Source organism: Sinomicrobium sp., from assembly GCA_029266035.1.
GTDB lineage: Bacteria > Bacteroidota > Bacteroidia > Flavobacteriales > Flavobacteriaceae > Sinomicrobium.
The window spans coordinates 1-57671 of the sequence record JAJUFH010000015.1; the positions used below are offsets into that span (position 1 = coordinate 1).

Consider the following 57671-nt stretch of genomic DNA (forward strand, 5'->3'; position numbering starts at 1 on the left):
GAATTTGATATTCAAGTAAACTCCGTAACCCGTTGCGCGGTCACGACCTTCCGAACCACCAGCGCCTACAGGCTTTCCGGTAACCACGTGAAGATTGCTAGAACGCTCGTTGGGAGACTTGGTAGACATATAGGTGTCCAATATCCAAGCCATCGTCTGAGGGTTCGTATTCACATCGGGGGCAGGAATGTCCAGCTCAGGTCCGATATTATCCCCAAGTGCATAGGTGAAACGACGTGTGATACGCTCCAATTCAGAAGCTGAATACTTAGACGGATCTAACTGTATCCCTCCTTTGGCGCCTCCCAAGGGAAGTCCTGCCAATGAGGTCTTCCAAGTCATCCACATCGCCAAAGCTCGCGCAGCGTCGATATCTACAGTGGGGTGATAACGAAGTCCCCCCTTATAAGGCCCTAAGGCATTGTTGTGCTGTACACGATAACCCGTAAATACCTCGACCTCTCCATTGTCCATCTTCACAGGAAAGTGAACCACCAACTCGTTGTTGGTGATACCGAGTATCTTGCGAATATTCGAGTTCAACCCGATTATATCGGAGGCGTGATTAAACTGAAGCATCACATTGTCGAGCATACTTTGCTTCTTTTCTTGTCCTTCTTTTGCAATCATCGTTTTGTGTGTTGTGTTAATTTTCTGAATCAATACCTCAAAGCCGCGCTTACTGCTTTCGGAAATACTATACCGGAATCGTACTCACTGCACGACATCACTTCTGTCTTTTTTATGGTAAGTACACAGGAATCTGAATACCAGCAGTTAGAGCAAATGCTTTTACTGTATTTATCCATTGCATTTAGTGTTATTTGCATCGCTGTTAAACAACTGATATGCCACAAAGGCGACCACAGTTGAAATTTTATCACAATTAATTGATTTAAAGACAATTAAAAACAAAATTGTCATCAAGGGGTTTGGGGATTATTTCCTCTATCGGGGAAAAATTACCCGCAAAATACACAGTTTATCGGGGAAAAGCTCTCCTTATTGTGTATGCTTGTAGTAGCCTTAAAGTCTTATTTCTTTCACAACAACTTGTTTCGGAGTGTTTTGCGATCTATCCCGAGAATTTCTGAGGCTTTGGTCTTATTGTTGTTCACTGCCAGAAGCACTTTTCGGATATATTGTTTTTCCATTTCGGCCAGGGGGATAAAGTCTTTTTCCTCTTCAAAATCGATGCGGAATTTGAGGTGATCGGGAATGTCTTTCAGTCCGATATGTCCGTCACACATTATCACGGCTCTTTGTATTATATTTTCCAGCTCTCTTATATTTCCCGGCCAGTCGTATCTCATCAGCACTTCTAGGGCTTCCGGACTTATAGACAGGGGTTGATTTTTGTATTCCAATCCGTACTTTCTCGTGTATTGTTCGGTGAGCAAGGGAATGTCCGATTTTCTATGTCTCAGTGGAGGGACAGCTATTTCTACTACGGTGAGTCTGTAGTACAAATCTTCTCTGAATTTCTGTTGTCGTACCAGGGCTTTCAAATCGCTGTTTGTAGCTGCGATTACTCTCAGATCTATTTTTTGCGGCTTTCTCGAGCCTACTCCCATAATCTCTCTTTCTTGCAGCACTCTGAGCAGTCCGTTCTGCACTGCCGCCGAAGCATTGCCTATCTCATCTAAGAAAATGGTACCCTTATCTGCGGCCTGAAACAGGCCCATACGATTTTCTACAGCTCCTGTAAAAGCACCTTTCTCATAGCCAAAAAGTTCGGCTTCCAGCAAATTTTCTGGTATAGCTCCGCAGTTTACCGCGATAAAAGGTGCTCTAGAAAACTTTCCACTGTAGTGAATAGCTCTGGCAATAAGCTCTTTTCCGGTACCGCTTTCGCCATCGATAAGAATAGTTGCTTTATTGTCTTTTACTCTGCTTATAATATCCTTTACGCGCTCTAGAGCTTCGGAAGTACCGGTGAGCTCACTGTACAAGTTATCCGATTTTTTATCGGCAAATCGATCTTTGTCACCTGCATCTGCAGTACTTTTAAGAGATTTTTGCACTGCCGCCCTCAACTCTTCACCTGTAAAGGGTTTTATCAGATAGTCTACAACACCTGACTTACCGATATTGAGGGCATTTTTTGTCGATATATAACCTGTAACTACCAGTACAGGCATGTCAGGATAGTGCTCGGAAGCGTAACGAATAAGCTGAAAACCGTCTACTTCGGGCATTTTAAGATCGGTTACCAACAGGTCTATTTCAGTATCTCTTAAAATGGAAACGGCTTCTTTTACCGACACTGCCTTATATGTGTGATACTGCATATGTTGCAATTGCCGCTGCACCAGTTCGAGAATATGAATATCGTCGTCTACTATTAGTATGTTTTCTCTGTGATATCTCATGACTACTGTTTTGGAAATTTGACCGTAAAAACGGCTCCTCCTCCCCTTCCTTTTCTATATGCGATTTGTCCTTTGTGTCCTACAATGATACCGTGCACCACGCTGAGTCCCAAGCCCGTGCCTTCACCGGTGGGTTTTGTAGTAAAAAACGGATCGAATACTTTGTCGCCTACTTCTTCGGGGATACCCGGCCCCTGGTCGGTAACAGCTATGGTAATTTCTCGCCTTCCCTCTTTTACCTCAACAGTGATTTTTCCTCCTTCGGGCGAGTAGTATACCGCATTCATAATCAGGTTGAACAGCACCTGAGTCATCTGAATCTCATCGGCCTTAACTCCTGTGTTGTCACTGCCAAAACGCAGTTGACAGTGTAAATTTTTATCGCTAAAAGAGGGTTTTAAAAGTTGCAATACATGTTGCACCACCGGTTTTAAAGGTACTACTTTGCGAGTTTGAGGTACCTCACAGGTGAAAAACATCAATTTTTTGACTACTTCTCTACAAAAAATGGCACTTTCTCTAATTTTTGCCAGATCTTCGGCCTCTTCTCTGTTTCCCATACGGTCGCCCAACAATTCTGAAAAACCGAGTATATTGGTAAGTGGTGTATTGAGTTCATGCGCTATTCCGGCGGTAATCTCTCCCATTATACTGAGTCGATCGGCTCGTTCCATCTGCCTTTTAATAGAAAGTTCACTCTCCCTGATTTTTTTCCTTTCCATCAGGTTTCCCACCTCCAGAGCAACATTGCTCAACAATTGCTTCTCCTCCTCCAAAAAGTCGGAAACACTGTATTTTTCGGCTGGATATGCCACCTCTATAAATCCTTCTCGCTTGTTGAAAACCTGAATATCTGCGCGAATAGACACCCATTGGTCCGCTTCGGGAAAACTGCCATAGCTGTAGGCTTCGAGCTGCAGAAACACTCGGGCATCTTGCTCGTACAACCAAGCCTTGCTCAAACAGCGCACTATGGCTTCGAGCGATAGTTCGGGGTGGTCGTAGTCACAATTCACTATAATCGAGGTCACTTCATACAAGCAACCGAGCTCTTTTATACGTTCTCTGAGTTTGTCTTCTGCTGTTTCCATATCCGTACTGTCGCGATCTTCCAAAGGTAAGATTTTTAAACATTGACCGCCATATCTGTGCAAGTATTCCCGGCTACCCCATAGAGAAGTACCATATTTATGTCCACTCGAAAGGGATGTAAACAAGTTTCCCTCACCTAGTAGTTAGGTACAATATAAAAACTGCAAACGAACACCAATTCATCCGACTTAAATTTTAGTTTCTAGAAAAAAATTGATTAAAAATTTGCGAAACCAAAAAGTTGCATATATATTTGCAACCAATAGGTTTCTTAATTTATGACATTAAAATGAGAAGAGATGTTTTTCAGGCCATCGCAGATCCGACAAGACGGGCGATTATTGCACTCATAGCGTTGCAGGCGATGACACCTAACGCCATTGCTGAGAATTTTGACATAACCAGACAAGCTGTTTCCAAACATCTTCGCATTTTAACCGAATGCGAATTGGTAATTCAAAAACAAAAAGGCAGAGAAATCTATTACTCCCTTGAGATCGAAAAAATCAAAGAAATTGATAAATGGTTGGAACAGTTCAGAAAAATCTGGGAAAACCGCTTTGACCAACTAGACAATTTATTATTAACACTTAAAAACAAGAAAGATGAAAAATAATTTGTTATTCGACTTTACAGTTGATAAAAAGACAAGCACTGTTTTCGTAAACCGAGAGTTTGATGCAGACCAACCAACGGTCTGGGATGCTTTTACAAAACAGGAAATGCTAGACCAATGGTGGGCGCCACAACCGTGGAAATCAAAAACAAAGTATATGAACTTTGAAGAAGGCGGACGAAGATTTTACGCAATGGTTAGTCCCGAAGGTGAGGAACATTGGTCAATTCAGGACTTTACCTCCATTACGCCTAAAGACAATTTTCAGTTCACAGACATATTTGCCGACAAGGACGAAAACATCAATGAACAAATGCCATCGACCCAATGGAACTTGGACTTTAGCGAGCTTGACGGAATTACAACGGTTAAAATTTACATCAAACACGCAAAACTTGAAGATCTCGAAATGCACATACAAATGGGCTTCAAAGAAGGATTTACAATGACTTTAAACCATTTGGCAGAACTATTAACCGATTAAAAACACAACCAATGAAGAAGAACAAAATCATATTTTGGGCTGCTACAATTATTATAGCACTTTGGGAAGCTGTGATGCCTATGAGCACTTGGATTTTCGCAGCGGAGTATATGACTATCGGAACAAAAGCATTGGGCTATCCCGATTATTTTGCATACTCATTGGCAATAGCAAAAGTTCTTGGTGTAATTGCGATCATCTACCCGAAAACACCTAAAAAGCTGAAAGAATGGGCATATTCAGGCCTCTCATTTACACTTATTTTTGCCTTCATCAGTCATGCCTGTGTAGATAAAAACATCGGATATATGATTATGCCATTAGCATTCTTAGCCATATTGGCACTATCCTACTATTACAACGACAAAATTCAAACAGCAAGCTAAAATGGGCTCCCAAAAATGGTAAAACAAAATACTCTCTGTATTCAACAAAAAAATCCTGTCTCATCAAGAAACAGGATTTTACTTTTTGGCAGTTGGCCTACAAGGACTCGAACCTTGAACGACTGAACCAAAATCAGCTGTGTTACCAATTACACCATAGGCCAGTGCTTTATTGCGGATGCAAATTTACAACAAACTTTGACCTGCACAAATAAATTTTAATCTTTTTAGGGGTACTTTCACTGAGAACTTATACCTGTTCTTCTCAACGATTTGTATGTAGCTGATTTTCTGTCTAGATTTTCTATAAAGGAGACTAATTACATCCCAAAAAAGTATTTAAGTTTCTTTTAAACCTACTTCTATCTACCGAATTATTATTAAATTCGCCTTTTCACTGAAAGACAAAGCATGACAACAGACGTATTTAAACGATGGGACATCATTACAGGGTGGGTGGTATTTGCCATTGCATTGCTCACATATAGCCTCACCGTAGAGCCCACAGTAAGCTTTTGGGACTGTGGAGAATACATTTCTACTTCGGCCAGACTCGAGGTAGGACACCCTCCCGGAGCCCCTCTGTTTCAAATGCTGGGTGCTTTTTTTGCCATGTTTGCTATTAGCACAGAATACACTGCACTTATGGTAAACTTTATGTCTGTATTGTCGAGTGCGTTTACCATATTATTGATGTTCTGGATTATCACCAATCTCGTTCGAAAAATGGCGATTCAGGGAGGTGAAATATCACGTCCTTCTGCTATTGCCATTCTCGGAAGTGGTGTGGTAGGAGCACTTGCCTATACGTTTTCTGATAGTTTCTGGTTTAATGCCGTAGAAGCCGAGGTCTACGCCATGGCCAGCTTGTTGATGTGCCTGCAATTATGGCTCGGACTAAAATGGGTTGACAATTTGGACAGTCCGAGAGGAAACCGATGGCTCATACTGATCGCTCTGGTTATCGGACTCACTTTTGGGGTGCAGTTTATGGGCTTCCTCGCTATTCCTACTATAGGCTTGTTGTACTACTTTAAAAGGTATAAAACCACCACCGTAAAAAACTTTCTACTGGCCAATATTGCCGTAGTTGCTCTCTTGTTAGTGATCTATAAATTCTCGCTGACCTATGTATTAAAACTGTTTGGGTGGAGCGAGATTTTCTTTGTAAACACCATAGGTCTTCCGTTTAATTCGGGCACCATTATCATGATGCTCGTCTTTGTCGCAGTTTTTTATTTTGCGCTGCACTATACCCGCAAAAAGGGACTTTACAACTACAATACTATTACGCTCTGCCTGCTCTTTATGTTTATCGGATTTTCGTCTTGGCTTATGCTCCCTATAAGAGCCAATGCCCATACTCCCATCAATGAAAACGATCCTGCAGATGCCCGTGCGCTACTGGCCTATTACAACAGAGAACAATACCCTGGCGTAGACAGCCCAGTATACGGCGCCATGTACTCTGATATGTTTGCCGGACAAGATGCCTTAAACCCATACAAAGACGACAAACCGAAATACGAACAGGACAAAGAATCTGGAAAATACATAGTAGTAAACAATTACAAAGAAGCGCTGCCCAATCCGAACAGCAATCACGTGGGAATCTTTCCCAGAATGTGGAGCTCAGATCACGCCGCCAACTATATGAGGCTCACGCGACCATTAGATTTTAGCATCAAACCGGAATACAGCTCTAACGGCGAACTCAAAAATGCCGTGAGCCGTTTCAGAAATGATTTTGCTGCAGGGAATATAGACGAAGACGGATACGTTCAATTCTTACAGCAATTTGGCAGCTATATAGACGTACAACCCCCGTCTTTGGCAGACAATATCAGCTTTATGCTCCGCTATCAGTTCGGCTATATGTACTGGCGATATTTTATGTGGAACTTTGTCGGTCGCCAAGACGATATTCAGGGTAAGATGGACAATCACGGCAACTGGCTTAGCGGAATCAAATTTATAGACGAGTGGCATTTGGGTCCGCAAGACAACTTGCCTTCCGATGTGCTCAACAACAAGGGCAGAAATACGTACTACTTCTTGCCGCTTATTCTCGGTATCATCGGCATCGTTTTTCAAATAAGGAGGAACCCTCAACAATTTTGGGCGCTTTTTGTATTCTTTATGTTTACGGGTATCGCCATACAGTTTTACACCAACGTAAGACCCTTTGAGCCGAGAGAACGCGATTACTCCCTCGTAGGCTCGTTCTTTATCTTTGCACTTTGGATAGGAATTGGAGTGTTTGCGCTGTATGAGGGATTAAAAAAATACTTGAGTCCCAAAATAGTAGCCCCCGCTACAGCAGTAATATGTCTACTTGCTGTACCCCTCGTTATGGCCAGGCAAAACTGGGACGACCACGATCGCTCCGACAAATACACCGCCGAAGCTATAGCGCGAAATTACCTCAACTCCATACAGGAAGATGCAGGAGCCATTATATTCTCTATAGGTGACAACGATACTTTTGGACTGTGGTACATACAGGAAATTGAAGGGCACCGCACCGATGTGAGAGTGATCAATTCGAGTCTCTTTGCCACCGACTGGTATATCGATCAGATGAAACGGCAAGCGTATGAGAGCGACCCTATACCTTCTCAGTTAGAACACTCACAGTACGCTTATGGGGTGCGAGATGCGATATACTATCAGGAACTCACCGACGAGCGTTGGGATATCAAGAGGTGGATGAACTGGGTGTCTCTAACTAATGGCAACAATACTATAGGTAAGCTCATCGAAAGACAAGGGGGAGACCTCAATCAATATCCCGAAAACACCAAGAGCACTATTTTTTACCCCACCAACAAAATCAGAGTTCCCGTCAACAAAGAAAACGTGTTGAAAAGCGGACTTGTCAAGGAAAAAGACAGCGCACTTATTGTCGATTATATCGATATAGACCTCCCGAAAAGCGCTATAGGTAAAAACAGGATGATGATGCTCGATATCTTGGCCAATAACGATTGGAAAAGACCTATATACTTTACCGGAGGAAGTTTTTCTGCAGCCGAGTATCTCTGGATGAAAGACTATCTGCAGCTGGACGGCATGGTATACAAACTGGTTCCTATAAAAACTCCGGTACCTCAAGGCAGCTTTGAAATGGGTAGAATAGACAGCGAGTTGATGTACGATATTGTCAAGAAATGGGATTGGGGTAATTCGGGATCTCCCGATATATACCACGATCCGGAAACGCGTAAAAACAGCATTTCTTACAGAAGCAATATGGCGCGTTTGGTAGAGACTTTGCTGGAGGAAGGAAAAGAAGAAAAGGCCAAGGAAATTATAGATTTGGTTATGGACAAGTTCCCTTTTGAATACTATGGATACTATGTTTTCCTCGAACCTTTTGTAGATGGGTACTACAAAACTGGACAGATGGAAAAAGCGAGAGCACTCTTCCTTCAAATTGCCGGAAAGTATCAGGAGCAACTGTCTTACTACCTGTCTTCTGGAAGTGCGTATACCGCTCAAGAGAATGTTATATACGACGTACAACGCTATCGAAGTACTTTAGATGTCGTGGTGCGAAACGACAATGAGGAATTCGGCAAAAAGCAGACAGAGATATTTAACAATTACCTAGACCGCTTTGAGCAACAATACAACACTCCTACCTATTCGGAAGACAGTATACCCGATACAGGAGAAGAGGATACCGTACCGCAAGAAGGGATAATACCACAGGATTCTGTAGCAGTGCAATAAGGTTTAAAAAAATTAGCTCGTGAAAATACTTTTTTTGTAAATTGGGCTTCAAACTCCATACAGACTCTTGCGAAATCAAGTAATTGTAAGAAGGAGTTATACAACTGATTATTAATATATTTATTCATTTTATACCATCTGAAACTATGGGATTTTTTAAAGATTTTAAATCGTTTTTACTAAAGGGAGATATTGTAAACCTCTCTACTGCAGTAATCGTAGCAGGAGCCTTTGGGAAAATTGTATCCTCGTTTACCAACGACATACTCATGCCACCTATCGGGATGGTGCTCGGCAATGTCAATTTCTCTGAACTCAAATGGATCCTACAGGAAGCCGTAATCAACGCCGCAGGCGAAGTAACCACAGAAGCAGTAACTATCAATTACGGTAGCTTTATACAGTTTATCATCGATTTCGTCATTATCGGTTTCTGTATTTTTGTCATACTAAAGGCCTACGAAAAAACACAGAAGAAAGAAGAAGAAGCACCCGCAGCTCCTGCAGGACCTACTCAAGAAGAACTCCTCGCAGAAATTCGGGATCTGTTGAAAGAAAAGAAGTAGACCGCTTCACTCATATTCAATCTTAAACCCTCCCCCGTGGAGGGTTCTTTTTTTGTGGAAACGCTCAATAGAAAGCGAAAAAGATACAACAACACAACGTCAAGGCCGGAGATTCCTCCTACCGTTGGAATGATGTAAGTTACAAATAAAACATTTTGTTTTAAAATTATAATTCTTTAGCATATAGCTTGCGGGTACTTTTTTTATAATTACTTTTGCTCTCCAGTTAGATTGTTTAACCCTTGATGGAATATAAGCATATGAAAGTTGCTGTTGTAGGTGCCACCGGAATGGTTGGCGAAGTCATGTTGCAGGTATTGGCAGAGCGCCGTTTTCCGGTAACAGAATTATTAGTCGTCGCTTCGGAAAGATCGGTAGGAAAAGAGATCACTTTTGAAGGTAAAACGTATAAAGTTATCGGTTTAGCTGATGCGGTAGCTGCCAAACCCGATGTTGCCCTCTTCTCTGCAGGTGGAGCTACTTCTCTGGAATGGGCTCCGAAATTTGCAGCTGCCGGTACCACTGTAGTTGACAACTCTTCGGCTTGGCGTATGGATCCTGACAAAAAACTGGTAGTACCCGAAATTAATGCCGACCAACTTACCCCTGAAGATAAAATAATCGCAAATCCAAACTGTTCTACCATTCAGATGGTAATGGCTCTGGCTCCGCTACACAAAAAATACGGCATAGAACGAGTGGTAGTCTCTACCTATCAATCTATTACCGGTACAGGAGTAAAAGCTGTACAGCAACTTGAAAACGAATATCAGGGCATTCAGGGTGAAATGGCGTATCCCTACCCCATCCACCGCAATGCACTTCCTCACTGCGATGTGTTTGAAGACAATGGCTATACCAAAGAGGAGATGAAACTGATACGTGAAACGCACAAAATACTCAGAGACGACAGCATAGCGGTAACTTCAACTGCCATACGAATTCCTGTCGTAGGAGGTCATAGCGAATCGGTAAACATTCAGTTAAAGAGTGATTTCGAATTGGAAGACATAAGAAAAATACTCAATGAAACTCCCGGTATTACAGTTCAAGACAACACCGATACCAATACCTACCCCATGCCGCTTTATGCCCACGGGAAGGACGATGTTTTTGTAGGCCGTATCAGGAGAGACTTTTCACAACCGAATAGCCTCAATATGTGGATTGTAGCCGACAACCTCCGCAAGGGAGCCGCCACCAATACGGTACAAATTGCAGAATATCTAGCAGCCAATAATCTCATTGGCTAATACCTCTGTTGAGGAGGTGTATAAAAGAAGTAAATTCCACAAAAAACTGTTCCTGAAAATCGCGGAATTTACTTTGTGATTTGCACACCTCCTCAACCTATATCACTCCAAAACCGGAGAGATCCACTACATTTAGCATTTCTCATCACTTCAATATTTTGTTAAAAACCTCCCTTCCTCTCTCGCATTTTTATACTTTTGTTCGAATGAAAGCCTTGAGAGTTCATATCAGTACTTTACTCATTGGTGCGGTACTATTTTCAATAGTGTTCCGATCCTTTCACACCATAGATCACGCCTCTCATCTTATTCCTATACCGACAGAAAAACAAACTGCACTACACACACCAGTAGACAAATGTCCGGTATGCGACTTTAAGTTGTCGGTATTTAACACCCCTGAAATTTTAAACTTCACACCCGTCAATATCATTGTCCAAACCGAACATTTGGTATTGCACACCTCACCAGATCTCTCTGCATACCTCCAGGGCTATTCCCTCAGAGGGCCTCCCTCCTCCTGGAGCTGATACACTGATATTCCCTATATCCGTTTACTTATTTGCAGATATTAATCTAAATTATTTTTTATGAAGCTGACATATTCATTGTTAGTACTTTTTGCTTTTTGGGCATTTCCACAACATTGCTTATCACAAGACTGTAAGGCCGTATTTAAAGGTAGAGTGACCGACTTTCACGACGGCCATCCCCTAGAAAATTCCCTTGTAAAAATATACAATACCGACAAAGTCACTGTAAGTGATATAGACGGCTATTTTAGCATATCAGGGATATGCCCAGGCACTTATGAAGTAGAGGTTACACACGATTTGTGCACTCCTCAATTTATCACTGTCGAAATCACCAGAACTACCACCCGACAATTCACTCTAGAACACCATCTCGAAGAACTCAAGGAAGTGGTTGTAGAGGGCAGTCGCCACCATACTGTTACTTCCTCGGCAACTGAACAGATACTCCAAACGGAAACTATTGACAAATTTAGCGCTGCCTCTATGGGTGATGCTCTTAAACAAATAAGTGGTGTTTCGTCGCTCAACACCGGGAGTGCCATAGTGAAACCCGTAATACAGGGACTGCACAGCAGCCGGATTATTACGATGAACAACGGGGTGAGACTACAGGATCAGGAATGGGGAATGGAACACGCCCCCAATCTCGATCTAAACACTGCCGGAAGTCTCGCCGTAATAAAGGGTGCCGCTGCACTGCAATACGGAGGAGACGCCGTGGGAGGAGTGATTATTGCGGAACCCCAAAAGATATCGGTAAAAGACACGCTCTACGGCAAAACTATACTTTCCGGAGCCACTAACGGCTGGGGTGGAGCACTTATCTCTTCTCTCACCAAAAGTTATAAAACCGGGTGGTACTGGCAAGCACAAGGAACCCTAAAACGCTTCGGTGACTCCGAGACTCCGGATTACTCCCTCACCAATACAGGATATTCACAACAAGCCTTCTCTGCCCGAGCCGGACTAAACAAATTCACTTACGGATTTGAGGCCTACTACAGCTTTTATCGCAGCGAAATAGGAATACTTCGCTCTTCTCATATAGGAAGTCAGCGCGATTTGCTACAAGCCATAAACAACAGGCAACCCTTGGTGATCGAAGACTTTTCATACGACATCAATGCGCCCAAACAACAGGTGACGCACCACCTTGCCAAAATCAACTTTTTCAAAAGGTTTGAACAACTTGGCAAATGGACGCTCCAATACAATTTTCAACAAAACAATCGACAGGAATACGACCTCAGAAAAGGAGCACTTAAAGGTGTTCCTTCTATGGATATGAGACTCACTACGCATACTTTGAACTCAGGATTTCAATTTGATGCTCACAGCGGGAGAACGATAAACGTAGGCGTACTGCTAAGTGGTCAACACAATGTTCCGGATCCGGCAACCGGAGTGCGAAGGCTCATCCCAGATTACGAGCGCTACGATGCAGGGGTGTATGCTTCTATCAAGCAATCGATAAACGAATCGCTGATATTTGACGCCGGAATACGCTACGATTTCAACAGAATGGACGCCGAAAAGTTCTATAAAAAAGACCGGTGGGAAAGTCAGGGCTATGACAGAGATTTCAGCAATATCATAACTGAAGACTTTGGAGACCAATGGCTCACCCATCCCGTATTTGACTATCACAATATCTCGGCCACAGCCGGAATTCAATACCAGCTGGGCAACAATACCCTTCGGCTGAACTACGCTCTAGCCAATCGCCCTCCCAATCCCGCAGAACTGTTTAGCGACGGACTACATCACTCGGCCGCTGCCATAGAGTTGGGAGACCTGCGCATAGATCGAGAAACCTCTCATAAGATTTCTGCGTCTTATGAGTTGAAAACACAAAAAGTATCCTTGAGTCTTGCACCATATCTCAATACAATAGACAATTATATCCTGCTAGAACCCTCCGGGAGTGAGCTCAATATAAGAGGAGCCTTTCCGGTATGGCGATACAAACAGGTAGATGCCCTCTTTGCGGGAGTGGATTTTGATTTCCACTACGATATTTCGCCACATTGGTCCTTCGATCACAAATTTGCCTATGTACACGCAAAAGATCGAGATAGAGATCGCCCACTGATAGCTATACCTCCTGCCAATACCTCCAATGCTATAACTTTTGTTAAGCCCGAATGGAGACAACTCACACTGAGTCTGAGAAGTGATTACTTTTTTAAGCAAAACGAATTTCCCGACAATAATTTTACCATTTCGATTATAGAAGACGGTGCTTATGTAGATCGCGTGGCCGACATCAGCACTCCTCCCGATGCTTATCACCTACTGGGTTTTGATGCCTCAGCGACCTTTCCCCTCAGAAAAAAATCGGAAATCACCTTAGGGCTCACCCTTAACAATTTACTCAACACCCAATACCGAGACTACCTCAATCGCCTGAGATTTTTCTCAGACGACCTCGGTCGCAATGTACAGCTGAGCATAAAGGTAAATTATTAATTACGTAAACTGTAGAATATCATGAAAATACTAAAATTAGCTTTGCCATCTCTACTTGCCGCACTCACCATGAGTGCCTGCTTTAACGATGACGGTATACCAAAACCAGTAAACGAAGAGGAGCTGATTACTACGGTAACTATTACACTTAAGGCAGAGGGTGAGGAGGATGTTGTATTACAGTATGCCGATGAGAGTGGACTTGGTCACAGTCACGACCACGAAGATGGAGATGGAGATGATCACGATGACCATGATCATGACCATGATCATGACCACGATCACGACCACGAAGGTGTAGAAGGTAGTGCTTCCGGTCCGTTAAAATCGGGGGTCACCTATGCCGCTACCATCGTTCTCCTCAACCAGTCACTCTCTCCGGCAAAAGATGTTACTGACGAAATAAAAGAGGAAGCCGACGAACATCAGTTTTTCTACACTCCGGTGGGACTAGACATCACTACGGATTACACCGATGAGGAGTCGGATTATATCACTGGTGGATCTGAAAATCCGGTGGGACTACAATTCACGCTCACCGCTGGGACAGCGGGACATGGTGACCTCAACGTAATTCTGAAACACCAGCCTCAAAAACCGAATACCGGCTTGGAAAACGCTGGCGGTGAAACCGATATGGAGGTCAATTTTCACCTTCATATAGAAGAGTAATACAAAAAAACGGTACAGGCCTTCTTACAGTTCTGTATTTTTCATACTTTTCAATAAAATTAAACACTACTACCTTATGAGAAAAACAGCCATATTTGCACTGACTGCACCTCTGTTGTGGTATTCGTGCGACACAAAGGAAAATCAAATGAAAATCAAATATCCGGAAACAAAAAAAACAGAGACTACTGACATCTATTTTGGCACAGAGGTCAAAGACCCCTATCGGTGGTTGGAAGATGACAGATCTGAAGAAACAGCCAAATGGGTAGCCGCAGAAAACAAGGTGACACAACAATACCTAGAACAAATCCCTTTTAGGCAACAACTCAAAGAACGCCTGCAAGAATTGTGGAACTACGAAAGACTGTCCTCTCCCTTTAGAGAAGGAGATTACACTTATTATTCTAAAAATGACGGTCTTCAAAATCAGTCTGTACTCTACCGAAAGAACGATGACGGAAAGGAAGAAGTATTTCTCGATCCCAACACCTTCTCTGAAGACGGAACTGTATCGCTCGGAAATATTTCGTTTACGAAAGACGGCAAACTGCTGGCCTATTCTATTTCGGAGGGAGGAAGCGACTGGCGCAAGGTTATCGTAATGGATGCTGAAACCAAAGAGATTTTGGGAGACACTCTCACCGACATCAAGTTCAGCGGTATTGCGTGGAAAGGCAATGAGGGCTTTTTCTATTCCAGTTACGACAAGCCCGAAGGCAGCGAGCTCTCGGCAAAGACAGACCAGCACAAATTGTATTTTCACAAGCTGGGCACCCCTCAAAGTGAAGATAAAATCATCTTTGGAGGCACCCCCGAACAAAAACACAGATACGTATTTGCCGGGCTAACCGGAGATGAGCGTTACCTCTCTATATCGGCTTCAAATTCCACTTCGGGAAACAAGTTGTTTGTAAAGGATCTCAGCAATCCAGATTCGGAAATCATTACTGTACTCGATCACAGCGATAGCGACACCGGTATTCTCGACAGCCGTGGAGATACGCTTTACTTGGTTACCAATCTCGACGCTCCAAACCAGAAGGTGGTGACCACCACTGCCTCCTCTCCACAGCCGGAGCACTGGACCGACTTGATTCCGGAAACTGAAAACGTACTGAGTGTATCAACTGGAGGCGGATATCTCTTTGCCGAATATATGGTAGATGCTATATCGAAGGTATACCAATATGACTACAAAGGGCAACAGATGAGGGAAATAGCATTACCTGGACTGGGGACTTCGAGTGGGTTTTCGGGAAAAGAAGATCAACAAGTATTGTATTACTCCTTTACCAACTACAACACTCCGGGAAGAATTTATTCGTATAATGTAATCGATGGAACATCTGAACTATACTGGGAACCAAAAATAAACTTTACACCCGAAGACTACATTTCAGAACAGCTGTTTTACAACTCTAAGGACGGCACTCGTATTCCTATAATTATCACCTATAAAAAAGGAACGGAACTAAACGGTAAAAACCCTACTATACTGTACGGTTATGGCGGATTTAACATAAGTCTTCAACCCTCTTTCAGTACGGCAAATGCCATTTGGCTCGAACAGGGCGGTATCTATGCAGTAGCCAATCTGCGAGGTGGAGGCGAATACGGCAAGAAGTGGCACGATGCGGGAACTAAAATGCAGAAACAGAATGTATTTGACGATTTTATCGCCGCAGCAGAATACCTTATTCAACAACAGTACACCTCATCGCAATACCTCGCCATAAGAGGGGGCTCAAACGGAGGACTTCTGGTAGGAGCTACCATGACACAGCGCCCCGATTTGATGAAAGTGGCATTACCCGCAGTGGGGGTACTAGACATGCTTAGATACCACACCTTTACCGCCGGTGCAGGATGGGGCTATGACTATGGAACTTCTGAAGACAGTGAAGAAATGTTTAAATACCTTTTAGGATATTCGCCTCTGCACAATATCAAAGACAACACGACCTATCCGTCTACCTTGATTACCACTGCCGATCACGACGATCGTGTAGTACCCGCACACAGCTTTAAGTTTGCAGCTACCTTACAGGAAAAACACTCAGGTAAAAACCCTGTACTCATCAGGATAGAAACCGACGCAGGCCACGGAGCCGGTACTCCCGTAAGTAAAACCATAGAACAAACAGCTGATATTTTTGGGTTTACACTCTATGAAATGGGGTATAGAACCCTGCCTGTACAGGCTGAAAAGTCTTCTGTAGAAGAATAAAAACCTACACAATCCGCTTCGAAACCATGATCTGGATTTCGAAGCGGATTATTTTACACGTATTCTTGTAACAGACCTATGAGAGTTTTGGCATCGAGTTCACCGCTTTGGCGCCATACCATTTCTCCTTTTTTGTATATCATCATCGTGGGTAATCCCTTCACGCGAAGTGCATTGGCCAGTTCCTGATTTTTATCTACATCTATCTTTATCACCTTGGCTTTATCTCCCATAGCTGCCGCAACTTCTCGCAACACAGGATGCATAGCCGTAGAGGCCTCGTTCAAATCAGTATAAAAATCCAGAAGAACAGGAATTTTGTGATCTATTAATTCACCGAATTTAGACATTTCTACAAGGAATTAGTATTACAAATGTAATATTTTCTGCGAATTATGCGGTTTTAGCAGACTTTTTTAATTCTATTACCGTAATCTCGGGCCACATCCCGACACGACCCGGATAACCCAGAAATCCCAGTCCGCGGTTTACATTGATGTATTGCCCCATTTCTCTGTAGATTCCTGCCCAGTATTTGTAACGCCACTTTATCGGGCTCCACTTCACCAGTCCGGGGATCTCTACTCCAAACTGCATACCGTGGGTGTGTCCGCTAAGGGTGAGATGATAGTGGTAGGGGTGATTGATAACCTGCTGTTCCCAGTGAGAAGGGTCGTGACTCATCAGTATTTTGAACGTGTCGGGTTCAATCCCCTGTGTTGCCTTTTCGAGATCTCCAGCCTTTTTAAAGCCTCCGGCACCCCAGTTCTCCACACCTATAAGGGCAATGCGTTGTCCGTCTTTTTCTAAGTACCGGTGTTCGTTGAGCAAGAGTTCAAATCCCAACTGCCGCTGTAACTCTTTTAACTTTTCTAAATTGGCCTCTTTTTCCGCCTCGTTATCCCATCGTGCATAATCGCCGTAATCGTGATTGCCCAGCACAGAATACATCCCGTCTGCTGCTCCTAATTTTGAAAAAGTATCCATCCACGGCAGTAATTCGTCTGCCTTGTCATTAACTATGTCGCCTGTAAACAGCAACAGATCCGATTTTTGTTCATTGATGAGATCTACAGCATAAGAAACTTTTTCCCGGTCGTCAAAGCTTCCGCTGTGAATATCCGACAGCTGAGTAATGCGATAGCCGTCGAAAGCATCTGGGAGGTCATCAAATTCTAGTTGGTACTTCAACACTCTGAAATCGTATTTCCCTTTCACCATCCCATAGAGCAATCCGCTAAACGGAATAGCTGCCAGTCCCATTCCGAGCAAACTGACAAACTTCCGGCGAGAAGGCAGCGCTATTTCGGAGCTTTTCCCACTCCATTTACCTGCGAAGGCAACCACTGTTCTCACTATGTCTTCTCCAAACAAGAAAATCACGGTGATGAGTTGAAACAAGATTAGCATCAACAAAAAACTCGCAGCATATCCTCGAGCCCCCCTAAACCCTTTTGCTTCTCCCGGAAAGGCAAAGTGGTATAAAAAATTACCCAAGACTACAAGAGTCACAAAGACATAGGCACACAAAACATAGGGAGATCGGCTGAGTGTTCTCACCGCTTGTAAGGAGTAAAAACTAAGACCGACATAGAGGAGTACAAATAATATCCAGTTCAACATACTTAGACCTTTATCTTTCAAGGGGATAAAAATAAGGCATTACGCCAATTAGGGCTGTTATCGTTATGTTAAAGAAAAACGGGCTATTCCCCTATTGCTGCTACTGTTTGTTTCTCCTTTTCTACTTCTTCGGGTTTATAGCCGTGATTTACTCCCATAGCTTCCAGATGTTCTATCAGGGGTTGAAGTCGGTATAAAAAGCTTTCGTAGTCTTTATTCTCTTTTGCAGTCCACCCCACCTCAGCCATAGCTATAGCTCTGGGATACACCATATACTCTACTTTATCAGTCGTCTCCATATACTCTGTCCACACATTGGCCTGCGGTCCTAAGACATATTTTTTCTGCTCTGCCGTCAACTCTTCAGGAATAGGATCAAAGCTGTACACCTTACTGAGTGGCACATAGCCCCCTATGGCGAGTACATTTCGGTCGTCCTGATCAGATTGATACTGATAATAATCCAGATAGCAATATGAGGTAGGAGTCATAATTACATTGTGGTGTTGTTTTGCTGCTTCGACAGCTCCTTTAGTTCCTCTCCACGACATTACGGTAGCATTGGGCGCCAATCCACCTTCCAGAATTTCATCCCAGCCGATAATCTGTTTGCCCTTTCCGTTCAGATATTTTTCGATGCGCTGCACAAAATAGCTCTGAAGTTCGCTTTCATCTACCAGTCCTTTACTTCTTATCAGTGCCTGGCATACTTCGCATTGTTCCCAGTGGTCTTTGGGGGCTTCGTCTCCTCCTATGTGGATATAGGTTCCGGGAAAGAGTTCGGCCACCTCATCGAGCACCCCTTCCAAAAAGCTAAATGTCTCCTCTTTTGTACAAAATATATTTTTGTGAATTCCCCATGTTCCCTGTACCTGATAGGGTCCCCCAGTACATCCCAGTTCGGGGTACGAGGCCAGTGCAGCCTCGGCGTGACCTGGCATTTCAATTTCCGGTATCACTGTGATATATCTGTCCTGGGCATACTTTACAATCTCTTTTACCTCTTCTTGAGTATAGAAGCCACCGTATCTCTTTTTGTCCCACTGCTGAGGTTCCTCTCCATAAAGTCCTATCAAGGTACTGTCGCGGTAGGCCCCTACTCTAGTGAGTTCGGGATATTTTTTAATCTCTATACGCCATCCTTGATCGTCTGTGAGATGCCAGTGAAAAGTATTGATCTTCAACATGGCCATGAGATCGATGTACTGCTTTACAAATTCGACAGGAAAAAAATGTCTTACCACATCGAGCATTTGTCCGCGATATCCGAAGCGGGGTTCGTCTTGTATGTCTACTGCTGGGATGCCCATTTCCCCCTCTTCACTTATCGCATTGTTTGAAAGCACAGGCATCAGTTGTCTCAAGCTCTGTACTGCGTAAAACGCCCCTTTAGGCGATGAAGCAGAAATCTCAATGTTTTTAGGAGTCACCTTTAGCGTATAAGCTTCTTCCTTCTCCAAGCTCTGGTCTTGTCTAAAAATAATGGCATCGCTGTCTTCTTCATCTATCCGTTCCATTTCAGCATTTACTCTACTCCCTATGTATTCTGATAAAAATCCAGCCACCGGGGCAAAAGCATCGGGGTACAAAATCTTAGTATCTTCATCGATTACAAAAGCCCCCTCTCCAAACTCCATGCTTACTGGCTGGGGGATAATTCCCGTTCTGTTTATATTTTCAGGCGTCCTCTTGCAGGCTGAATAAAAAAGAACAAACATCAGCAGAGTGCAAAGTCTGGTAATCTTGATAGTCATACAGATATCGTTTTAGATTTTAAATGCTGTAGGCTTTTGTTTCAATTTAGCTCACTAAATCAAATATAAAAAAAATAAAAGAAGTAAGCGCAGAGCGCGAATTGGTCATTCAAGACGAATCCGGGCGATGTAAAGAATTATTTTCTTATCACAAAAGACTTCACAAAATTTGAAAAACACAAAATCCCCCTCCGACTTATCCGATATTTGAAACAAGTAGTCGAGAGAGGGATTTTGATCGGGATGACAGGTTCCCTATTTAACTTTGTCTTTTTTCTCTTTCTCTTGGGCATCTACAACGGCTACTGCTGCCATATTGACCATTTCTTCTACACTGGCACCGAGCTGTAGGATATGCACCGGTTTACTCATACCGAGCAGTATAGGACCTATAGAGTCGGCCTTATCTAGTTCCTTCAACAGCTTATAGGTGATGTTTGCAGCGTCGAGATTGGGAAATATAAGGGTATTAACTTTTTTGCCCGCCAGTTTGGAAAAGGGGAATTTATCTTGTAGCATATCGCGATTGAGCGCAAAATCGGACTGCAATTCACCGTCTACCACAATCTCAGGATTGTTTTGATGGAGGTAGCTTACAGCCTCTCTCACTTTAGCCGCTTCCGGAAAATCTGAGGAACCGAAATTCCCGTAAGACAGCATCGCTATAACGGGCTCAAAACCAAACATCTTTACCGTATGCGCAGTCATCTGAGCAATTTTGGCCAATTCGTGGCTCGTCGGATTTATATTGATGGAAGTATCGGCTAGAAACAGAGGTCCTCTTTCTGTAATCATCAAGTTCATAGCTGCTACTCTTTCCGTTCCCTTGGTTTTGGGAATTAACTCTAGTATAGGTTTTACAACAGTTGGATAGCTTCTGGAATAGCCTGTAATCAAAGCATCTGCATCTCCTTCGTTGAGCATCATAGAGGCGAAGTAATTGCGTTCGCGCATTTTCTGTTCGGCTTCGTAAAGCGTAAGTCCCTTTCGTTGTCTTCCTTCCCAATGACGTTTGGCGTAACTTTTTTTCATATCGTTGAGCTCGTCGGTCTTAGGGTCGAGAATAGGCACATCGGCCTCAAATTCGATTTCTTTTTTCAATTCGCGTATCACATCTTCCCTGCCGAGAAGTATAGGATGTGCTATACCTTCTTCATGAACAATCTGTGCGGCTTTGAGCACATCGATATGATCTGCTTCGGCAAATACTACGCGTTTAGGGTTGGTCTTAGCTCGATTGTGAAGCAGTCGAACCAGCTTGTTATCGCTACCCAATCTTTGCAACAGTTCTTCTTCATACTTGTCCCAATCCTCAATAGGTTCGGTTGCCACACCGCTTTCCATAGCCGCCCGTGCTACGGCAGGAGGCACACAGGCAATAAGTCTAGGATCAAAAGGCTTGGGAATAATATACTCACGACCGAAATTTAACTTAGTCTCTCCATAGGCAATATTCACCTGTTCTGGGACGGTCTGTTTGGCAAGGTCGGCCAGAGCCACTACCGCTGCCATTTTCATCTCTTCGTTAATTTTAGTAGCTCTTACATCGAGGGCACCTCTAAAAATAAAGGGAAATCCGAGTACATTGTTTACCTGGTTAGGATGGTCAGATCGTCCAGTAGCCATAATAATATCTTTTCGCGTAGCGACAGCCAGGTCGTATGCGATCTCAGGATCGGGATTGGCCATAGCAAATACTATAGGATTTTCTTCCATAGACAACAACATTTCGGGGGTGACGATATCGGCTATAGACAGTCCGATAAAAACATCTGCTCCACTCATGGCATCTTCAAGGGTGTCTATTTTACGGTCGGTAGCAAATTCTAACTTTTCTGGAGAGAGGTTTTCTCTGTCTTTGCGTATCACACCCTTGCTGTCTAGCATGGCAATATTTTCGGCACGAGCTCCAAATGCTTTGTACAAACGGGTACACGACACTGCTGCAGCTCCTGCACCACTCACAACAATCTTTACATCTTCAATCTTTTTTCCCGCTAATTCCAAAGCGTTGAGCAATGCAGCCGCAGAGATAATAGCTGTTCCGTGCTGGTCGTCGTGCATCACAGGAATATCGAGTTCTTCCTTTAGTCTACGCTCTATTTCAAAAGCTTCAGGGGCTTTGATATCCTCTAGATTGATTCCCCCAAAAGTCGGTGCGATAGTCTTAACTGTCTGAATAAAAGTCTCTACGTCCTTAGTGTCCAGTTCGATGTCAAATACATCGATATCAGAAAATATCTTGAAGAGCAAACCTTTCCCTTCCATTACCGGTTTTCCGGCTTCAGGACCTATATCGCCCAGTCCGAGTACTGCAGTTCCGTTGGAAATTACGGCTACTAGGTTTCCTTTGGAAGTATATTTATAGGCTTTGCTCACATCCTTTGCAATCTCCAGACAGGGCTCAGCCACTCCAGGAGAATAGGCCAGAGCCAAATCTCTTTGGGTAGCATATTTTTTGGTGGGGACAACTTTAATCTTTCCGGGCTGTGGCTTGGCGTGATATACCAATGCTTCTCTTCTGAGCTTACTGTTCTTTTTTGTCATAATGCAAAATTTATTGGAATCACAAATTTACAAGTAATAATCAAGTAGCAACACAATAAGCCCACTCATTTAAACTTTTTTAACGAAAATGCATTTACTTTAATACGACACACATCATAATTCAAAAAAATAAGCCTATTCTGTCTCGAGGCAAAACTTCAAATTTTGTTTTTGAGAATATAAAATGTAGTCATCACTAAGACTATTCAACATTCTACCACATGTGAATCCCTCGATTTATAACCTCTGATCTTTTCAAATCTCTAAAAAAAACACTTTCTTTGTAAGTCGCCCTTTCACAAACCGGATACAGCTTCGGAAAAGCTTCCTTAAAAGAGATTTTTATGAGTCAAGTAACCCTAAAAGATATAGCTTCTATACTCGGAGTTTCGGTAACCACCGTTTCTAAGGCACTCAAGGATTATCCCGATATCAGCAACGACACCAAACACGCCGTGAGGCTGCTTGCTGAAAAACTGAATTACAAACCCAATATTCACGCGGTTACCCTGAGGAGTAATCAGTCTAAAACTATCGGAGCTATTCTTCCGAAAATAGATCACCCGTTTTTTGCGGAAGCCATAACAGGAATCATCTCGGAAGCCAATGTACACGGTTATCAGGTGATTATTTTATTTTCTGACGAATCGATCACTACTGAAGAGCAGCAAGTAGATCTTTTACTGGAAAAAAGAGTTGACGGTATTTTGATGTCTTTGGCCAACGAAACCAACCGCTTCGACCACCTACACAAAATCATCAAAAACCAAGTACCCTTAGTACTCTTCGACAAAATAACCCGACAAGTCAACTGTTCAAAGGTTATTATAGACGATGAAAAAGCGGCCTACAAAGCGGTAAGCCACATGATAAAAACCGGATGTCGCAATATTGGTATTCTCTCCGGGCCAGAATTTCCCAGCAACTACAATTCCCGTCTCAAAGGTTATCTCAGAGCTCTCGAAGAGCACGAAATAACACAGGACGACACCAAAATATGCCGCTGTGATCACCTCAGCATTGAAGAAGGTCGGAGCAATACAGAAACCCTACTGAAAAACCATCCGGAAATCGACGGTATATTTTGCATCACAGACCATATAGCACTGGGCAGCATCTCTTATCTCAACGACAAGGGTATATCCATACCGGATCAAATATCTGTAATGGGCTTTAGCAACTGGATGATTACACCCTACATAAAACCACATCTTTCTACGGTAGACCAACCCAGTATACAAATGGGAAAGGAATCGGCTTCTCTACTTATCGATGAGATTGATAAAAAACACAAAAAACAGCCGGTGGAATTCTACGAGGTCAAGCTACAAACTCATCTGGTACTTCGAGAAACGACTATCGGGGACGCGGAGGTGAGGTGACGCGGAGAGGCGGTGACGCGGAGAAGCGGTGACTTGGAGATGGGGTGATGTCTTTAAGTTTTTTTGATAAATTGGATATTTCGTTTCAAACCTTCAAATTTGGTTCGTTTTACGGCAGATTTTCGAAAGATCTCGCGGAAGATGTCTTCGGTGATATCTTCCCAATCGGCACTACTCATTCTTAGGAGATCGGGATGCGGATCAAACAGGGGTTCGCGGTGTGGCTTTGAAAAGCGATTCCAGGGGCAGACATCCTGACATATATCGCACCCAAATATCCAGTCGTCAAACTTTCCGTTAAACTCTTCTGGTATACTCCCTTTGAGTTCTATGGTAAAATATGAAATACACTTACTTCCATCTACCACCATAGGTGCTGTGATGGCTTGAGTAGGACAGGCGTCTATACAGGCGGTACAACTCCCGCAGTGATCTGTGGCTATGCTGTCGTTGTAGTCCAACTCAAGGTCTAATATCAATTCGGCTATAAAAAAGAAAGATCCGGCCTTTTTGGTTATCAGATTGCTGTTCTTTCCTATCCATCCCAAACCTGCTCTAGTAGCCCAAGCTCTGTCCAACACTGGGGCTGAATCTACAAATGCACGACCGTTTACCTCTCCTATCTCTTCACGGATAAATTCGAGCAATTGTTTGAGCTTGTCTTTTATCACAAAATGATAATCCCTTCCGTAAGCGTATTTGGAGATCTTCGGGCTACCGGGATCACTTTGCTTGTGTTCCGGAAAATAATTCAAGGTGAGTGATATTACGGTGCGTGCTCCTTCTACTAGTAATCGCGGATCTAGTCGTTTGTCGAAATGGTTTTCCATATAGCTCATTTCGCCGTGCATTTGCTGTCGGAGCCACGCCTCCAATCGCGGGGCTTCATCTTCGAGAAATTCGGCTCGCGACACGCCACAAGACATAAAACCGAGGCGATGGGCCTCTTCTTTGATGAGTTTGGTGTATTTTTCCGTATTGTTTATGCTCATGCCGGTGTGGTTATGGCAAAAAATCTTTTCACATTAAAACAAGCCGCCCTGTATACCTCCTTGTGATCTTCCGAGGTGCTTATACGCGGCTTCTGTAACTTCACGCCCTCTTGGAGTCCTCACAATAAAGCCTTGTTGAATAAGAAAAGGTTCATAAACTTCTTCTATGGTTTCGGCACTTTCAGAAACTGCGGTAGCAAGGGTGGTAATCCCGACCGGGCCTCCTTTAAACTTATCGATAATGGTGGCCAGTATTTTGTTGTCCATCTCATCTAGCCCATGTGCATCCACATGAAGTGCATTGAGACCAAAGCGAGCAATTTCTATATCGATACGGCCATTCCCTTTGATCTGAGCAAAATCTCGTATTCTTCGCAGCAGTGCATTGGCTATACGAGGGGTACCCCTACTCCTACCGGCAATCTCTATGGCGGCTTCCATAGTTATAGGCGTTTTCAGTATATGGGCACTGCGTTCCACGATGGTCGACAACAGTTCGGTGGTGTAGTACTGCAACCTGCTGGAAATGCCAAAACGCGCCCTCATGGGCGATGTGAGCAATCCGGAACGGGTTGTAGCGCCTACAAGTGTAAAAGGGTTTAGATTTATCTGTACCGTACGGGCATTGGGACCACTTTCGATCATGATATCGATCTTGAAGTCTTCCATAGCCGAATAGAGGTATTCTTCTACCACCGGACTCAGTCGGTGAATCTCATCTATAAAGAGCACATCCCTTTCTTCCAAATTGGTGAGCAGACCAGCCAGATCTCCGGGCTTATCCAAAACAGGGCCGGAGGTAATCTTTATACCCACCCCGAGTTCGTTTGCTAGGATATGAGCCAGTGTAGTTTTTCCGAGACCGGGAGGACCGTGAAACAGGGTATGGTCGAGGGCATCGCCTCGAAGATTTGCAGCTTTTACAAATACCTGAAGATTTTCCAATACCTGTGCCTGTCCGGTAAAATCGTCGAAAGAGAGCGGCCGTAGCGTCTTTTCGATGTCTATTTCTTCCGATGACAAATGTTCGCCTGTAGGATCTAAATACTCATTCATACAATACAAAGATATGTAATCAAATGCTATATACCGGGTTGCAGCTTATATGAAATCGGACAAATGTTTTTCTCTTTCTGTCTGCAGCTGCTTTGACTGACCTTAAAATGCCAATTTATCCATCCATAAACTGGCACAACACCACATCAGGTGTATAAAAAAATCGTAACTTACCACTATCGTTACACAATGAATAGCTGCAGCACTATGAATACTGAAAAACACACTTCAGGTATCAGCAAGTACATCCCTTTTCTCTATGTTATCTGGGCCGACGACCTGCTGTCGGCCTCGGAAATAGCTGTTTTTAAAAAAGCGGTTGAACGCGACAGTCTTACGGAAGCTGAAAGTTCACTGCTGAACTCCTGGCTCCAACCGGACCATCCTCCTAAAGACGAGCTCATCGCCTCTTGGAAACAACAGATAGATGGCTCCGGAATAAAACTGGTTGAAAGCGATACTTATCCCCTTACTTCTTTTAGCATGAAACTGTCGCAAACCGATGACAGCGAAGGGGAGACCCCCGATGAAAATCTCAAATTCATCGAAATAAATCTCGGAATTCAACCCAATCACTACAGGCATCTGTTTGATGTGCAACGCCAGAGATCGTCTGTGGCCGATTTCTACGACCCTGGACAAATAGATCTGCTCCTCAAAGGAGAGCACACCTCTCAAATAGACGTCTTCAGAGAATTTCTCTCCGACCCTATCTTTAGTTGGGAGATCTCTACAGAGAAGGATCGTTTTCGGATGAAGGTATTGGAACAAGTAAAGCATCTGGCGACAAAAGGATACGGCGCTATGGCTTATGACAAAGCATATGGAGGAATCGGAAATATGCCCGCCTATGCCGGTATTTTTGAAAACCTGATGTTTGTTAGCGGTAGCCTTACCGTTAAATTTGGAGTGCAATTCGGACTCTTCGGTGGCAGTATTCAAAACCTAGGCACAAAAAAGCACCACGACCGTTGGTTGCGATCTGCCGGAGAGGCAAAAACACTTGGATGCTTTGCTATGACCGAAACCCGACACGGATCTAATGTAAGGGGAATTAAAACTACAGCTACCTATATCGAAGAGACCGACAGTATAATAATTGACACCCCTGGAGAAAACGACAATAAGGAATACATAGGCAACGCTCTTCACGCTGAAATGGCCACTGTGTTTGCACAACTTATTGTAAATGGCATCAACCAAGGAGTTCACGCCGTATTGGTCAGAATTCGAGACGATAAGGGCAAATTGATGCCCGGAGTTCGCATCGAAGACAACGGTGATAAACTCGGACTAAACGGGGTAGACAACGGCAAGATATGGTTTAAGAATGTAAGTGTACCGAGAGAAAACCTGCTCAACCGTTTTGGAGATATAGACGAAAACGGAAAATACACCTCTGCCATAGACAACCCTAACAAGCGTTTTTTTACCATGTTGGGTACCTTGGTTGGCGGAAGGATATGTGTGGCCAAAGGAGCGGTAGGCGGCGCCAAGATGGCCTTGGCCATAGCCGTGAAATACGCCTTGCAACGCCGACAGTTTAACAGTGGAGAGAAGGTTCAAGAAGACCTAATCATGGACTATCCCTCTCACCAGTTACGACTTATTCCGTCTATTGCTCAGAGCTATGTATACCATTTTACTCTAGAACAAATGATACGCGATTACACGGCCTCATCTGAAGCTTCGAGGAGAAAGGTAGAAACCCAGGCAGCGGCATTAAAAGCACTGATTACCGATTTTGCCAACAAGGCAATACAGGAATGTCGAGAAGCCTGTGGTGGCAAGGGGTATCTGACAGAAAACCGCATTGCCGATTTAAAGAACGACGTAGATATATTTACCACATTTGAAGGTGACAATACAGTATTACTACAACTCGCAGCCAAAGGAGTACTTACCGATTTCACCTCAGAATTTAACAGCGACAGTTATGGAGATCTCCTAAAACTTGCAGGACAACAACTCAGCGATCGGCTGACTACTTTCAATCCGCTGTTTACCAATAACACAGATAAAGAACACCTGTTTGACCCAGACTTTCAACTCGAAGCCCTTCGGTATCGCGTAAGGCGGCTCACTTTTAGCGCGGCTTCGAGGATAAGGCGTTATGCTAAAAAGGGAATACCGCCACAACAGCTTTCCTTGAAGATACAGACACATCTTATACAGCTGGGAAAAGCCTATGGAATTGCGCTTTCTTATGAGATATTCTCCGATTTCGTAAACCGTATCGACCATGATAAGATGCAGTTTCTATTCCGAAAACTCGGATCTTTATACGCTCTCTATCACATTCATTCGAACGCTGCTTGGTATCTTGAACACGGTTATATAAGTGGCAATAAATCGAAAGCCATAAGACAGCGGGTAGAACGACTGTGTACTGAGCTCCGCCCTCATGTTGTATCACTTGTAGACGGTTATGGTATACCTGAATATTGTATAACAGCACCTATCAGTAAGCCGTAAAATAGCAAGAATTAAAAAAGGCCCTTAACCGGGCCTTTTTTATATTTTATAGAGAGTTTCTAGTGATTGAGTTCTTCCTCACCCTCTTGCAAGGGCACGTTTTGCGGAACGTAATCTTGTCCAGCAATCACGTACTCACCGTTCTCTTTGGTTTTACTGTAGTCGTATGACCATCGGTGTACCTCTGGTATTTCACCAGGCCAGTTTCCGTGTAGGTGTTCAACAGGCGTTGTCCACTCCAAGGTATTAGATTTCCAAGGATTTTGAGTAGCCTTCTCACCGTAGAAGATACTGTGGAATAAATTGTACAAGAAAACTACTTGAGCCAACCCTGCGAGAAGTGCAAACACCGTCATCACCACGTTGATATCCATCAAATCGTCAAAAATAGGGAAGTTTGTATTGGTATAGTATCGTCTTGGCAATCCGGCCATTCCTACAAAGTGCATGGGGAAGAAAATACCATATGCCGAAATTGCCGTGAGCCAGAAGTGTATATATCCCAAATTTTTGTTCATCATTCTTCCAAACATCTTAGGGAACCAGTGATAAACTCCTGCGAGGAAACCGTATACCGCTACCACACCCATAACAAGGTGGAAGTGAGCTACCACGAAATAGGTATCGTGAACGTTGATATCGAGCGTACTATCTCCCAGAATAATTCCGGTAAGTCCTCCTGAAATAAAGGTAGACACCAGTCCTATAGAAAACAGCATAGCCGGGTTCATCTGAAGGTTACCCTTCCACAGCGTTGTGATATAGTTAAATGCTTTAACCGCCGAAGGTATTGCAATAAGCAATGTTGTAAAGGTAAACACAGATCCCAAGAAAGGGTTCATTCCCGAAACGAACATATGGTGCCCCCAAACTATGGTAGACAAGAATGCAATAGCCAATATAGAGGCGACCATAGCGCGGTATCCGAAAATAGGTTTACGCGAATTGGTAGCAATAATCTCTGAGGTGATACCGAGAGAAGGCAACAGTACGATATATACTTCGGGGTGACCCAGGAACCAGAAAAGGTGTTCAAACAATACGGGAGACCCTCCGTGGTAGTGCAATACTTCTCCTTGGATAAAGATATCTGAAAGGAAGAAAGAAGTACCAAAACTACGGTCCATAATAAGAAGCAAAGCGGCGGACAGCAATACAGGGAAAGAAACCACCCCTATGATAGCTGTTACAAACAAAGCCCATACTGTAAGCGGAAGTCTGGTCATAGACATCCCCTTTGTTCTCAAGTTGAGTACAGTAACAATATAATTCAGTGATCCTAAGAGGGACGATGCGATAAAGATAGCCAGTGATATGAGCCACATCGTCATTCCCAGACCCGAACCACCTTGTGCTTGAGGCAGTGCACTAAGTGGAGGGTAAATCGTCCACCCAGCTGCGGCAGGACCAGCTTCTACAAATATGGAAGCGACCATAATGACAGAAGAGATAAAAAACAGCCAGTACGATATCATATTCATAAAACCTGAGGCCATATCTCTCGCACCGATTTGCAACGGAATTAGCAGGTTACTAAAAGTACCACTCAATCCGGCAGTAAGTACAAAAAACACCATAATCGTACCGTGAATAGTTACCAGTGCGAGGTAAATATTCGGATCCATAACTCCCTCTGGCGCCCATTTTCCGAGAAGTACCTCAAAAATGGCAAAGGACTCTCCCGGCCATGCGAGTTGCATGCGGAACAACATAGACATTACAATACCGATTATCCCCATAAATATCCCAGTAAAGAGATACTGCTTGGAGATCATCTTGTGATCATAACTGAATATGTACTTAGAAATAAAGTTCTGTTTATGATGATGCCCGTGATCTTGTGTGTGATCGTCTGCGTGTGCTGTTGCTGACATAATCTTATTGCTAATCGTTATCGTTACTGTTACTTTCTAATCAATGACTTTTTCTGTACTATCTCTCAGTTCCAGCTACAGTTTCTGAAAAAGTCTTTTGTTCCTTCATCCATGCGTTGAACTCCTCTTCTGTTTCGACTACAATCTTCATTTGCATATTGTAGTGCGAAGTTCCGCAAATTTTATTACATATTAAAAGATAGTCGAACTCCCAATTGTCGAGGTCCTCTCCTTTAGCTCTTCTTTCTGCCCTCAATTCGTTGATGTGCTTAACCTTAGCTTGAACATCCGGATTCTCTCGCATTTCTGCTGTAGTAATAGTAGGTGTAAATGCGAACTGTGTTATCATACCAGGAACACAGTTCATCTGTGCCCTAAAGTGAGGCATATAAGCAGAGTGCAATACATCTTGCGAACGCATTTTAAACAACACCTTTCTACCTACAGGTAAGTGGATTTCGGTAGTAGACACTACATCGTCCATACCGTTGGGATCGGATGAATCAATACCCAGTATATTTTGTCCGTCGTAATCGTTGAGAAAGCGCACATTGGCATCACCCAAAACATTGTCTGCACCGGCATATCTCGCTTTCCAGTTAAACTGTTGAGCGTACAATTCAACAACCAGAGGATCTTCGTCTTCATCGACATTCATAATGGTTGTCCAAGTGTACAAACCGAAAAGGATAAGTCCGGCAAGAGTAATAACAGGAATAATAGTCCAGATAAATTCGAGCTTATCATTATCTGCATAAAACAAGGCTTTTCTTCCCTCTTTCCCGTGATATTTATATGCGAAATAATGCAGTAATGTCTGCGTAATAATCTGAACTGTAAAGATAAGAACCAAAGATATGGTCATCAGCAAATCAAAATCCTTACCGTGTTCAGACGCGGCTTCTGGCAGTAACACTCCTCCCCATTTCCACAGGCAAAAGATAGTAAGTACATACAGAAAACCCAGAAAGGCAAACATGAGATACCCGTTGAGCTTGTTGTCTTTATCATTAGCTATTTGGGTATTTTTTACTCCAATCTGTGAAAACTCAAATATCTTAGTCATCTGCCACACAGCAATGGCGACTAGTATAAGTACAATTATGGTTAATAAAGCAGTCATTTTACTATCTCCTGTTTACTTAATTTCTTCTTTATTTATTAATAATGAAAGTGTCGGCTCTCTTCTATATACGGATTCCTCTTCGGCACCAGCGGAGCCTTTGTAAGCGCCGTAAACACCACATAGATAAACAATCCGAGGAAGAATAACACTCCTCCAATCTCAGCTACCCCGATAAACCACTGATCACCTACAGTTGCCGGCATAACCATATTATAAACATCTAGGTAATGCCCGATGAGTACCACTATCCCGGTCATCACTACAAACCAATTCAGACGCTTGTAATCACTGTTCATAAGCACCAGTACTGGGAAGAGGAAATTGAGTACTACCATACCGAAGAACGGCAGTGCGTAATCTTCTATCCTCGTGATAAAGTAAGTAACCTCTTCTGGTATATTAGAATACCATATCAGCATGAACTGTGAAAACCAAAGGTAAGTCCAGAAGATACTAATCCCAAACATAAACTTAGCCAAATCGTGAATGTGGCTGTCGTTTACTTCCTCTAAGAATCCTCTCGATTTCAAATAAATGGCAATCAGTGCTATTGTAGTAATTCCAGATACAAACATACTTGCAAAAACATACCATCCAAACAGTGTACTGTACCAGTGCGGATCCAGGCTCATTATCCAATCCCAAGACATCATAGACTCCGACACCAAGAAAAACACTAGGAATCCAGCTGATATCCTGAAGTTCTTCCTATAATTACTATTGTCTTCTGCAGTGTCTTGTGCAAGGGAGAATTTTCTTGAAAAATGCCTATATGCCGCCCATCCTGCAATATAAATTATCGCTCTTATCAAAAAGAATGGCAGATTGAGGTAACCCGATTTTCCTTGTATAAGCTCATCGTGAGCAGCTACCTCTGGATCCATCCACACAAATAGGTGGTTCATATGAACACCCGAAAGCACTAGGATTACAAATACCAAGATAGTTCCCGGAACCAGGTAGGCTGTGATACCCTCCATAACCCTAAACAATAGAGGAGACCATCCAGCTTGTGAAACAATTTGAATGGCGTAAAAGGCCAAAGTACCGAGTGCAATCATCATAAAGAAGAAAGCTGCTACATACAATGCCGACCATGGCTTGTTCTGTAATTGGTGTAACAAATGTTCGTCGTGCGAAGCATCGTGATGCTCTTCATGTGCCCGTGCAACTTCGCCGTGGTCATCGCCGTGATGGGCATCGGCCACTATAGCCTTTGCCTGTTCTACTGTGGCAGGAGCAGACAGAAAGCCGTATCCCAGACCGAGAACACCTACAATCATTAGCACAAATGCAGACAGCCTTAATTTGTTTGAAAACGTGTACATATCCTGAAAATTCTCTTTATTTCAAATTCTGTTTTGTATACCCAGTTCCGAATTTGGCATAGCCATATCAAACTTTCGGCACCGCTATATACCTGATCTAGTTTTATTTAGTCAAATTCTCTTTGAGCTGTTCTACATACATCACTACTTCCCAGCGTTCCTTTTCATTGAGCTGCACAGCATACGATCCCATAGAGTTTAATCCGTAATAAATCACGTGATATATACTCCCTTCGGTAATCTCTCTATCTGCATAGCTCGGAATACCTAAAAACTTCTCACGTTCTGCCAAAGGTCCCATACCGTCACCCTTATCGCCGTGACAGATGGCACAGTATATCCCGTAAAGTTCTTTTCCATTTGCCACATACTTGTCATAAGAAAGAGAATCGGCCGCGAGAGGATTTTTCAGTTCTGCCATAGCCAATTCCTTCCCTTCGGTGGTATTTTCATAATCGTATGGCATCCATCCTCGATTTACAGTATGTTCAGCTGGCAATTGTGCTTCTACACCGTTTTTAAAACCATCAGCTTCCTGATAAGGTTCATAGGCTACCGATTCATACATATTGGGAAAATACTGGTAATTAGGTCTGGACTTATCAAAACAAGAGGTCATGATCGCAGCCACACCAAGTGTTATTCCTATTTTTACAAAGCTCTTCATTGAAACAATATTTACGTTGTGGGTTTCACACAGGTCTTATTTACCTTTACACCTGTTGTTTTCCCTGCTAATGCTTTTCTGAAACTTTAACTTCAACTGCACCTGTATCTCTCAACAAGGCAGATAATTCTTCTTCATTTCCACTCAAGGCCACTTCCATCAGGAAATGGTCGTCTGTAGTTCTCACATCTGGGTTCTCTGCCTTCTTAGTTGGCCAAAGTTTACTTCTCATATAAAAAGTGATCACCATTAAGTGAGCTGCAAAAAACACGGTCAACTCAAACATAATCGGCACAAAAGAAGGCATATTTTCCAGAAAGCTAAAACTCGGCTTTCCCCCTATATTTTGAGGCCAGTCTTCAATCATGATGAAATTCATCATCAACACAGCTACAGTAAGACCTATACATCCGTATATAAAAGATGCAATTGCTATACGTGTAGGTGCTAGCCCCATAGCCTTATCAAGACCGTGAACTGGAAATGGCGTATATATTTCCTCTATGTGATGATGTGCGGCTTTAACCTTCTTTACTGCTCCCAGCAGTACGTCATCATCAGTATAAATAGCCTGAATTACTTTATTGCTCATGATCGCCGTCTCTTAATTTTTTATACTTTTCACCCGAAGATTTCATAATAGTCTTCACTTCTGCCTGCGCAATGACAGGGAATGTTCTCGAATAAAGCAGGAACAACACGAAGAAGAAGCCTATGGTTCCGACAAAAATTCCTATATCTACAAAAGTTGGAGAGAACATAGTCCAAGAAGAAGGTAGGTAATCTCTATGAAGCGAAGTCACAATAATTACGAAACGCTCAAACCACATCCCAATGTTTACCACTATAGAAATAACAAAGGAGAACATAATACTTCTACGCAATTTTTTAAACCACATAAACTGAGGTGAGAACACATTACAGCTCATCATCATCCAGTAGGCCCATGCGTAAGGTCCGGTCGCTCTATTCAAGAACGCATACTGTTCGTACTCTACTCCGGAATACCATGCGATAAACAACTCGGTAATATAGGCGCATCCAACTATAGAACCCGTAATCATAATAACGAGATTCATCAATTCTATATGTTGCAAAGTGATATAGTCTTCAAGACTCACTACTTTCCTCATAATGATAAGCAGGGTATTTACCATTGCAAATCCGGAGAACACCGCCCCTGCAACGAAGTAAGGAGGGAAGATGGTAGTGTGCCATCCCGGAATTACCGAGGTAGCAAAGTCAAACGATACGATAGTGTGTACCGACAGTACCAAAGGTGTAGCCAATCCGGCGAGTACCAGAGACACCTCTTCAAAACGCTGCCAGTCTTTTGCACGTCCGCTCCATCCGAAGCTGAGCAAGCTGTATATTTTTTTCTGGAATGGCTTTACAGCTCTATCGCGTATCATAGCAAAGTCAGGTAACAAACCTGTCCACCAAAACACCAGCGATACCGACAGATAAGTAGAAATCGCAAACACGTCCCACAAGAGTGGAGAGTTAAAGTTAACCCAAAGTGATCCGAACTGGTTTGGAATAGGCACCACCCAGTATCCCAGCCATGGGCGCCCCATGTGTATTACAGGGAACAACCCTGCCTGTACCACAGAAAATATGGTCATAGCCTCAGCCGAGCGGTTGATCGCCATTCTCCATTTCTGACGGAACAGCAACAACACAGCGGAAATCAGTGTTCCTGCGTGACCGATACCTACCCACCAAACGAAGTTGGTAATATCCCAAGCCCAACCAACGGTTTTATTGAGCCCCCAGGCACCGATCCCGGTAGAAATGGTATAAATTATACATCCCAGCCCCCAGAGAAAGGCTATCAAAGCGATAGAAAAAACAATCCACCACTGCTTGTTTGCCCTGCCTTCAACTGGCCTGGCAACATCAACCGAAACATCGTGATAACTTTTATCTCCGAGTACCAGGGGTTTACGTATAGGTGCTTCGTAATGCGACGCCATCTTACTATTTTAATTTTATTACTCTTTTACTTACTGTTAGTGCATTTCTGTCGGCCTTTTCTTTGCCGGCAGGCTTACTACTTACTTATGCTTCTTCTGTATTTCTCACCTTAACCTGATAGAACACATTTGGTTTAGTTCCTATATGCTCCAGAAGGTGATACATTCTATCGTCTTGTTTCAGAGCTACTACCGTATCCTCTTCATTGTTTACATCGCCAAACACCATAGCACCGCTACCACAGGCTGCAGAACAAGCTGTTTGGAATTCATCTTTGCGAACTGCTCTTCCTTCTCTCTTGGCATCCAGTATGGTTTTTTGAGTCATCTGAATACAAAGTGAACATTTCTCCATTACCCCTCTCGAACGCACTACTACATCAGGATTCAGAACCATCCTTCCGAGATCGTCGTTCATATGGTAGTCAAACTCGTCGTTGTTGTTGTACAAGAACCAGTTAAAGCGTCTCACTTTATACGGACAGTTGTTCGCACAGTAGCGAGTACCCACACATCGGTTGTAAGCCATGTGGTTCTGACCTTGACGACCGTGAGAGGTAGCTGCAACAGGACAAACTGTTTCACAAGGAGCGTGATTACAGTGCTGACACATTACCGGTTGGAAAGCCACTTGCGGATTCTCGGCAGCTATTTCCAATTCCAAGAATGTGTCCTTAGCTCCTTTGGGCAATTCGTCTTTCATCACATTATCTTCCCCAAAGGTATCTTCAGAAGAATAGTAGCGGTCGATACGCAGCCAGTGCATATCTCTCGACTTTCTAATCTCGTCTTTCCCTACTACCGGCACATTGTTTTCGGCGTGACACGCAATCACACAAGCCCCACAACCTGTACAGGCATTCAGGTCGATCGCCAAGTTAAAGTGATGTCCTATAGAAGTGTCAAAATCATTCCAAAGGTTCGCATTAGAAGCCTCAACTTCTTGGTGATTGAGCGACACTACTGGAGCTATATTCCACTCGGCAGCATCTTTAGTATTAAATATTTCGAGAGTGGTTTCTTTTACAATATCACCACGTCCCATCAAGGTATTGTGCAGCTGTACACAAGCAAACTCATGTTCACCAGCAGCCTTTTCAATAGTAACCGCTTGTACAGCATTAAAATTCTCATACAATTTATAGGCGTTGACTCCAACTTGCATTTCAGATTTCAAGCCTTCTTTTTTACCGTATCCGAAAGAAAGCCCTATAGAGCCTCGAGCCTGACCCGGCTGAATAAGCACCGGCACTTTTTCGATAGTAACACCATTTACTGTGATATTAGCGTAGCTACCGTTGAGTCCACCATTGGCCACATGCCTGTTACTAAATCCTAAAGCATCGGCATCTGCGCGAGATACGGTAATATAGTTGTCCCAAGACACTCTCGTGATAGGATCGGGAAACTCTTGCAACCAAGGGTTATTGGCTTGTTGTCCGTCACCCATTCCCGTTTTAGGATACAAAGTGAGTTCGAAATCACTTCCAGTTGCAGAAGCCAATCGTCTAACTGCAGCGTTTATATCGGTTGTAGTAGCCGTAATCTCTTCCGCTTCGTTTTCGGATGTAGATGATGTTTCTACATTGGTCACTGTAGCTGTAGCTGCAACAAAGACACCGTCGTGAAGAGCCTTGTTCCAAGATTGTCCTCCTAGAACATCATCTTCCCAGTATGCCTTTATATAATCGTAATACGTCTTGTCTTCTCCGAGCCACTTCAAAAGCGCGTCTTGCAACTGTCTCGTGTCAAACAACGGACGAATAGCGGGCTGCATAAGACTGTAATGACCTTGCTTCATCTCTACATCACCCCAAGATTCCAAATAATGCGGTGCAGCTGCGATATACTGGGCAGCTATTGCGGTTTCATCTTCCTTCATAGAGAAAGCCACAGAAAGTCCAACACTATTCAACCCCTCAGCAAATCCGGCAGCGTCGTGCAGTGTATAAAGCGGATTTACACCACTTGTGATAAGTGCCCCTACTCTTCCCGCTTTCATATCTTGTATAAGCTGAGTAACGGCAGCTGTATTCCCCTGGCGAAGTAATCTAGGAGATTTTACATCGGAAACTACACTTCCGAGCAACTCGTTAATTTTCAACACCAGCAACTGAGCATCTACATCATCTATACCTGTAATCACTACCGCATTTTTACCCACTTTTCTAAGTTGGGCAGCAGCAGCTTTAACAGCTTCATCGGCTTGTTCAGGAAGATCGCCAGAAACAGAAGCTCCACTCAAATATCCGTACAATTTAGCCAAAGCCACTTTTTGTTGAGTGGGCTTCAACGGAACTCTTTTATCGGCATTTGCGCCGCTAAGCGACATATTAGCTTCAAACTGTATATGTCGCGACATTTTTCCATTAGTCGGTATTCTCTTAGCCGCATATCCGGTATCGAAACCTCCTCCGTGCCAATCTCCCAGAAAATCGGCAGCAAAAGACACTATAAGATCGGCTTTAGAGAAATCGTAATCTGCAAGAGCTCTTTTACCATATTTGGCAGCAAAGGCTTCTAATGCAGCATTTTCTGAGATAGCGTCATACTGAACGTGCTTTACGTTGCCGTACTTTTCAGCAAATTCAGCTATCAGTTTGTTTGTAGAAGGACTGGCATAGGTTTGTGTCAACAATACAATCTGCTTACCACTCGCTTTAGCAGCATTTAGACCTGCAATAACTTTTTGATCCAGATCGTCCCAACTTATATACTCACCACCAGACTTAGGCCCTTGCACTCTCATCTTGTCGTAAAGAGAAAGCACAGAAGCGTTTACCCTGGCATTTGGAGACCCCATAAACGAAGCATCGCCATTAGCCTCTATTTTTATCGGGCGTCCCTCACGTGTTTTTACCAACACACTGGCAAAATCAAAACCATCAGCTATGGTAGTTGCATAGTAGTTTGCAACACCTGGGCGAATCTGCTCCGGCTGCACCACATAAGGTATAGCCTTTTTCACAGGCCCTTCACAGGCGACTAGTGTAGCGGCAGCAGTACTAAATCCAACGTATTTGAGAAAATCCCTTCGTGACGTAGAAGAGTTTTGGAGATTTTCCTTATCCCCTAAAAATTCGTCTACAGGTATCTCCTCAACAAACTCATTCTGTTTAAGTGTCTCTACTACAGAATTGTTTTCATCCAATTCTTCGACACTCTTCCAGTATTTTCTGTTTGACGCCATGTCTTATATATAATTAACTCTTTTTAACAATAAAGGCACAGTACACTGTACCCGTGATTTTTATTTAATAGTGGCACTTACCGCACTCCAGAGCTCCCATTTGTGCAGCTGTAAGTTTTTCCACTCCATATTTCTTAGACAACTCTTCGTGTATCTTCTCGTAATACTCGTTACCCTCCATACGAACATCGGTAGTTCGGTGACATTCTACACACCATCCCATGGTAAGTGGAGAATACTGGCTCACCACTTCCATTTCCTCTATAGGTCCGTGACACTTTTGACACTCCAATCCAGCCACAGTAACGTGCTGAGAGTGATTAAAGTAAACGAAATCTGGAAGGTTGTGTATTTTAACCCATTTTACCGGTTTGGTCTCTCCGGTATAGGCCTGATTTTGCACATCCCAACCAACAGCTTCGTACAATTTTTGGATTTCGCCATCGTAAAATGCCTTGCTGTGCTCTGCGGTAGCTGTTTCCGGTGCAACCTCCATAATATTCTTATGACAGTTCATACACACGTTGAGCGAGGGTATTCCTGAAGTTTTTGAAACCCTTGCAGAAGAGTGACAATACTTACAGTCTATCTCGTTATCTCCGGCATGTATACGGTGTGAGAAGTGTATAGGCTGTACCGGCTCATACCCTTGATCTACCCCTACCTGCATCAAATAGCCATACACAAAATAAGCTGACACCAACAGCAAGAAAATCACAGAAACAAGCACTAAGAACTGGTTTTTGGCAAAAGCTTTCCACAGCGGTAATCTGGCCTCGCCCTCTCCAGGCAACTCAACCCCCTTGGCTTGAGCTATATTCTTTAAAGCCTTGTTTACCAGTACCAACATGACGACCAGCATACCAAAAACGAGGATCAGCGCCACAAGCACCACCTCGTTCGAAATACCAGAAGACTCTACCGCCACAGCTTGACCTGCCGCCTCACCCTGTGGGGCTACTGCAGGAGCAGGTGGATTCTCGGTATAAGCCAGAATATCATCTATATCCTGCTCAGACAGCTGCGGGAAAGTATTCATCGCAGCACCGTTAAACTCCTCAAAAATAGCTATCGCATCAGGATCTCCAGATTTTCGAAGGGCCACATTATTCTTAATCCACGCGTGCAACCACTCTCTGTCGCGCTCCTTAGTAATACCAGCAAGCGCAGGACCAGTCATTCTCTGATCCAATTTATGACAGGCAGCACAGTTGGAGTTAAACAACTGTTTCCCTCGATCAGGGTCACCTTCTTGTCCAAAAAGAGTTGTGGAAAACGCCAGCAGAATTGCCAGACCAATACTTAGAATCCTTGAAACAGAATTGCGGTGTATCACCTCTTTCATATCCATATTGTGTATTATCTCTCCTTTATTTCGCCTGTTTTTTTCGACGGAAGTCAACAAAAAAACACAGGCTCTTAAAATCCGATGACAAAAGTACAATATACTCTCCATTTAGGACATGACCACCCTACTATAATAGATAATTTATATTAGTTCTAAATAATATTAACTGTGAGATTTCAAACGAATAAATTACTTTTGCACAAAACCGTATTCATTATGAGATTTTTATCCCGACAAAACATTTTTAGCTGTCTGTCACTTTTGCTGATCTCCCTTACGACATCTTATGCCCAAGAAGGGAAAATTAATATCAAACAAGACGCCAAAGTTGAGAAACTTCTTACGGCAAGAATGGAGCTCAACCAAGACGACAGCGCCGACGAGCGTTATCGCATTCAGATTTACAACGGCAATTTGGAAGGAGCTACAAAGGAACAATCCAATTTTAAGAAGAGTTTCGACATCGACTGCGATATCGCATTCAAGACTCCAACATACCGCGTTTATGCCGGAAAATTCAGGACCCGTCTTGAGGCAGACCGACATCTGATAAAAATTAAACGCGAATATCCCAGCGCTTTTATTATAACACCTTAGCTCGAGTGGTTTGGGGTTTGGAGTTTGTTGTTTGCTGTTTGTTGTTTGTAGTTCGTAGTTTTAAAAACAACTCAACTCCTCCCTTTAGACAAAGGGAGGTGGCATGACGGAGGGTTTTGAAAACCCAAACGATTGTATATTTCCCAAACGTTTAAGATAAAACAGCAATGTTTCGGGCTTGTCAAAACTCCCTGTCCAGCGAAGCTGTCTACCCCTCCCCGCCTGCCGGCGGGCAGGTTTGTCTAAAGAGGGGAGTTTTTTTATGCTAAAGATGCTTTATCTTGGGTGGTGAATCTCTCCACTTCGGTCGATATAACAGTGGCTGTCAAAGCGAATACGCTAAAAACAAAAAGGGCTGTCTCTCATCGAAAGACAGCCCTTTTTTATCTCAACGCAACCCTTATTTCAGGCGCTTTTTCACTTCCACTTCACGGAACGATTCTATTATATCTCCTTCCTTGATGTCGTTGTAATTCTTGATTTGCATTCCACAGTCATAGCCCTTCGACACCTCTTTGACATCGTCTTTAAAGCGTTTGAGAGAGCTCAACTCACCGGTAAAGATAACCACTCCGTCACGAATAAGACGAATACCGGAGTTCCTGTATATCTTACCATCGGTAACCATACAACCTGCGATAGTACCTATTTTCGAAATCTTAAATGTTTCGCGAATCTCGGCAGTTCCTGTAATTTCCTCTTTCAATTCAGGAGACAACATTCCTTCCATTGCATCCTTAAGGTCGTTAATCGCGTCGTATATGATCGAATAGCTCCGTATATCTATTTCCTCCTTATCGGCTACAGAGCGTGCATTACCCATCGGCCTTACGTTAAATCCGATAATAATAGCATCTGATGCTGAAGCGAGCAAGACATCCGATTCGGTAATCGGACCTACAGCCTTGTGTATAATATTGATTTGTATCTCTTCGGTTGAAAGCTTTTGGAAAGAGTCGGTAAGTGCTTCTACCGAACCATCCACATCTCCTTTGAGAATGATATTGAGCTCTTTAAAGTCGCCCAATGCAATACGTCTTCCAATCTCGTCGAGTGTAATATGCCGCTGTGTTCGCACGCTTTGTTCTCGTTGCAATTGCGTTCTCTTAGTCGCGATCTGCTTTGCCTCTTTTTCGTCCTCAAAAACGTGAAATTTATCTCCCGCCTGAGGTGCGCCATCGAGTCCGAGTATAGATATAGGCGTTGATGGCCCGGCTTCTTTAACAGATTTTCCTCTTTCGTCTTGCATGGCTTTTACCTTACCACTATGCCTTCCGGCAAGCACGTAATCGCCTATGCGAAGTGTACCTCCTTGAACCAATATGGTAGCCACATATCCTCGTCCTTTGTCGAGAAAAGCTTCTACTACTGTACCGCTAGCTATCTTGTCGGGATTGGCCTTAAGCTCGAGAATCTCAGCTTCAAGCAATACTTTTTCGAGCAATTCATTAACTCCTTGCCCCGTTTTTGCAGAAATATCTTGCGACTGTATTTTACCTCCCCAGTCCTCCACGAGAAGGTTCATCGATGCCAGTCGTTCTTTAATTTTATCGGGACTTGCAGTGGGTTTATCCACCTTGTTTATCGCAAATACAATGGGAATTCCCGCTGCCTGGGCGTGACTGATAGCCTCTTTGGTTTGAGGCATCACATCGTCGTCGGCCGCAATCACGATAATGGCGAGGTCGGTAACCTGTGCACCCCTGGCTCGCATGGCAGTAAACGCCTCGTGCCCCGGTGTATCTAGAAAAGTGATTTTTTGTCCGTCAGGAAGCACCACACCATAAGCACCGATGTGCTGGGTAATTCCTCCACTTTCACCGGCTATCACATTTTCGTGTCGGATATAATCCAGAAGTGAAGTTTTTCCGTGGTCTACGTGTCCCATAACGGTTACAACTGGCCCTCTCGGTTTCAATTCCTCCGGACGATCTTCTTCATCTACAATCGCCTCTTCGATATCTGCAGTCACGAACTCCACCTCATATCCAAACTCGTCGGCCACAATACTGAGTGTCTCAGCATCCAAGCGCTGGTTCATAGTCACCATGATTCCGAGCGACATACAGGCTGATATAATACTGGTTGTAGGGATATCCATCATGGTAGCCACCTCTGCCACAGTAACGAATTCCGTCACTTTCAGCACCTTGCTTTCCAGCTCTTGCTGTGCAAGGTCTTCGGCAGATTTCTGGCGGTGTATATCTCTCTTTTCCCTTCGGTATTTGGCTCCCTTAGATTTATTGGTTTTCCCTTGGAGTTTTTCCAAGGTTTCTCTTACCTGTTTTTGTACTTCTTCCTCGCTGGGTTCAACCTTATCAGCGACAGGTTTTCTTCCTTTTCTCTTCTGGTTTGCTCCGTTTTGTCTGTTGTTTCCAACATTCCCCCCTCCGGGGCTTTCCTTACTTATTCTCTTGCGTTTTCGCTTGCGGTCTGTATTCCCCGGCTTGTTGTCATTACCATTAGCTCCTTGTCCTGCTGGCTTCTTCTTCTTAGGCCTCTCGAACTTGGAGAGATCTATTTTCTCTCCGGTTACTTTCGGACCTGAAAGCTTTTGGTACTGCGTTTTAAGCTGTTCGCTTTCCACTTCCTCATCCTGAACGATAACCTTGTGAGTCACCTTTTCTTCTGTAGCTTTTTCCACAACCTCTTGCACCGGCTTATCATCTTCATCCTCAACTAATTCCTTTTTTACTGAAACTTCGGAAGCATCTTCTTCACTCTTATCCACAGTGTCAGAAGACACTTCTTTCACCTCTACCTCCACTTCTTTTTCAGCGGGTTTTTGCTCATCAGCTTTGGGTGTTTCAACCACAGGAGTATCTGGCTCTTTCGCATCGCTGTTTTCGTCGGCATCTGCGACAGTTTCACCCTTCTTCTGGTCGAGATCTATTTTTCCGACTGTCTTAGGTCCGGTAATCTTCGCTTTAGCCTTAATGACCTCTTGCCTTTCCTGTTCCTGACGCCTTAATTCTTGTTCGCGTTCGAGTTCCTGACGAATAGCTTCCTTCTCCTTTCGCTTCTCTTCTCCCACTTCCTTAGAAGCCACTTTTTTACTCTTATCCGTCTGAAACTCTTCCAAAAGCACCTGATATACCTCACCTGAAATTTTGGTAGTGGGCCTGGCTTCCACTTCATATCCTTTGGAAGACAGGTATTCCACTGCTCTGTCCAGTGAAATGTTCAGTTCTCTCAACACTTTATTAAGCCTCAATGTTGCGTTTTCAGCCATAAATATTTTTTTAATCCTCTTATTTTAATTCGACGCGATTAAAGCGATATTACACATAATGCCAGGATAACAACCACTTTGGCATACATTCAATCAAAGCCCGGAAATCAATCTTCAAACTCTTCTTTGAGGATACGCTTCACCTCCAAAATAGTCTCTTCCTCCAGGTCGGTACGCTTTAACAGGTCTTCTACATCTTGATCGAGCACACTCCTTGCGGTATCGAGTCCGATCTTTTTAAATTCATCAATTACCCACTGCTCAATTTCATCGGCAAACTCTGTGAGCTCCACATCTTCTTCCACACCTTCTCTAAACACATCGATCTCATAGCCCGTTAAGAATCCGGCGAGCCTGATGTTATATCCTCCTTTTCCGATAGCCTTGGACACTTCTTCCGGTTTAAGTATTACCTCTGCCCTTTTGTTCTCTTCATCGAGATTGATAGAGGTAACTCTTGCCGGACTCAACGCCCTGCTGATAAACAACTGTGGATTGCCCGTATAGTTGATCACATCTATATTCTCATTGCCGAGTTCTCTCACTATACCGTGTATTCTCGAACCTTTCATTCCCACACAAGCTCCTACGGGGTCTATCCTGTCGTCATAGGAATCTACTGCTACCTTAGCTTTCTCTCCCGGAATCCTCACCACCTTCTTAATTGAAATCAATCCGTCAAACACCTCTGGTATCTCTTGTTCAAAGAGTTTTTCCAGAAAATCAGGTGATGTCCTAGACATGATAATGGTCGGCTTACTCCCCTTGAGCTCCACATTTTCAATGATACCTCTCACGTTCTCTCCCTTGCGGAAAAAGTCGGAAGGAATCTGTTTTTCTTTAGGCAACACTATCTCATTACCCTCATCGTCTAGCAAAATAACGGCTTTATGGCGAATATGATGTACTTCTGCGGTATAAATTTCACCAATAAGATCCTTAAACTGCTTGTATATGGTTGTATTGTCGTGTTCGTGAATCTTGGATATAAGATTTTGACGCAGCGCTAAAATAGCTCTTCTTCCCAGATCTACCAACTTTACTTCCTCTGAAACATCTTCTCCCACCTCAAAGTCGGGCTCTATCTTCCGCGCATCAGTAAGTGAAATTTCCTGATTGGGGTCTTCAACTTCATCGTCTGCAACAACCACCCTGTTTCTCCATATCTCAAGGTCTCCCTTATCCGGGTTGATGATAATGTCAAAATTGTCATCTGAACCGAATTTCTTTTTCAACGCATTCCTAAAAACTTCCTCCAGGATTGCCATCAAGGTCACACGATCTATGAGCTTATCATCCTTAAACTCTGAAAATGAATCGATCAATGCAAGATTTTCCATGTCAAAAACTTAATAGTTAAAATGTTATGATCACTTTAGCTTCAGAAATACCTGAAAAGGGAATCTCTTTTTCTACTGTTACTGTCCTCTTCCCCTTTCCTACCGGTTTGGGCTCCCGCTGTTTCCACTCCAATACGATCCCATCTTCTCCTATTGCAGCAAGCTTGCCTTCTACGGTTTCTCCCGAAGCTATTGTTACGCTTAATTTTCGTCCTATATTCTTATTGTACTGCCTTTGATGTACCAAAGGCTCTGTGGCTCCCGGAGAGGTCACCTCCAACGAAAAATCAACCTCCTCCCTGTCGAGTCCGCCCTCGACAGCCCTGCTCACTGATATACAATCGTTGAGAGACACTCCCTCATCTCCGTCTATTACTATCTTGATCTGGTTGTCTACCGAAACGGCAAGGCTAATCAGAAAAAGTGAATCTCTTTCCTCCAGAGCTTCTTCAAGAAGATTTTTTACTCTTTCCTTCAACATCGATAATCTTTATAAAAAGAGGGGACTCAAGTCCCCTCCAAAAAAATTTCTCTTTTTCAACGGCGCAAATATACGACTTTTGATTTACAAACAACAATTGAAAGCCAATAAATTACCGTATAAAATGCAGATACAAAAAGAAAACATTTCAAGACTTTCCATTTTTCAATGAATTCCTATCTTAGCGAAAAACTTTAGAGTCATGGAAAAACATCGATGTGGCTGGTGTGTGGGCGACCCTCTTTACGAAAAATATCACGACTGTGAATGGGGCGTTCCCGTATACGATGACACGAAGCTATTCGAATTTCTCATACTCGAAACTTTTCAGGCCGGTTTGAGCTGGATTACTATTCTGCGTAAGCGGGAAAACTTTAGAAAAGCTTTAGACTGTTTCGATTATCGAAAAATAGCACTCTACAGAGAAGACAAGATTCAAGAACTCCTGAACGACAAGGGCATTATACGCAACAAGCTAAAGATACATGCAACAGTGAGCAACGCCCTTGCTTTTATCGAGGTACAGAAGGAATTTGGAAGTTTCAGCAATTACATCTGGGGTTTTACCAACGGTAAACCCATCCAAAACAACCTTTCCGATTACCGCAATACTCCTGCCAACACTCCCCTTTCAGACCGCATCAGCAAGGATATGAAAAAAAGAGGCTTTAAATTTGTGGGCACTACTGTAATCTACGCACATATGCAGGCCACAGGAATGGTAAACGACCACGAAGTAGATTGTTTTCGCCATCTCGAAGTACAGCAGTAACAGGTGTAACTCTTATCGCAAATCTCCACTTTCTTTAGCCAGCATGCTGACAAAAGTTTTTCGAGGTATTTCCCTCGCCCCTAGACTGGCCAAGTGTGCTGTATACACCTGACAATCTACGAGCTTGTATTTTTTCTTCTTCAGCTTTTCGACTAGAGTGATAAATCCCACTTTCGAGGCATTGCTCACCTTAGAAAACATACTTTCCCCACAGAAGATATGTCCTAGATCTATACCGTACAGGCCACCTACCAGCTCCTCTTCCTGCCAAACCTCTACCGATACCGCAACACCCAATTCATGAAGCTTGATATAAGCCTCTTTCATTTCGTCGGTAATCCAGGTTCCGCTCTGTCCTTTCCTGTTTATGTTGGCACAATGTGCAATCACTTCGGGGAAGTTGTGGTTAAAGGTTACCTCAAAACGACGGCGTTTTAACAGCTGTTTCATACTTGAAGACACTCTGAGCTCTTCCGGAAAAAGTACCATACGCGGATCCGGACTCCACCACAAAACAGGATCTCCCTCTGCAAACCACGGAAAAATACCGCAGCGGTAAGCGAGTAACAACCTTTCGGGAGACAGATCGCCACCAAGGGCCAAAAGCCCGTCTTCTGCAGCTAAAGCTACAGGAGGAAACACTAATTCCTTATCGAGCAAATACATAGAAAATGTACTAAAAACACATCAATTTAATAAAAAGACATTTTATGTTTTGATTTTAATTTTATTTTACACATATTTGTCTCTGTCTTTGTGAACATTTATTTTTCATCATTGCTTTTTGAGTTTATCACAAAGGCAAACCTAAAACCACAACATTAAGTCCCGATTCAACCATCGGGACTTTTTTATGTGCAAAAACAAGCTATTCTATCGCTTATTGCGAATAGGCGACCTGGCCATCTTTTAAAATCAAGTAACATACCACAACAAGCAAACCCGTTTGGAGTGATCTGTGTACCTAGTAGAGCGGTCACCAAATCGACTCCTTCGGTCGACTCCTCGTGATAATGGGATGACGAGGAGACGAGGTGATAAGGAGACTGGGAGAAATCACTACGAACTACAAACTAATCAACTACAATACGTCAGAACCGGAGATCTCTCGACAAGCTCGGGATTGGGATCTTTGGCGTCATTCACTAAATTGCCATCTTTTTTAAAATGGCAAATCGTCGTGCTCTTCCTCGTTAAAATCGGTTGCAGGTTCAAAAGCATCGGAAGGGGGCACAGGGGGCATTCCTGGAGCAGCTTGTTCGGTTTGTAAATTTTCTATACGCCAGCCCTGTATCGAATTGAAGTACTTGGTCTCTCCCTGCGGATTTACCCATTCTCTACCCCTGAGATTTATCCCTATTTTTACCGGTTGCCCTACCTGAAAATTGTTGAGTAAATCGCATTTATCTTGAATAAACTCTACTAAAATATGTTGAGGGTACTGTTCTTCTGTGGTTACTACTACCTCTCTTTTCCTAAAACCGTTACTTCCATAAGTTTTGGTTTCATCAATCAGTTTAATTCTTCCTTGAACTTCCATAAATACTATTCTTTATCGTTATTTCACTCGTTTAATTACACTTTATCTGAACTATTTTTCTACATCTGCGACATCAAGGTCAAAATCAGCTTGCCCGTACCGCGGTGCCAAAAGTAATTTCCATGCAGAGAGTACATCCTCAGCTCTGAGAAATTCGCGAGCCCTCTCGTGTATTCGATTTTCGTCGTCCGAGCTCAGTAAACCTCTAATTTCTACCGATTCTTTTACAAATTCCAGAATATCCTTTTCTTCAGGCAGAGCTTCTATATTTCCGAGCATTCCCAAATCGTTTCCTGTAAGTACTTCACTTCGCCTTATATGGTCGGGTATCTTATCTACCCCTATCCCCAGTGAAGAAAGCGGTTTAGGTATTTCAAAAAAACCACTTCTGGCTCTGGAATAAAAGCTCCCCCCGGCTCTGGATACCAAATCTATCTCATATTGATCTATATACCCTTCATCGTTCAGCACTTTTTCACTGATATGCATTTTCACCACCTCACAAATCACGAGGTTTCCCGCACCTCCTCCGGTTCCTAAGGCTACTATATCATTTACCCTACATTCGAACTGTACGGGCGATTCTGCAACCCGGAATGGTCTTACCAAGTCTGAAGGCAACATGCTGAGCCCCGATTTTACAAATTCATTCACTCCTTCGGCGTATTCTGTACTCGACAGCGATGCCTGATGAACCAGATCGTAATTCACCACATTGATTACCACCTCTCCAATCCTTTTCACATTTTCAAGAGTGTGTTTTGTGGTGTTGTCTCTCACCCTCCTACTCGGCGAAAAAATCAGCACAGGCGGATTGGAACCGAACACATTAAAAAAACTAAAAGGAGATAAATTGGGAACCCCTTTTTCGTTAATTGTACTGGCAAAAGCGATGGGTCTCGGCGCAACAGCACCGAGCAACAAAGCGTGAAACTTTGCTGGTGAGATATCTGTGGGCGCTATCGAATACATACTTCTCTCTATAAAAAACAAAAGTAATTAAACATTGAGAGAAATAAAATCTTTACTATCCTTAGAATCGTTTTTTCTCTAAACAAGGCCTGTATCTCCGATATAGAGGTACTTTAGCTAGGTGCTGAGACAGAAGCAGACTCGGAACAAGCTAATACAGACTAAAAAATTTTAAAACCACTTCAAAACAATAAATTCTTCGCTTTTCCTTTATATTTACGGACTTATCCACAATATAGATGACATCTAAAAGTAGAAACATCACCAAATGGATACTGATTGGCACTTCGATGCTGATAGTCTCTTTAATCCTTTGGAACACCTATGCTTTTTTTCAGCGTTTCAAGGAGGAAGAACGGATCAAGATGAAAATTTGGGCAGCCGCCCAAGCCGAATTGCTGCAAACTTCCGATTTGGAAAAAGATTTGGGCGATTTACCGCTACAAATACTCACCAACAACACCAGTACTCCCATGATACTGGTAAATATCAACGGTATTATCACTCCGAGTAATATGGACGAAAACATCATTAGTGACCCGGAGGAGATTCAGCGCAAAATACGAGAGTTCTCCAGACAAAATGATCCGCTGGACATCAGTTATAAAAACGAGAAAATCGCCATGCTGTATTACGGGAACTCTGAGGTGTTGACCAAGCTCAAATATTACCCTATTGCCCTGATTCTTATCATCATTCTCTTTATCGCTGTCATCCTCTTGTTTTATCAAACCTCGAGAATCTCAGATCAAAACAAGTTGTGGGCAGGTATGGCCAAGGAAACGGCACATCAGATTGGAACTCCCCTCTCTTCTCTGGTGGGTTGGTCGGAGATTCTAAAAAGTCAAGACGCCGATCCGGCTATTCTCGGAGAAATCGAAAAAGACATCATTAGACTGCAGATTATCACCGACCGTTTCTCTAAGATAGGCTCTACTCCGGTACTCTCCACCCTCGATGTAGTAGAAGAAGTGAGAACGACATTCGAATATCTCAGAGAACGCAGTTCGAAGCTGGTTTCTTTCGAACTCATAATTCCCGATCGTCAGATTATGGTCAATATCAATCCTCAACTCTTTAGCTGGACCATAGAAAATCTCGTAAAAAATGCCATTGACGCCATGAAGGGAAAAGGGAATTTAAAAATGGAAATAAAGGACGCAGGAAAACAGGTGCTTCTCCTAGTGAGCGACACCGGAAAGGGAATTCCGAAAAATTTTCACAAAACCATTTTTTCTCCGGGTTACACTACCAAAAGAAGAGGCTGGGGCTTGGGATTATCGCTGGTACAGCGTATTATAGAAGATTATCACGAAGGAAAGGTAAGGGTATTACACTCCGACCTAGGCAAGGGAACAACCATGCAAATCACGCTAAAAACAGTTTTTTAACGTTAAGTAAAAAAACAAAACCACCAAACCATGTCTTTATCTGAAAAACGCGTTGTCATCAAAGAAGCTGCACTCACCAACAACTGCCCGGTATGTTATAACGACTCTGGATTGTTGCTTGTATTTTATCAAAAACACATCGAAACTTCCTGGTATAAAAAAATCACCGGAGAGGTGAACAGTGATCTACAGTGTAAAAAATGTAAGTCGACCATCTACCCAGTAAAATGGACCGAAGACATAGAGCGAGTTATCGACTATTACACCAAGACCATAATTCCCGAAAAACGTCGTTTTCGACTCACTAAAAAATCGTATTATATCGCCGGTATCCTCTTCGTACTCATCGGAAGTCTATTGGCACTCTATTATTCCGGGTATTACGAGGAGTTTTTTACAGCTGCTCCCTAATCTTTGCAGCGAGCTCTCTAAACTCATCGTCTGTCATAGACACCTTGTGCTGAAAGTTGATGTCTCTCATCTCATTAAGCGGTATGAGATGTACGTGTACATGAGGCACCTCGAGCCCTACAACTGCCATCCCCACTCTTTTACAAGGCACAGCCTTTTCTAGGGCTATCCCTATCTTTCTGGAAAAAGCCATAAGTCCGAGATAGCTCTCTTCGTCGAGATCCAGCAACTTGTCTGTCTCTTTTTTGGGAATACAAAGAGTATGCCCTTTAGCGTTGGGATTAATATCCAGAAACGCAAAATAATTCTCGTCTTCCGCTATTTTATAGCTGGGGATCTCTCCCTTGATAATACTGGTAAAAACACTGCCCATAACCGATGCTGCTTTATTGATTACTACTCCGGCTCTGGTGCGACACAGACTTTTCGGACTGTGCTGCACCGGAAGCCTTGTGGAGCTTTTTTCTCGTTCCGCCTAATGTAGCGGTTGATACTGATAAAAATAAAAAATCCTTTTTTGAACCCGGTCAAAAAAGGACTTGTTTTTCAGAAAAAAAACAGCCCTATTCTCTGCTGATCTCCAGGATTTCAAATTTCAGCGTTCCGTTGGGGACCTGGATTTCGGCTATATCGCCAACTTCTTTTCCCAACAATCCCTTTCCTATGGGCGAACTCACCGAGATTTTGCCGCTTTTGAGATCGGCTTCGCTCTCGGCTACCAAGGTATATTTCATTTCCATACCGTTGGCCTGATTTTTTATTTTTACTGTCGACAGCACCAACACTTTGGAGGTGTCCAGCTTTGACTCGTCTATAAGTCTGGCATTGGACAGCAATTCTTCCATTTTGGAAATTTTCATTTCGAGCAAACCCTGAGCTTCTTTGGCAGCATCATACTCTGCATTCTCAGACAAATCTCCCTTGTCCCTAGCTTCAGCAATAGCTTGAGAAGCCTTGGGTCTCTCCACATTTTTCAGCTGGTCCAGCTCTTCTCTGAGCTTCTTTAGTCCTTCAGCTGTGTAATAAGATACCTTACTCATAACTTCAAAATTTTAAATACAAAAAAATCCCCTTCTAAAGAGGATTCATAGCAAATATACAAAATTTTAATCACCGAGGATATTTAAATGCAGGGAAGTCGGAGACCTCAAAATATTCCCGGTAAACGGCATGGAATATTCGAAAGGAAGAACAAACGAGCGGATTGCGAACACCGCACCAGTTTGATATACCTGCCTATTAATTGTTGTACACCCTTACCGTGCTACCGGTCACCTGTGTTTGATAAAACAACAAATCGTAAGTGCGTTCTTCGCCGTCCTCGGGACGGTTGATCATCTGACCGTTAAACAAGTTGTACTCATAATCGTCGCAAGGACAAACGCAGTTGGTGCCTCCCTTGATTTCCATAGTAGAACAGTCGTTGGGTGAATGGTTGGGGCAACTGGCTTCCCAGGCGTAATACTCGGCACCGGTATTGATGACAAATATCCCTCTGAGCCCTACTCCCTCATTGGCTATATGTACGGCATTACCAGGGGTATTAAGACCGTTGTAGAGCGGGAGGTTCAGATTGATATCGTAGCTGAATTCTAATTCTACAAGATAGGGGTTTCGCTCTCTGTTATCGTCACTACAAGAAGTGAAAAGAAATATAGCAAAAAAACTGAGGACTGAGATAAAGAGTTTCACCGATTACTGATTTAAAATTATGGAAAACGATTTGGCATTCTACGGTAAAGTTACGGTCTTTTTGCAAATCAGTAGATAATGTTTGCAAAAAACAGTATAAACCAAAGGGCGATAACTGTAATTTGTCTCTCAGTTAAAAACAAAATACAGCCATCGCCCTCTGTGCTTTACGGCTATAACTACCTTATATTTTAAGGTTTAGACCAACTAAGAAATTAATCCCGGCCTGAGGATAGTAGTAGGGAGATAAAGGATCGTACATAAATCCGTTAGATTCGTATTTCTCATCCAAAATATTATTAACCAATCCACTAATGGTAACCGACTTAAAGAACGCCACATCTTTCAGCTCATACGACACATTGATGTCGTTTATAAAATAGTCGGAAAGCGCCGCCACTTCTCTACCGGTATTGTCCATATACTGTTTTCCAACATACTTCGACAACAGCGACAGTTGCAAATTGTCTACTGGGCTAAATACAATGGCATTTCCCGCTATAACTCCAGGAGAAAAAGAAATCTCTGTATTTCCCATTTTCTCCACCCCTCCAGCTGTTTCGTTCACATAGTCTATATTGCGATTGTCGCTCAGTGCAATGTTGGGCCGTATTGTCCAGCGGTCGGAAATTATTACCGTTGCATCTACTTCCAGTCCGATCCTGTAGCTATCACCGCTGTTCCGGCGTATAGGGGCACCCACATCGTCGAGCTCGCCGGTAAGTACTAGCTGATCTTTATAGCGCATATAGTAAGCGTTTGCATTGAGTTTGACATTGCTAGACAAATACCTCCATCCCAGCTCAAAGTCGTTTAGGTATTCCGGTTTAGGATTTCCTCCTTTGTAGTCACTCCTGTTGGGTTCTCTTCCCGCTCTACCATAAGAGAAATAAAGATTATTCCCTGGACTAAAAGTATAAGTGACTCCAGCCTTAGGATTGAAAAAATTAAAAGTATCATCTACCAGACCAGTTTCTTCTCCGTTGGCTTCATATCCGATACCGCGATATTGTATATCTCCAAATAGGTTCCAGCGATCGGTCAGTTTGTAATTTACCTTGGCAAAAACATTGGCATCGGCTTTCAGAGAGTTGTCGTCGTAATACCGGTCTCTGATCTCACTCTGCGAAGCATATCTCGCCCAAATAATTTCACCGAAATGATCTCCTTCATACTTATTCCAAGCTCCTCCTACTACTACATCAAGTGATTCGTCTTCGTAGTGAGCCGAAAAGGTGGTTCCATAAAAATCATTGTCTAACCACTCTCTGCCAATCAGGTCGGTGGTATTTATAGTGCTTCCCCCTACAACAACAGGTGTCAAACCGTAATCGGCAAAATCTTGATCCTGTCCGTATTGCTCAAAATAGCCTCTTCCATAGGTGTAGTGAAGCGCCAGGTTGGTACTCCAGCGATCAGACCATCGCTGATTCCAGTGCAACTGGGCGTGGTCTTGTTTGTAATCGTCTACCTCATTGTCGTAAAAGCGGATATTGCCGTCGTCGTCGGTGTACTGTCCGGCAGAATTGTACCGCCTATTGGTTTTCATAGTCTCCGCATCGATACCGTTCCACGACTGATAGGTGGTTTCGTGCCCACCGAATACCAAGGCCTTTACTAGCGTATTCCCATCAACATAAGCTCCTTGTAAAAAATACGATTTTAAATCGGACGAAGCCCTGTCGACATAACCGTCGGAACGGAGTACGGAAAGACGTCCGGAAACTTCAAAATGATCGTTTAGTTTTCCAGTAGTAAACTTCAGGGTGTGTTTCCTGGTGTTAAAGCTACCGAAGGAATTGGCAATTTCCCCTCCGGCTTCTTCGGCTACAGCATCGGTAAGCAGATTCAGACTGGCGCCAAATGCACCCGCTCCGTTGGTTGAGGTTCCCACACCTCGCTGCAACTGCATATTCTCTACCGAAGAGGCAAAGTCGGGCATATTTACCCAAAAGCTTCCGTGTGATTCCGAATCGTTAAAGGGAATACCGTTTATGGTAACATTTACCCGAGTAGCATCGCTACCCCGCACTCTGATTCCGGTATATCCAATACCGGCTCCGGCATCAGAGGTAGTGACCACAGAGGGCAAATAATTCATAAGTGAAGGAATATCTTGCCCCAGGTTTCTCGAAGCGATATCTGTCTTAGACAAATTGCTAAAGGTTACCGGGTTCTGAGCAGTGACCCTCACGGCAGATACCAGCACCTCATCGAGAGCCACAGAATCGGATACAACGGTATCCCTCACCTTTGATTCTTGTGATAAAACACATTGTCCGCCAAGTACTGACAAGGCAACAGCCGCAAGTTTGCGACTTTTGGACACACAAAACAACTTTTTCATTCGCAACAAATTTTGCACGAATAAAAAGGGGTCATTATTCTTTGGTTAAAATTAGATTACTCCCAGACCGAGGAATCGGATTATTGTCAATTCCCAAGCGCAGCTCCGTACTGGTTAGTCTGTCCGATCGCTCAGTGGTTCAGCTCTCCTACTCGCCGGCAAGTAGGTTTACCAAAATGTCCACTGGACATTTTCTTAACGCCTGGAATTTTGACAACCCGCCAACTGGTTATCACATCAAAAACGTCCTTCTGACATTCTCCTGTGATCGGGTTGCCCCCCGCCAGCTGGCCCCTTCGCTAAAAATGTCCACTGGACATTTTCTTAACGCTCGGTCCTCCCTAAACAGCATTACCTGTTCGAGGTTCTATGGGTATGATCTCAGCTCGCTCCTGTACTGTTCAACAGTCAGTGTTTAAGCACCCCTTTTGAGATATATGAGCCGCAAAGCTACGAGCTAAAAATATATTTCCCTTGTTTTTTCCTCTTTTTTTTCACGAGAATATCAGATGGTTTTCAAAACCTTTATTAAAATCTTTTTTATGCTGTCGTTACGAACTGATTGTTAATGTATTCCTTATTTTTGTACCATGAATACGAAGAAAAGCACTATTACTTATAAGGTATTGCTCAGCTATATCGCCCTTGCCATTATTATCGCTGCAGTGGGATGGTTTGTCTATGCCGAGTTTCAAATCTTCACCAAACACCAAAACAGCAATGCTTTTGAAAGCAAGAAGCTGCTTATCACCAGTTCGCTAGTAGCTCATTTATATCAAACAGAAAGCCTCGCCAGGATAACCCTTCAATCGTCCTCCTCTAGAAATTTTAATGCCTTTATGGACGAAACCACCATCTTGTATGGAGAGATAGACTCGCTCAAGCCACTGATCGACAATGAGAGTCAGGTAGAATTGCTGGACAGTGTCAAGATATTGTTAGACAAAAAAGTGGATAATATCAAAGAGCTCAGAGCACTTAAACAAAGGGATGAAACCGATGTGTCCCTCGAAAAAGCAATAGCTCAGATTACACAGATGCAATCGTCTAACCAAGATCTCGGCATTGAAGACTTTGTAGTAAACCCGGATAGTTTACAGGATTTTCAGAAAAGTGCCATCCAAAGTCTGGTAGACCTTTTGAACGAGAATATCCCCGTCGATACTGCCAGCAGGGAAAATCGGGAAAGAATTGCAGATTCTGTACTCAATGCATCGAAAGAACTCTTAAAAGACCTAAAAATCAAGACGACCAATATCAAGAAGTCGCTCACTGCCAAGGAAGACGAGCTACTGCGAGACGATATTACCATTTCGCAACAACTTCGCGAAATACTGTCGTCTTTTGAAGGAGAGATTATCAACACCAACAATGCCCTGAGCCAACAACGAGACCTCGCGCTTAAAAAAACCATTCGGGTGATTACCGTAGCTGCCGTTTTGGGGTTGTTGCTCACCATTCTCTTTTCTTACCTCATATTAAACGATTTCTGGAAGAGCCAATCATATCGGAAGCAACTGGAAAATGCCAAAAACACCACAGAACAACTACTGAAAAACCGAGAACAACTCATCTACACGGTAGGCCACGACCTCCGCACTCCCCTGAGCACCATTATAGGATATACTGACCTACTGCACAATTCGGATATCAGCGCCAAACAAGAACAGTATGTCTCTAGAGTAAAAAACGCCTCTGGCTATGTGAGAAATCTTGTAGACGACCTTCTCGACTACAACAAACTGGAGGCGGGAAAAATAAAAATCGAAAACACCTTGTTCTCTCTAGAGAACATTATTTCGGACACTGCTGAAGAAAGCGGCTCACTCTACCCCAACAAGAACATAGCACTTATCATAGCGATAGAACCCCGTCTGAGAACACTGCTCATGGGCGACCCTTTTCGCATCAAGCAGATTTTGACCAATCTCATCGGTAACGCCTATAAATTTACCGAAAGCGGACATATTAAAATTAAGGCAGAAGTACTGGAAAAATTTAACACCACCTACAGAGTACGTATAAGTGTAGAAGATACAGGAATCGGAATCAGAAAAGACAAACAAGAAGTCATCTTTAACGAATTTACACAGGCGGAAAGCGCCATAGAAAAAAAATACGGAGGTACCGGACTCGGACTCACCATCTCCCGAAAACTGGCATCACTTTTAGGTGGATCGCTTGAATTGAAGAGCTGGGAAGGCAAGGGAAGTGTATTCACGCTGAAGATTCCCCTTCAAATCCCCTCAGAAAATAACAGTACTCCAATAGAAGACAAGGTTGCAATTCCACAACTTCCCAAAATCATAAAGGCCATTTTGATCGACGACGACGAGTCGGTACTTAGCTTGACCGCAGAGATTCTCAAACAACAATCTTGTGAAGTACACGATTTCACCAAAGCTTCTGAAGCCTTGGAATACTTAAGTGACAAAGACGATTACGATGTGATATTGACAGACATACAAATGCCAGATCTAAACGGCTTTCAGTTTCTCGAGGCCTTGCAAAAAGCTGGCAAATCGGACGAAAACAAGCCGGTGATTGCCATTACAGGCAGAGCCGACCTCAACCGGGAAGAATATCGAAATGCCGGGTTCTCTGAAGTACTGCAGAAGCCCTTTGCCCCCGGTACTCTTATCGCTTGCATTTCTAAAGCGCTGAAACAGGATATTTCTACACCATCTCCCGACATAAAAACAACCACTGCTCAGACCATTCTCACTGAGGGTAATACTTCTCTCTATAATCTGACCCCATTGAAACAGTTATTGCAATTCGACGAAGAAGCTCTCCGAGAAATTCTGCAGACCTTTGTTGAAAGCACGGAAAAGAATGAGAAAACCATAAGCGAGCAGTTCAGACATAAAGACAAAGAAGGCATTCAGCAAACTGCACACAAGATGAGTCCCATGTTCAAACAAATAGAAGCTCACGAAACTGCATCCTTACTAGAAAAGCTGGAGCATCATATAGACGATATTCCAGAAGCTGAGCTGGAATTACTCTTAGGTACATTACAGCGTCAGCTTGCGGAAATTACAGAACAGATAACGGACAAATACCTGTAACGTCTACGGTTTACAACTCGATATTGTAAAGCTTGAGCTTGTTGTACAGGGTTTTCCTATTCATTTTTAAGAGTTC

The 57671-nt window shown here is 43.3% G+C and carries 46 protein-coding genes and 1 tRNA gene (1 of these 47 running past the window's edge); 17 read left to right on the top strand and 30 right to left on the bottom strand.

Features of this window, described 5'->3' with window-relative positions; translation table 11 throughout:
* From ACYZZR_RS08410 to ACYZZR_RS08425, 4 genes are all read right to left on the bottom strand, one after another.
* The coding region (locus ACYZZR_RS08410; protein ID WP_461533560.1) for a Glu/Leu/Phe/Val family dehydrogenase at positions 1–630 on the bottom strand (630 nt) is incomplete at its 3' end.
* 29 nt (positions 631–659) lie between these two features.
* A complete protein-coding gene (locus ACYZZR_RS08415) occupies positions 660–809 on the bottom strand; it encodes a hypothetical protein (protein ID WP_461533561.1) in 150 nt (49 codons plus the stop codon).
* A 234-nt stretch (positions 810–1043) separates the two neighbouring features.
* The gene (locus tag ACYZZR_RS08420) at positions 1044–2372 is read right to left on the bottom strand and encodes a sigma-54-dependent transcriptional regulator (RefSeq protein WP_461533562.1); all 1329 of its coding nucleotides are present in this window, start codon (positions 2370–2372) and stop codon (positions 1044–1046) included.
* Between the two features lie 2 nt (positions 2373–2374).
* On the bottom strand, positions 2375–3487 hold the full coding sequence (locus tag ACYZZR_RS08425) for a sensor histidine kinase (protein ID WP_461533563.1): 1113 nt from the start codon (positions 3485–3487) through the stop codon (positions 2375–2377).
* Between the two features lie 266 nt (positions 3488–3753).
* On the opposite strand from ACYZZR_RS08425, the gene ACYZZR_RS08430 reads away from it, so the two are divergent.
* Genes ACYZZR_RS08430 through ACYZZR_RS08440 form a run of 3 tightly spaced genes read left to right on the top strand, consistent with a single transcriptional unit; the run spans position 3754 to position 4950 of the window.
* Entirely contained in the window at positions 3754–4080 is a 327-nt protein-coding gene (locus tag ACYZZR_RS08430; RefSeq protein WP_461533564.1) for an ArsR/SmtB family transcription factor, read from the top strand.
* Positions 4070–4564 carry an SRPBCC family protein gene (locus ACYZZR_RS08435; protein ID WP_461533565.1) on the top strand — a complete coding sequence of 165 codons (495 nt, stop codon included), beginning with the start codon at positions 4070–4072 and terminating at the stop codon, positions 4562–4564. The genes ACYZZR_RS08430 and ACYZZR_RS08435 overlap by 11 nt, the downstream gene beginning before the upstream one ends.
* Before the next feature lie 11 nt (positions 4565–4575).
* Positions 4576–4950 (top strand): DoxX family protein, encoded by a 375-nt coding sequence (locus tag ACYZZR_RS08440; protein ID WP_461533566.1) that lies wholly within the window; start codon positions 4576–4578, stop codon positions 4948–4950.
* A 92-nt stretch (positions 4951–5042) separates the two neighbouring features.
* Here ACYZZR_RS08440 and ACYZZR_RS08445 read toward each other — a convergent pair.
* Positions 5043–5114 (bottom strand) — tRNA-Gln (locus ACYZZR_RS08445).
* A gap of 247 nt (positions 5115–5361) precedes the next feature.
* Between ACYZZR_RS08445 and ACYZZR_RS08450 the strand changes: the two genes are divergently transcribed.
* From ACYZZR_RS08450 to ACYZZR_RS08480, 7 genes are all read left to right on the top strand, one after another.
* A complete protein-coding gene (locus tag ACYZZR_RS08450; protein ID WP_461533567.1) occupies positions 5362–8685 on the top strand; it encodes a glycosyltransferase family 117 protein in 3324 nt (1107 codons plus the stop codon).
* 146 nt (positions 8686–8831) lie between these two features.
* Entirely contained in the window at positions 8832–9251 is a 420-nt protein-coding gene (mscL, locus tag ACYZZR_RS08455) for a large-conductance mechanosensitive channel protein MscL (protein ID WP_461533568.1), read from the top strand.
* Positions 9252–9511: 260 nt separating this feature from the next.
* Positions 9512–10504 (top strand): aspartate-semialdehyde dehydrogenase, encoded by a 993-nt coding sequence (locus ACYZZR_RS08460; RefSeq protein WP_461533614.1) that lies wholly within the window; start codon positions 9512–9514, stop codon positions 10502–10504.
* Between the two features lie 206 nt (positions 10505–10710).
* On the top strand, positions 10711–11034 hold the full coding sequence (locus ACYZZR_RS08465) for a hypothetical protein (RefSeq protein WP_461533569.1): 324 nt from the start codon (positions 10711–10713) through the stop codon (positions 11032–11034).
* Between the two features lie 60 nt (positions 11035–11094).
* Positions 11095–13509 (top strand): TonB-dependent receptor, encoded by a 2415-nt coding sequence (locus ACYZZR_RS08470; protein ID WP_461533570.1) that lies wholly within the window; start codon positions 11095–11097, stop codon positions 13507–13509.
* Between the two features lie 21 nt (positions 13510–13530).
* Positions 13531–14181 (top strand): type 1 periplasmic binding fold superfamily protein, encoded by a 651-nt coding sequence (locus ACYZZR_RS08475; RefSeq protein ID WP_461533571.1) that lies wholly within the window; start codon positions 13531–13533, stop codon positions 14179–14181.
* Positions 14182–14257: 76 nt separating this feature from the next.
* Complete coding sequence (locus ACYZZR_RS08480; protein WP_461533572.1) at positions 14258–16411, top strand: prolyl oligopeptidase family serine peptidase; 2154 nt, start codon at positions 14258–14260, stop codon at positions 16409–16411.
* A gap of 53 nt (positions 16412–16464) precedes the next feature.
* On the opposite strand, the gene ACYZZR_RS08485 is transcribed toward ACYZZR_RS08480, so the two are convergent.
* The 4 genes from ACYZZR_RS08485 to ACYZZR_RS08500 all read right to left on the bottom strand — a co-directional run bounded on the left by ACYZZR_RS08485 (position 16465) and on the right by ACYZZR_RS08500 (position 22335).
* Positions 16465–16761 (bottom strand): thioredoxin family protein, encoded by a 297-nt coding sequence (locus ACYZZR_RS08485; protein WP_461533573.1) that lies wholly within the window; start codon positions 16759–16761, stop codon positions 16465–16467.
* A gap of 43 nt (positions 16762–16804) precedes the next feature.
* Complete coding sequence (locus ACYZZR_RS08490; protein ID WP_461533574.1) at positions 16805–18034, bottom strand: metallophosphoesterase; 1230 nt, start codon at positions 18032–18034, stop codon at positions 16805–16807.
* 83 nt (positions 18035–18117) lie between these two features.
* Entirely contained in the window at positions 18118–19788 is a 1671-nt protein-coding gene (locus ACYZZR_RS08495) for a beta-N-acetylhexosaminidase (RefSeq protein ID WP_461533575.1), read from the bottom strand.
* 255 nt (positions 19789–20043) lie between these two features.
* Positions 20044–22335, bottom strand: coding sequence for an NADP-dependent malic enzyme (locus tag ACYZZR_RS08500; protein ID WP_461533576.1), 2292 nt, complete (start codon positions 22333–22335; stop codon positions 20044–20046).
* Between the two features lie 344 nt (positions 22336–22679).
* Between ACYZZR_RS08500 and ACYZZR_RS08505 the strand changes: the two genes are divergently transcribed.
* Positions 22680–23717 carry a LacI family DNA-binding transcriptional regulator gene (locus tag ACYZZR_RS08505; protein WP_461533577.1) on the top strand — a complete coding sequence of 346 codons (1038 nt, stop codon included), beginning with the start codon at positions 22680–22682 and terminating at the stop codon, positions 23715–23717.
* Positions 23718–23770: 53 nt separating this feature from the next.
* Here ACYZZR_RS08505 and queG read toward each other — a convergent pair whose 3' ends face one another.
* A complete protein-coding gene (gene queG / locus ACYZZR_RS08510; protein ID WP_461533578.1) occupies positions 23771–24709 on the bottom strand; it encodes a tRNA epoxyqueuosine(34) reductase QueG in 939 nt (312 codons plus the stop codon).
* 33 nt (positions 24710–24742) lie between these two features.
* The gene (gene ruvB / locus ACYZZR_RS08515) at positions 24743–25765 is read right to left on the bottom strand and encodes a Holliday junction branch migration DNA helicase RuvB (RefSeq protein WP_461533579.1); all 1023 of its coding nucleotides are present in this window, start codon (positions 25763–25765) and stop codon (positions 24743–24745) included.
* Between the two features lie 207 nt (positions 25766–25972).
* Here ruvB and ACYZZR_RS08520 point away from each other — a divergent pair, with 207 nt between their 5' ends.
* Positions 25973–28240 carry an acyl-CoA dehydrogenase family protein gene (locus ACYZZR_RS08520; protein ID WP_461533580.1) on the top strand — a complete coding sequence of 756 codons (2268 nt, stop codon included), beginning with the start codon at positions 25973–25975 and terminating at the stop codon, positions 28238–28240.
* A 59-nt stretch (positions 28241–28299) separates the two neighbouring features.
* On the opposite strand, the gene ACYZZR_RS08525 is transcribed toward ACYZZR_RS08520, so the two are convergent.
* The 8 genes from ACYZZR_RS08525 to ACYZZR_RS08560 form a co-directional block, all read right to left on the bottom strand.
* A complete protein-coding gene (locus tag ACYZZR_RS08525) occupies positions 28300–30114 on the bottom strand; it encodes a cytochrome c oxidase subunit I (protein ID WP_461533581.1) in 1815 nt (604 codons plus the stop codon).
* A gap of 58 nt (positions 30115–30172) precedes the next feature.
* Positions 30173–31237: a cytochrome c oxidase subunit II gene (locus tag ACYZZR_RS08530; protein WP_461533582.1), complete on the bottom strand. Its 1065-nt coding sequence runs from the start codon at positions 31235–31237 to the stop codon at positions 30173–30175.
* A gap of 38 nt (positions 31238–31275) precedes the next feature.
* Complete coding sequence (locus tag ACYZZR_RS08535) at positions 31276–32568, bottom strand: quinol:cytochrome C oxidoreductase (protein ID WP_461533583.1); 1293 nt, start codon at positions 32566–32568, stop codon at positions 31276–31278.
* Positions 32569–32671: 103 nt separating this feature from the next.
* Complete coding sequence (locus ACYZZR_RS08540; RefSeq protein ID WP_461533584.1) at positions 32672–33235, bottom strand: c-type cytochrome; 564 nt, start codon at positions 33233–33235, stop codon at positions 32672–32674.
* A 67-nt stretch (positions 33236–33302) separates the two neighbouring features.
* The gene (locus ACYZZR_RS08545; protein WP_461533585.1) at positions 33303–33827 is read right to left on the bottom strand and encodes a DUF3341 domain-containing protein; all 525 of its coding nucleotides are present in this window, start codon (positions 33825–33827) and stop codon (positions 33303–33305) included.
* On the bottom strand, positions 33817–35211 hold the full coding sequence (gene nrfD, locus ACYZZR_RS08550) for an NrfD/PsrC family molybdoenzyme membrane anchor subunit (protein WP_461533586.1): 1395 nt from the start codon (positions 35209–35211) through the stop codon (positions 33817–33819). The genes ACYZZR_RS08545 and nrfD overlap by 11 nt, the downstream gene beginning before the upstream one ends.
* A gap of 85 nt (positions 35212–35296) precedes the next feature.
* Complete coding sequence (locus ACYZZR_RS08555; RefSeq protein ID WP_461533587.1) at positions 35297–38401, bottom strand: TAT-variant-translocated molybdopterin oxidoreductase; 3105 nt, start codon at positions 38399–38401, stop codon at positions 35297–35299.
* A 64-nt stretch (positions 38402–38465) separates the two neighbouring features.
* Positions 38466–39746: a c-type cytochrome gene (locus ACYZZR_RS08560; protein WP_461533588.1), complete on the bottom strand. Its 1281-nt coding sequence runs from the start codon at positions 39744–39746 to the stop codon at positions 38466–38468.
* Positions 39747–39965: 219 nt separating this feature from the next.
* Here ACYZZR_RS08560 and ACYZZR_RS08565 point away from each other — a divergent pair, with 219 nt between their 5' ends.
* Positions 39966–40346 (top strand): SPOR domain-containing protein, encoded by a 381-nt coding sequence (locus ACYZZR_RS08565; RefSeq protein ID WP_461533589.1) that lies wholly within the window; start codon positions 39966–39968, stop codon positions 40344–40346.
* Between the two features lie 400 nt (positions 40347–40746).
* Here the strand turns inward: ACYZZR_RS08565 and infB are convergent, their stop codons facing one another.
* The 3 genes from infB to rimP all read right to left on the bottom strand — a co-directional run bounded on the left by infB (position 40747) and on the right by rimP (position 45399).
* The gene (infB, locus tag ACYZZR_RS08570; RefSeq protein WP_461533590.1) at positions 40747–43578 is read right to left on the bottom strand and encodes a translation initiation factor IF-2; all 2832 of its coding nucleotides are present in this window, start codon (positions 43576–43578) and stop codon (positions 40747–40749) included.
* Positions 43579–43685: 107 nt separating this feature from the next.
* Positions 43686–44918, bottom strand: a complete 1233-nt coding sequence (nusA, locus tag ACYZZR_RS08575) for a transcription termination factor NusA (RefSeq protein WP_461533591.1) — start codon at positions 44916–44918, stop codon at positions 43686–43688.
* 16 nt (positions 44919–44934) lie between these two features.
* Positions 44935–45399: a ribosome assembly cofactor RimP gene (gene rimP, locus ACYZZR_RS08580; RefSeq protein ID WP_461533592.1), complete on the bottom strand. Its 465-nt coding sequence runs from the start codon at positions 45397–45399 to the stop codon at positions 44935–44937.
* Positions 45400–45601: 202 nt separating this feature from the next.
* Here rimP and ACYZZR_RS08585 point away from each other — a divergent pair, with 202 nt between their 5' ends.
* Entirely contained in the window at positions 45602–46171 is a 570-nt protein-coding gene (locus ACYZZR_RS08585; RefSeq protein WP_461533593.1) for a DNA-3-methyladenine glycosylase I, read from the top strand.
* Positions 46172–46183: 12 nt separating this feature from the next.
* Here ACYZZR_RS08585 and aat read toward each other — a convergent pair whose 3' ends face one another.
* The 3 genes from aat to ACYZZR_RS08600 form a co-directional block, all read right to left on the bottom strand.
* Positions 46184–46837 (bottom strand): leucyl/phenylalanyl-tRNA--protein transferase, encoded by a 654-nt coding sequence (gene aat / locus ACYZZR_RS08590; protein WP_461533594.1) that lies wholly within the window; start codon positions 46835–46837, stop codon positions 46184–46186.
* A 496-nt stretch (positions 46838–47333) separates the two neighbouring features.
* Positions 47334–47711, bottom strand: coding sequence for a DUF3127 domain-containing protein (locus ACYZZR_RS08595; protein WP_461533595.1), 378 nt, complete (start codon positions 47709–47711; stop codon positions 47334–47336).
* 51 nt (positions 47712–47762) lie between these two features.
* Entirely contained in the window at positions 47763–48683 is a 921-nt protein-coding gene (locus ACYZZR_RS08600) for a flavin reductase family protein (RefSeq protein WP_461533596.1), read from the bottom strand.
* Positions 48684–48922: 239 nt separating this feature from the next.
* Here ACYZZR_RS08600 and ACYZZR_RS08605 point away from each other — a divergent pair, with 239 nt between their 5' ends.
* Both ACYZZR_RS08605 and ACYZZR_RS08610 read left to right on the top strand, forming a co-directional pair.
* Entirely contained in the window at positions 48923–50074 is a 1152-nt protein-coding gene (locus tag ACYZZR_RS08605; protein ID WP_461533597.1) for a sensor histidine kinase, read from the top strand.
* A 30-nt stretch (positions 50075–50104) separates the two neighbouring features.
* Positions 50105–50485, top strand: coding sequence for a hypothetical protein (locus ACYZZR_RS08610; RefSeq protein ID WP_461533598.1), 381 nt, complete (start codon positions 50105–50107; stop codon positions 50483–50485).
* On the opposite strand, the gene ACYZZR_RS08615 is transcribed toward ACYZZR_RS08610, so the two are convergent.
* The 4 genes from ACYZZR_RS08615 to ACYZZR_RS08630 form a co-directional block, all read right to left on the bottom strand.
* Positions 50469–50858: an HIT family protein gene (locus ACYZZR_RS08615; RefSeq protein ID WP_461533615.1), complete on the bottom strand. Its 390-nt coding sequence runs from the start codon at positions 50856–50858 to the stop codon at positions 50469–50471. The genes ACYZZR_RS08610 and ACYZZR_RS08615 overlap by 17 nt on opposite strands.
* A gap of 190 nt (positions 50859–51048) precedes the next feature.
* Entirely contained in the window at positions 51049–51525 is a 477-nt protein-coding gene (gene greA / locus ACYZZR_RS08620; RefSeq protein WP_461533599.1) for a transcription elongation factor GreA, read from the bottom strand.
* A gap of 199 nt (positions 51526–51724) precedes the next feature.
* Positions 51725–52177, bottom strand: a complete 453-nt coding sequence (locus tag ACYZZR_RS08625; RefSeq protein WP_461533600.1) for a Rieske (2Fe-2S) protein — start codon at positions 52175–52177, stop codon at positions 51725–51727.
* Positions 52178–52361: 184 nt separating this feature from the next.
* A complete protein-coding gene (locus tag ACYZZR_RS08630) occupies positions 52362–54524 on the bottom strand; it encodes a TonB-dependent receptor (protein ID WP_461533601.1) in 2163 nt (720 codons plus the stop codon).
* Between the two features lie 590 nt (positions 54525–55114).
* Between ACYZZR_RS08630 and ACYZZR_RS08635 the strand changes: the two genes are divergently transcribed.
* The gene (locus tag ACYZZR_RS08635) at positions 55115–57595 is read left to right on the top strand and encodes a hybrid sensor histidine kinase/response regulator (protein WP_461533602.1); all 2481 of its coding nucleotides are present in this window, start codon (positions 55115–55117) and stop codon (positions 57593–57595) included.
* Positions 57596–57605: 10 nt separating this feature from the next.
* On the opposite strand, the gene ACYZZR_RS08640 is transcribed toward ACYZZR_RS08635, so the two are convergent.
* On the bottom strand, positions 57606–57671 hold the 3' end of the coding sequence (locus tag ACYZZR_RS08640) for a sigma-54-dependent transcriptional regulator (protein ID WP_461533603.1). 1284 nt of this gene lie beyond the right edge of the window; only the last 66 of its 1350 coding nucleotides appear in the window; the start codon falls outside the window, past its right edge; it ends in the stop codon at positions 57606–57608.

Coding starts and splice junctions, on each gene's coding strand:
- ACYZZR_RS08415 (WP_461533561.1), bottom strand. CDS start 809: ATGGATAAATACAGTAAAAGCATTTGCTCTAACTGCTGGTATTCAGAT.
- ACYZZR_RS08420 (WP_461533562.1), bottom strand. CDS start 2,372: ATGAGATATCACAGAGAAAACATACTAATAGTAGACGACGATATTCAT.
- ACYZZR_RS08430 (WP_461533564.1), top strand. CDS start 3,754: ATGAGAAGAGATGTTTTTCAGGCCATCGCAGATCCGACAAGACGGGCG.
- ACYZZR_RS08435 (WP_461533565.1), top strand. CDS start 4,070: ATGAAAAATAATTTGTTATTCGACTTTACAGTTGATAAAAAGACAAGC.
- ACYZZR_RS08440 (WP_461533566.1), top strand. CDS start 4,576: ATGAAGAAGAACAAAATCATATTTTGGGCTGCTACAATTATTATAGCA.
- ACYZZR_RS08450 (WP_461533567.1), top strand. CDS start 5,362: ATGACAACAGACGTATTTAAACGATGGGACATCATTACAGGGTGGGTG.
- mscL (WP_461533568.1), top strand. CDS start 8,832: ATGGGATTTTTTAAAGATTTTAAATCGTTTTTACTAAAGGGAGATATT.
- ACYZZR_RS08460 (WP_461533614.1), top strand. CDS start 9,512: ATGAAAGTTGCTGTTGTAGGTGCCACCGGAATGGTTGGCGAAGTCATG.
- ACYZZR_RS08465 (WP_461533569.1), top strand. CDS start 10,711: ATGAAAGCCTTGAGAGTTCATATCAGTACTTTACTCATTGGTGCGGTA.
- ACYZZR_RS08470 (WP_461533570.1), top strand. CDS start 11,095: ATGAAGCTGACATATTCATTGTTAGTACTTTTTGCTTTTTGGGCATTT.
- ACYZZR_RS08475 (WP_461533571.1), top strand. CDS start 13,531: ATGAAAATACTAAAATTAGCTTTGCCATCTCTACTTGCCGCACTCACC.
- ACYZZR_RS08480 (WP_461533572.1), top strand. CDS start 14,258: ATGAGAAAAACAGCCATATTTGCACTGACTGCACCTCTGTTGTGGTAT.
- ACYZZR_RS08485 (WP_461533573.1), bottom strand. CDS start 16,761: ATGTCTAAATTCGGTGAATTAATAGATCACAAAATTCCTGTTCTTCTG.
- ACYZZR_RS08490 (WP_461533574.1), bottom strand. CDS start 18,034: ATGTTGAACTGGATATTATTTGTACTCCTCTATGTCGGTCTTAGTTTT.
- ACYZZR_RS08495 (WP_461533575.1), bottom strand. CDS start 19,788: ATGACTATCAAGATTACCAGACTTTGCACTCTGCTGATGTTTGTTCTT.
- ACYZZR_RS08500 (WP_461533576.1), bottom strand. CDS start 22,335: ATGACAAAAAAGAACAGTAAGCTCAGAAGAGAAGCATTGGTATATCAC.
- ACYZZR_RS08505 (WP_461533577.1), top strand. CDS start 22,680: ATGAGTCAAGTAACCCTAAAAGATATAGCTTCTATACTCGGAGTTTCG.
- queG (WP_461533578.1), bottom strand. CDS start 24,709: ATGAGCATAAACAATACGGAAAAATACACCAAACTCATCAAAGAAGAG.
- ruvB (WP_461533579.1), bottom strand. CDS start 25,765: ATGAATGAGTATTTAGATCCTACAGGCGAACATTTGTCATCGGAAGAA.
- ACYZZR_RS08520 (WP_461533580.1), top strand. CDS start 25,973: ATGAATACTGAAAAACACACTTCAGGTATCAGCAAGTACATCCCTTTT.
- ACYZZR_RS08525 (WP_461533581.1), bottom strand. CDS start 30,114: ATGTCAGCAACAGCACACGCAGACGATCACACACAAGATCACGGGCAT.
- ACYZZR_RS08530 (WP_461533582.1), bottom strand. CDS start 31,237: ATGACTGCTTTATTAACCATAATTGTACTTATACTAGTCGCCATTGCT.
- ACYZZR_RS08535 (WP_461533583.1), bottom strand. CDS start 32,568: ATGTACACGTTTTCAAACAAATTAAGGCTGTCTGCATTTGTGCTAATG.
- ACYZZR_RS08540 (WP_461533584.1), bottom strand. CDS start 33,235: ATGAAGAGCTTTGTAAAAATAGGAATAACACTTGGTGTGGCTGCGATC.
- ACYZZR_RS08545 (WP_461533585.1), bottom strand. CDS start 33,827: ATGAGCAATAAAGTAATTCAGGCTATTTATACTGATGATGACGTACTG.
- nrfD (WP_461533586.1), bottom strand. CDS start 35,211: ATGGCGTCGCATTACGAAGCACCTATACGTAAACCCCTGGTACTCGGA.
- ACYZZR_RS08555 (WP_461533587.1), bottom strand. CDS start 38,401: ATGGCGTCAAACAGAAAATACTGGAAGAGTGTCGAAGAATTGGATGAA.
- ACYZZR_RS08560 (WP_461533588.1), bottom strand. CDS start 39,746: ATGAAAGAGGTGATACACCGCAATTCTGTTTCAAGGATTCTAAGTATT.
- ACYZZR_RS08565 (WP_461533589.1), top strand. CDS start 39,966: ATGAGATTTTTATCCCGACAAAACATTTTTAGCTGTCTGTCACTTTTG.
- infB (WP_461533590.1), bottom strand. CDS start 43,578: ATGGCTGAAAACGCAACATTGAGGCTTAATAAAGTGTTGAGAGAACTG.
- nusA (WP_461533591.1), bottom strand. CDS start 44,918: ATGGAAAATCTTGCATTGATCGATTCATTTTCAGAGTTTAAGGATGAT.
- rimP (WP_461533592.1), bottom strand. CDS start 45,399: ATGTTGAAGGAAAGAGTAAAAAATCTTCTTGAAGAAGCTCTGGAGGAA.
- ACYZZR_RS08585 (WP_461533593.1), top strand. CDS start 45,602: ATGGAAAAACATCGATGTGGCTGGTGTGTGGGCGACCCTCTTTACGAA.
- aat (WP_461533594.1), bottom strand. CDS start 46,837: ATGTATTTGCTCGATAAGGAATTAGTGTTTCCTCCTGTAGCTTTAGCT.
- ACYZZR_RS08595 (WP_461533595.1), bottom strand. CDS start 47,711: ATGGAAGTTCAAGGAAGAATTAAACTGATTGATGAAACCAAAACTTAT.
- ACYZZR_RS08600 (WP_461533596.1), bottom strand. CDS start 48,683: ATGTATTCGATAGCGCCCACAGATATCTCACCAGCAAAGTTTCACGCT.
- ACYZZR_RS08605 (WP_461533597.1), top strand. CDS start 48,923: ATGACATCTAAAAGTAGAAACATCACCAAATGGATACTGATTGGCACT.
- ACYZZR_RS08610 (WP_461533598.1), top strand. CDS start 50,105: ATGTCTTTATCTGAAAAACGCGTTGTCATCAAAGAAGCTGCACTCACC.
- ACYZZR_RS08615 (WP_461533615.1), bottom strand. CDS start 50,858: ATGGGCAGTGTTTTTACCAGTATTATCAAGGGAGAGATCCCCAGCTAT.
- greA (WP_461533599.1), bottom strand. CDS start 51,525: ATGAGTAAGGTATCTTATTACACAGCTGAAGGACTAAAGAAGCTCAGA.
- ACYZZR_RS08630 (WP_461533601.1), bottom strand. CDS start 54,524: ATGAAAAAGTTGTTTTGTGTGTCCAAAAGTCGCAAACTTGCGGCTGTT.
- ACYZZR_RS08635 (WP_461533602.1), top strand. CDS start 55,115: ATGAATACGAAGAAAAGCACTATTACTTATAAGGTATTGCTCAGCTAT.